General features: G+C 68.0%; 38 protein-coding genes and 4 pseudogenes (1 of these 42 running past the window's edge). 20 read left to right on the top strand and 22 right to left on the bottom strand.

The genetic code is table 11. From position 1 onward, the window contains the following. On the top strand, window positions 1–6,673 hold the 3' portion of the coding sequence (locus ACZ6S0_RS39605; protein WP_465924466.1) for a polymorphic toxin-type HINT domain-containing protein. The gene continues 1,226 nt to the left of window position 1, outside the view; 6,673 of the gene's 7,899 nt are visible here — the last part of the coding sequence; its start codon lies off the left edge, out of view; it ends in the stop codon at window positions 6,671–6,673. Beyond that, window positions 6,673–7,104 carry an Imm1 family immunity protein gene (locus ACZ6S0_RS39600; RefSeq protein WP_465924465.1) on the top strand — a complete coding sequence of 144 codons (432 nt, stop codon included), beginning with the start codon at window positions 6,673–6,675 and terminating at the stop codon, window positions 7,102–7,104. The genes ACZ6S0_RS39605 and ACZ6S0_RS39600 overlap by 1 nt, the downstream gene beginning before the upstream one ends. A 506-nt stretch (window positions 7,105–7,610) precedes the next feature. Here ACZ6S0_RS39600 and ACZ6S0_RS39595 read toward each other — a convergent pair. Next, window positions 7,611–7,745, bottom strand: a complete 135-nt coding sequence (locus ACZ6S0_RS39595) for a hypothetical protein (RefSeq protein ID WP_465924464.1) — start codon at window positions 7,743–7,745, stop codon at window positions 7,611–7,613. A 184-nt stretch (window positions 7,746–7,929) separates the two neighbouring features. Between ACZ6S0_RS39595 and ACZ6S0_RS39590 the strand changes: the two genes are divergently transcribed. Then, on the top strand, window positions 7,930–8,595 hold the full coding sequence (locus ACZ6S0_RS39590; protein WP_465924463.1) for an HNH endonuclease family protein: 666 nt from the start codon (window positions 7,930–7,932) through the stop codon (window positions 8,593–8,595). A gap of 254 nt (window positions 8,596–8,849) precedes the next feature. Here the strand turns inward: ACZ6S0_RS39590 and ACZ6S0_RS39585 are convergent, their stop codons facing one another. Continuing rightward, window positions 8,850–8,990 carry a hypothetical protein gene (locus ACZ6S0_RS39585; protein WP_465924462.1) on the bottom strand — a complete coding sequence of 47 codons (141 nt, stop codon included), beginning with the start codon at window positions 8,988–8,990 and terminating at the stop codon, window positions 8,850–8,852. A 481-nt stretch (window positions 8,991–9,471) separates the two neighbouring features. Between ACZ6S0_RS39585 and ACZ6S0_RS39580 the strand changes: the two genes are divergently transcribed. Beyond that, window positions 9,472–9,744, top strand: a complete 273-nt coding sequence (locus ACZ6S0_RS39580; protein ID WP_465924461.1) for a hypothetical protein — start codon at window positions 9,472–9,474, stop codon at window positions 9,742–9,744. Window positions 9,745–10,026: 282 nt separating this feature from the next. Here ACZ6S0_RS39580 and ACZ6S0_RS39575 read toward each other — a convergent pair whose 3' ends face one another. The 10 genes from ACZ6S0_RS39575 to ACZ6S0_RS39530 all read right to left on the bottom strand — a co-directional run bounded on the left by ACZ6S0_RS39575 (window position 10,027) and on the right by ACZ6S0_RS39530 (window position 21,883). Next, complete coding sequence (locus ACZ6S0_RS39575; RefSeq protein WP_465924460.1) at window positions 10,027–10,410, bottom strand: hypothetical protein; 384 nt, start codon at window positions 10,408–10,410, stop codon at window positions 10,027–10,029. Further along, entirely contained in the window at window positions 10,407–11,609 is a 1,203-nt protein-coding gene (locus ACZ6S0_RS39570) for a recombinase family protein (protein ID WP_465924459.1), read from the bottom strand. Before ACZ6S0_RS39570 ends, ACZ6S0_RS39575 begins: the two co-directional genes overlap by 4 nt. Before the next feature lie 493 nt (window positions 11,610–12,102). After that, entirely contained in the window at window positions 12,103–12,462 is a 360-nt protein-coding gene (locus ACZ6S0_RS39565; protein ID WP_465924458.1) for a hypothetical protein, read from the bottom strand. After that, window positions 12,450–13,367: an HAD family hydrolase gene (locus ACZ6S0_RS39560; protein WP_465924457.1), complete on the bottom strand. Its 918-nt coding sequence runs from the start codon at window positions 13,365–13,367 to the stop codon at window positions 12,450–12,452. Before ACZ6S0_RS39560 ends, ACZ6S0_RS39565 begins: the two co-directional genes overlap by 13 nt. Before the next feature lie 524 nt (window positions 13,368–13,891). After that, on the bottom strand, window positions 13,892–15,019 hold the full coding sequence (locus tag ACZ6S0_RS39555; RefSeq protein ID WP_465924456.1) for a hypothetical protein: 1,128 nt from the start codon (window positions 15,017–15,019) through the stop codon (window positions 13,892–13,894). A gap of 436 nt (window positions 15,020–15,455) precedes the next feature. Then, window positions 15,456–16,262, bottom strand: a complete 807-nt coding sequence (locus tag ACZ6S0_RS39550; protein WP_465924455.1) for a hypothetical protein — start codon at window positions 16,260–16,262, stop codon at window positions 15,456–15,458. 1,233 nt (window positions 16,263–17,495) lie between these two features. After that, window positions 17,496–18,551: a type II toxin-antitoxin system antitoxin DNA ADP-ribosyl glycohydrolase DarG gene (gene darG / locus ACZ6S0_RS39545; RefSeq protein ID WP_465924454.1), complete on the bottom strand. Its 1,056-nt coding sequence runs from the start codon at window positions 18,549–18,551 to the stop codon at window positions 17,496–17,498. A gap of 61 nt (window positions 18,552–18,612) precedes the next feature. After that, window positions 18,613–19,242: a type II toxin-antitoxin system toxin DNA ADP-ribosyl transferase DarT gene (gene darT, locus ACZ6S0_RS39540; protein WP_465924453.1), complete on the bottom strand. Its 630-nt coding sequence runs from the start codon at window positions 19,240–19,242 to the stop codon at window positions 18,613–18,615. Between the two features lie 869 nt (window positions 19,243–20,111). After that, the gene (locus tag ACZ6S0_RS39535) at window positions 20,112–20,405 is read right to left on the bottom strand and encodes a hypothetical protein (protein ID WP_465924452.1); all 294 of its coding nucleotides are present in this window, start codon (window positions 20,403–20,405) and stop codon (window positions 20,112–20,114) included. 110 nt (window positions 20,406–20,515) lie between these two features. Then, a complete protein-coding gene (locus ACZ6S0_RS39530; RefSeq protein ID WP_465924524.1) occupies window positions 20,516–21,883 on the bottom strand; it encodes an MFS transporter in 1,368 nt (455 codons plus the stop codon). 67 nt (window positions 21,884–21,950) lie between these two features. Between ACZ6S0_RS39530 and ACZ6S0_RS39525 the strand changes: the two genes are divergently transcribed. After that, window positions 21,951–22,685, top strand: coding sequence for a helix-turn-helix transcriptional regulator (locus tag ACZ6S0_RS39525; protein WP_465924451.1), 735 nt, complete (start codon window positions 21,951–21,953; stop codon window positions 22,683–22,685). A gap of 846 nt (window positions 22,686–23,531) precedes the next feature. Here ACZ6S0_RS39525 and ACZ6S0_RS39520 read toward each other — a convergent pair. After that, a complete protein-coding gene (locus tag ACZ6S0_RS39520) occupies window positions 23,532–23,681 on the bottom strand; it encodes a hypothetical protein (RefSeq protein ID WP_465924450.1) in 150 nt (49 codons plus the stop codon). Between the two features lie 90 nt (window positions 23,682–23,771). On the opposite strand from ACZ6S0_RS39520, the gene ACZ6S0_RS39515 reads away from it, so the two are divergent. Further along, on the top strand, window positions 23,772–24,002 hold the full coding sequence (locus ACZ6S0_RS39515; protein ID WP_465924449.1) for a hypothetical protein: 231 nt from the start codon (window positions 23,772–23,774) through the stop codon (window positions 24,000–24,002). Window positions 24,003–24,051: 49 nt separating this feature from the next. On the opposite strand, the gene ACZ6S0_RS39510 is transcribed toward ACZ6S0_RS39515, so the two are convergent. After that, window positions 24,052–24,597, bottom strand: coding sequence for an AAA family ATPase (locus tag ACZ6S0_RS39510; protein ID WP_465924523.1), 546 nt, complete (start codon window positions 24,595–24,597; stop codon window positions 24,052–24,054). A 372-nt stretch (window positions 24,598–24,969) separates the two neighbouring features. On the opposite strand from ACZ6S0_RS39510, the gene ACZ6S0_RS39505 reads away from it, so the two are divergent. Both ACZ6S0_RS39505 and ACZ6S0_RS39500 read left to right on the top strand, forming a co-directional pair. Continuing rightward, window positions 24,970–25,119 (top strand): hypothetical protein, encoded by a 150-nt coding sequence (locus ACZ6S0_RS39505; protein WP_465924448.1) that lies wholly within the window; start codon window positions 24,970–24,972, stop codon window positions 25,117–25,119. A 47-nt stretch (window positions 25,120–25,166) separates the two neighbouring features. After that, window positions 25,167–26,078 (top strand): phosphotransferase family protein, encoded by a 912-nt coding sequence (locus ACZ6S0_RS39500; RefSeq protein WP_465924447.1) that lies wholly within the window; start codon window positions 25,167–25,169, stop codon window positions 26,076–26,078. 103 nt (window positions 26,079–26,181) lie between these two features. On the opposite strand, the gene ACZ6S0_RS39495 is transcribed toward ACZ6S0_RS39500, so the two are convergent. From ACZ6S0_RS39495 to ACZ6S0_RS39485, 3 genes are all read right to left on the bottom strand, one after another. Further along, window positions 26,182–26,439, bottom strand: a complete 258-nt coding sequence (locus ACZ6S0_RS39495; RefSeq protein ID WP_465924446.1) for a hypothetical protein — start codon at window positions 26,437–26,439, stop codon at window positions 26,182–26,184. 115 nt (window positions 26,440–26,554) lie between these two features. Further along, window positions 26,555–27,049: a hypothetical protein gene (locus ACZ6S0_RS39490; protein WP_465924445.1), complete on the bottom strand. Its 495-nt coding sequence runs from the start codon at window positions 27,047–27,049 to the stop codon at window positions 26,555–26,557. Further along, window positions 27,046–28,041 carry a hypothetical protein gene (locus ACZ6S0_RS39485; protein WP_465924444.1) on the bottom strand — a complete coding sequence of 332 codons (996 nt, stop codon included), beginning with the start codon at window positions 28,039–28,041 and terminating at the stop codon, window positions 27,046–27,048. The genes ACZ6S0_RS39490 and ACZ6S0_RS39485 overlap by 4 nt, the downstream gene beginning before the upstream one ends. Before the next feature lie 119 nt (window positions 28,042–28,160). Between ACZ6S0_RS39485 and ACZ6S0_RS39480 the strand changes: the two are divergent. Beyond that, a pseudogene (locus ACZ6S0_RS39480) lies at window positions 28,161–28,475 on the top strand (DUF6004 family protein); the annotation flags it as partial. An 18-nt stretch (window positions 28,476–28,493) separates the two neighbouring features. Then, window positions 28,494–28,931: pseudogene (locus tag ACZ6S0_RS39475) on the top strand (transposase); the annotation flags it as partial. Between the two features lie 8 nt (window positions 28,932–28,939). Here the strand turns inward: ACZ6S0_RS39475 and ACZ6S0_RS39470 are convergent. The 3 genes from ACZ6S0_RS39470 to ACZ6S0_RS39460 are packed head-to-tail and all read right to left on the bottom strand — an operon-like array spanning window position 28,940 to window position 35,903. Further along, entirely contained in the window at window positions 28,940–32,950 is a 4,011-nt protein-coding gene (locus tag ACZ6S0_RS39470; protein WP_465924443.1) for a non-ribosomal peptide synthetase, read from the bottom strand. After that, a complete protein-coding gene (locus ACZ6S0_RS39465; protein WP_465924442.1) occupies window positions 32,947–34,161 on the bottom strand; it encodes a cytochrome P450 in 1,215 nt (404 codons plus the stop codon). The genes ACZ6S0_RS39470 and ACZ6S0_RS39465 overlap by 4 nt, the downstream gene beginning before the upstream one ends. Further along, window positions 34,158–35,903: a non-ribosomal peptide synthetase gene (locus ACZ6S0_RS39460; RefSeq protein ID WP_465924441.1), complete on the bottom strand. Its 1,746-nt coding sequence runs from the start codon at window positions 35,901–35,903 to the stop codon at window positions 34,158–34,160. Before ACZ6S0_RS39460 ends, ACZ6S0_RS39465 begins: the two co-directional genes overlap by 4 nt. Before the next feature lie 310 nt (window positions 35,904–36,213). Here ACZ6S0_RS39460 and ACZ6S0_RS39455 point away from each other — a divergent pair, with 310 nt between their 5' ends. The 4 genes from ACZ6S0_RS39455 (at window position 36,214) to ACZ6S0_RS39440 (ending at window position 49,398) form a co-directional block, all read left to right on the top strand. Beyond that, window positions 36,214–37,449 (top strand): MFS transporter, encoded by a 1,236-nt coding sequence (locus ACZ6S0_RS39455; protein ID WP_465924440.1) that lies wholly within the window; start codon window positions 36,214–36,216, stop codon window positions 37,447–37,449. A 101-nt stretch (window positions 37,450–37,550) separates the two neighbouring features. Further along, the gene (locus ACZ6S0_RS39450; RefSeq protein ID WP_465924439.1) at window positions 37,551–43,868 is read left to right on the top strand and encodes an amino acid adenylation domain-containing protein; all 6,318 of its coding nucleotides are present in this window, start codon (window positions 37,551–37,553) and stop codon (window positions 43,866–43,868) included. Continuing rightward, window positions 43,861–48,189, top strand: coding sequence for a type I polyketide synthase (locus ACZ6S0_RS39445; RefSeq protein ID WP_465924438.1), 4,329 nt, complete (start codon window positions 43,861–43,863; stop codon window positions 48,187–48,189). The genes ACZ6S0_RS39450 and ACZ6S0_RS39445 overlap by 8 nt, the downstream gene beginning before the upstream one ends. An 81-nt stretch (window positions 48,190–48,270) precedes the next feature. After that, window positions 48,271–49,398: an ATP-grasp domain-containing protein gene (locus ACZ6S0_RS39440; RefSeq protein ID WP_465924437.1), complete on the top strand. Its 1,128-nt coding sequence runs from the start codon at window positions 48,271–48,273 to the stop codon at window positions 49,396–49,398. A 153-nt stretch (window positions 49,399–49,551) separates the two neighbouring features. On the opposite strand, the pseudogene ACZ6S0_RS39435 reads toward ACZ6S0_RS39440, so the two are convergent. Continuing rightward, window positions 49,552–49,929, bottom strand: a pseudogene (locus tag ACZ6S0_RS39435) (SDR family oxidoreductase); the annotation flags it as partial. A gap of 52 nt (window positions 49,930–49,981) precedes the next feature. Continuing rightward, complete coding sequence (locus ACZ6S0_RS39430) at window positions 49,982–51,352, bottom strand: IS256 family transposase (RefSeq protein ID WP_465924436.1); 1,371 nt, start codon at window positions 51,350–51,352, stop codon at window positions 49,982–49,984. A 305-nt stretch (window positions 51,353–51,657) separates the two neighbouring features. On the opposite strand from ACZ6S0_RS39430, the gene ACZ6S0_RS39425 reads away from it, so the two are divergent. The 6 genes and pseudogenes from ACZ6S0_RS39425 to ACZ6S0_RS39400 all read left to right on the top strand — a co-directional run bounded on the left by ACZ6S0_RS39425 (window position 51,658) and on the right by ACZ6S0_RS39400 (window position 57,226). Then, window positions 51,658–52,092, top strand: a complete 435-nt coding sequence (locus tag ACZ6S0_RS39425) for an MmyB family transcriptional regulator (protein ID WP_465924435.1) — start codon at window positions 51,658–51,660, stop codon at window positions 52,090–52,092. A 305-nt stretch (window positions 52,093–52,397) separates the two neighbouring features. After that, the gene (locus ACZ6S0_RS39420; RefSeq protein ID WP_465924434.1) at window positions 52,398–52,892 is read left to right on the top strand and encodes an RICIN domain-containing protein; all 495 of its coding nucleotides are present in this window, start codon (window positions 52,398–52,400) and stop codon (window positions 52,890–52,892) included. Between the two features lie 502 nt (window positions 52,893–53,394). Further along, window positions 53,395–54,222 (top strand): annotated as a pseudogene (locus ACZ6S0_RS39415) (IS66 family transposase). A 258-nt stretch (window positions 54,223–54,480) separates the two neighbouring features. Next, window positions 54,481–55,011, top strand: a complete 531-nt coding sequence (locus ACZ6S0_RS39410) for an RICIN domain-containing protein (RefSeq protein ID WP_465924433.1) — start codon at window positions 54,481–54,483, stop codon at window positions 55,009–55,011. Window positions 55,012–55,866: 855 nt separating this feature from the next. Continuing rightward, the gene (locus tag ACZ6S0_RS39405) at window positions 55,867–56,406 is read left to right on the top strand and encodes a hypothetical protein (RefSeq protein WP_465924432.1); all 540 of its coding nucleotides are present in this window, start codon (window positions 55,867–55,869) and stop codon (window positions 56,404–56,406) included. Between the two features lie 307 nt (window positions 56,407–56,713). Next, window positions 56,714–57,226: an RICIN domain-containing protein gene (locus ACZ6S0_RS39400; protein ID WP_465924431.1), complete on the top strand. Its 513-nt coding sequence runs from the start codon at window positions 56,714–56,716 to the stop codon at window positions 57,224–57,226. Window positions 57,227–57,671: the final 445 nt, after the last annotated feature.

Raw genomic sequence — 57,671 nt, 5'->3', positions numbered from 1 at the left:
GAAGCTGCATTTCACCTGGAACGGCCCGCGGGTGGCCACGGTGTCGACCGACCCGGTGGACGGCAACGCCCAGACGTGGACCTACACCTACACGGGCGACAACCTGACGTCGGTGTGCACGCCGGCGGCCGCGCCGAACTGCACCACCTACAGCTACGGTGACGGTTCCCGGTACAAGGGCCTGGTGCTCGACTCCGAACCGGTGGGCTACTGGCGGCTGAGCGACGCCCAGTACGAGCCGGCCGCCAACCTGGGCAGCGAGGGCGGCGCCGCCATCTACAACAACATCACCGTCGGCCAGCCGGGCGCGCTGGAAGGCACCGCCGACACCGCGGCGGGCTTCACCAAGTCCACGATGATGGTGCCGTGGAACATGCTGGACCGGGCCCGTGATCAGGTCACGATCGAGGGCTGGATCAAGACCGCGCAGAACGGCGTGATCTTCTCCGCCGGCGCGTTCGGGTACGAGTTCGGCGCCACGCAGCCCGTCTTGTATGTGGGGACGGACGGCAAACTGCGGGGTCAGCTGGGGCAGGTGAGCGGCGTCGGCTATGCGCCGATCACGTCGGCTGGCCCGGTCAACGACGACCAGTGGCACCATGTGGCGCTCACCGTGGCGGGCGACAAGCAGAAGCTCTACCTCGACGGGCAGGTGGTCGGGGAGCTGAACGGCGCGCTGGTGGATGATTACCGTCAGTACGCCTATGTGGGCAGCGGCGACCGCGGCAGCTCCTGGTCCGACGTGCCCGGCGGTCAGAGCGCATCGGGCGCCTTCGCGTTCAAGGGGACGATCGACGAGTTCGCGCTCTACCGCAAGCCGCTGACGGACGCCGAGGTGCAATCCCACTGGGCGGCCCGGGCCAAGATCGGCCACAAGCTGTCCCAGGTCACGCTGCCGTCGGGCCGGATCTGGGCCAAGAACACCTACCACCAGGCCACCGACCGGCTCGTGTCGCACACCGATCAGCACGGCGGCACCTGGAAGCTCGGCACGTTCAGCATCGACTGGCTGGAGCGGCTCTACAAGATCTCCCTGACCGACCCGCGCGGCGGCACGCTGAACTACGCCTACGACGCGATGCGCAACGCGCGACCGGTATCGGTGACCGACCAGGTCGCGGCCAAGACCAGCTTCGAGTACGACACCGGCGGGTTCTCCATCAAGCAGACCGACCCGAACGGCAACGTGTGGCGCTGGTGGAACGACAAACGCGGCAACCTCATCACGACCAAGTCATGCCGCAAGGCCGACGACTGCCAGTACAGCTACTACCGCCACCACGTCAACGAGGCCGACGACCTCGACCCGCGCAACGGCAAGCTGCTGGCCTTCCGCGACGCCCGCTCTCCAGATGCGAGCAGTAACACATTCGCCACCACATGGGAGTACAACACCTACGGCCAGCAGACCAAGCATTCCGTTCCGGCCACGAATGACTTCCCCAACGGCCGCTCAACCACCGTCGCCTACACCGACGGCAGCGAACCCGCCATCGGCGGCGGCCTCACGCCGCCCGGGCTGGTCAAGACGCGCACCGACGCCAAGGGCAACGCCACCGAACTGCGCTACACCAGCAGCGGTGACCTGGCCGAGCAGACGGACCCGTCCGGGCTGGTCACCAGGTTCGGATACGACGCGCTGGGCCGCCTGACCACGCAGACTCAGATCTCCACCGCGCATCCGGATGGGGTGACGACTACCTTCACCTACGATCCCGTCGGCCGGCTCGCCACTCAGACGGCACCCGGCGTCAAGAACGAGATCACCGGCGTCACCCACACCGCGCAGACCGGCTACACCTATGACCCGGACGGCAGGACGCTCACCGCCTCCGTCAAAGACCTGACCGGTGGTGATCCGGCCCGGACCACCACGTACACCTACGACGCCTACGGCCACGAAGAGACGGTCACCGATCCCGAAGGCGGCGTGGTCCGCACCACCTGGGACAAGTTCGGCTCGCAGGACACCGTCACCGACCAGTTGGGCTCGGTGTTCGGCTACACCTACACGGCGCGCGGCGAACTGGCCACGCAGACGTTGAAGAACTGGACCGGCAGCCCGGTCAACCCTCAGCCGGCCAAAGAGATCGTGCTGGAGTCGTACGCCTACGACGGTGGCGGCCGCTTGGCCGCCCACGCCGACGCGATGGGCCGTAAGACCTCCTACACCTACTTCGGCGACGACCTGCTGTCGCAGGTGATCGCCGATGACGTCAAGCTCAACGGCGCCACCACCACCAAGGACGTCACTCTCGAGAACAACACCTACGACGCGGCGGGCAACCTCACCAAGCAGGTCACCGGCGGCGGAATCACCACCGACTTCGGCTACGACGCCGCCAGCCGGCTCACCTCGGCCACGCTTGACCCAGTGGACCTCAAGCGCAAGACCGTCTTCGGCTACGACGCCAACGATCAGACGATCAAGGAGACCCGTACCGGCGCAGCGGGCGGCACCCGTGAAGAGATCGTCTCCTACACCTACGACGCCGCCGGGATCCTGACCCGGCAGACGGTCGAGAACGGTGCCGAGGACCTGACCACCACCTGGAGCGTCGACGACCGGGGTCTGACCACTGCTGTCACCGATCCGCGTGGCAACGTCGAGAGTGCGAGCGCCGCCGACTACACCACCACCGGCAGCTACGACGCGCTCGGCCGCCTGGTCGAGATCGAGTCTCCCAGTGTGAAGATCGAGAAGGCCGGGACCGCGGCGCAGGGCCGTCCGACCACGCGGATCGGCTACAACAGCGCGGGCTGGCAGACCCAGGTGATTGATCCGGAGGGCCGCCTGTCCACCAGCGGTTTCGACCGGATGGGCCGCCTTACGTCGCTGACCGCCATGCCGTACACGCCGCCCGGCGGCGCCCAGGTGATCCCGAAGATGTTGTATGGCTATGACAAGGCAGGGCGGCTGACTACGGTCACGGACCCGCGCGGGCAGTCCACCATCACCGAGTACGACGCGCTCGGCAACCCGGTCCGGGTCACCGACCCGCCCGCAGCGTCCGGGCAACCGGCCGGGCAGTGGGTGTCGGAGTACACCTTGGCCGGGGAGGAACTGACCGCGATCGATCCGACCGGCGCGCGTATTCAGGCCACCTACGACGACCTGGGCCGGCAGATCACCGTCACCGAGATCGAACGCAAACCCGCCAGCGCCGCCTACACCACCACGCTGCACTATAACGACGCCGGCTACCTCACCAAAGAGGTCCTGCCGGGCGACCAGACCACCGACTTCACGCCGAACGCGGCCGGAGAGGTCAAATCCGTCACCGACCCGGCCCGCGACACCACCGCCTTCGCCTACGACCTGGCAGGCCGGCCGGCCAAGACCACCAACGCGCTGGGCAACGCGATGGTCGGTGACTATGACCTGGCCGGGCGCCTCACCGGGGTCAAGAGCCTGGACAGTACCGGGGCGACGGTGCGCACGGTCGGCCTGGGCTACGACCCGGCCGGCAACCAAACCCGCTTCACCTCGGGCGAGGGACGTGTCACCCGCCACAGCTACGACGCCACCAACCTCCTCACCGAGCAGGTCGAGCCGGTCTCATCGAGTGAGTCGATCACCACGAGCTTCGGCTACGACGCCACCGGCGCCCGCACCCGCCTCACCGACGGCCGCGGCAACGCCACCTGGACCGGCTACAACAGCCTCGGCCTGATCGAGACGCTCACCGAACCGGCCACCGCCGCCCACCCCGGCGCGGCCGACCGCACCTGGACCCACGTCTACGACATCGCGGGCAACGAGAGCGCGCTCCTGCAGCCGGGCGGCGTCCGCCACGACAAGGAGTACGACAACCTGGGCCGCCTCACCAAGGTCAGCGGCTCCGGCGCGGGCATCGTCGCCGAGGACAAGACCTACGGCTACGACCTGGCCGACCGCCCCACCACGGTCAGCGACCAGACACTCGAGTACAACGACCGCAGCCTGCTCACCAAGGTCACCGCGCCCACCGGCACCAGCACCGCCTACGCCTACGACGCGCTCGGCAACCCCACCCAGCGCGTCGACGTCACCGGCACCACCACCTACACCTGGGACGCCGACAACCGCCTCAGAACTGTCACTGACCCGGTCAGCGGACGCACCAACACCTACGACTACGACAAGGCCGACCGGCTCACCACCATTACCTCGGCCAACCCCGTCAACACCCAATCCTTCACCTACGACGCCCTCGACCGGCCCGAAACCCACACCCTGAAGAACAGCACCGGCGGCCAACTCGCCAAGATCACCTACGGGTGGGACAAGGACGACAACCTCACCAGCAAAACCACCGAAGGCCTGGCCGGAGCCGGCCGCAACACCTACGGCTACGACCACGCTGGCCGCCTCACCTCCTGGACCGGCCCCGACGGCACCACCACCCCCTACGAGTGGGACGCCTCCGGCAACCGCACCAAAGCCGGCGACAAAACCTACACCTACGACGAACGCAACCGCCTCACCTCAGGTGACGGCAGCACCTACACCTACACCCCGCGCGGCACCCTCGCCTCCCAGACCAAGAACGGCACCACCCGCCACCTCACCTTCGACGCCTTCGACCGGCTGATCAACGACGGCGAAGCCACCTACACCTACGACGCCTTCGACCGCATGGCCACCCGCCAGAAGGCAGGCAGCGCCCAGCAACGCTTCGTCTACGCCGGACTCGACAACGACATCATCGCCATCACCGACCAGACCGGCACCCGGCAAGCCAGCTACGGCCGCGACCCCTTCGGCGGCCTGACCAGCATCAAGGAAGGCACCGCCCCCGCCACCGGCGCCCTCACCGACCTCCACCACGACCTCGTCGGAACCTTCACCGGCACCGCCCTCGCCAGCACCACCACCTACAACCCCTTCGGCGAAGCCATCGCCCAGACCGGCACCAAACCCACGCTCGGCTACCAAAGCGAATACACCGACCCCGACACCGGCAACATCAACATGCACGCCCGCTGGTACCAACCCGGCACCGGCACCTTCACCAGCCGCGACACCTGGACCCTGGAGCCCACCCCATCGATCCAGGCCAACCGTTACACCTACGGCAACGGAAGCCCACTCGGAAATACAGATCCCTCAGGCCATTTGAATAAGTTTGATGCTGGCCGTGCCGTAACACTGCAGCCGACGGTAGCTCCCAAGAAGACCACCACCTCCAAGTCATCTGGGGCGAAGAGTGGGTTGTGGAACAAGTACGGGATCAAACCCTTCTCCCGCTATGGTGCTGCCCTCTTCGTTGTCGGCCTGGCACAAACACCTAATTATAGAGTTAAAAACTTTGACCCTAAGCGTCAGCCTGCTACGAGCCGCTACTATGACGGGGCCTGGGATAAAAAAGGGCCGCCACCGCCTAAGAGATGCCAGCCCGCCAGTAGATGCAAAGCTCAGGCCCCTCCGCCTTCCGCAAGGAGGACTCCCCAAAAATGCGTGCCAGCCTCCAGGTGCCAGAACGAGAAAGTGAAGGAGAAAGAGAAGGAGCCGGATTTCCGCTGGGGGCGGACGATAACAACAGAATGCAAAACCTGCTTCGAGGAAGGCAATCTCCCCCTCAGCGAGGACCCGTGCCCGGACATCATCGGGGCTCCATGCGCGAATGAAGATGCCATCGAGCTGGACGACGTCTCCATCGCCGACCCTGTCGGCGTCCCCGCCGACAGCACCGGCACCGGCACCATCATCCACTGCGACGACAGTTGGAGTTCCGCGGGACAGTGCATCGACAGCGCGGCCGTAGTCGACCCTGCGGGAGAACCGGCCGACACCCCTGACACCTACTACAGCGAACCGCCCCCTCCCACCATCTACTCCTGTGACGGCGCACCCAACAGCTTCGTCGCCGGCACCCGAGTGCTCATGGCCGACGGCACCACCAAAGCCATCGAAGTCATCAAGATCGGCGACCAGGTCCTCGCGGCCGACCCTGCGACTGGCCGTAGCAGCGCCGAACCGGTCACCGCACTGATCGAGGGCCAAGGCCCCAAAAACCTCGTCAAGATCACCGTAGGCGTCGACGGAAGCGCCGGAACCGCCACCGACACCGTCACCGCCACAGACAACCACCCCTTCTGGGCGCCCGTCCTGCGCCAATGGATCGATGCCGGACAGCTCCAGCCCGGCATGTGGCTACAGACCTCGGCGGGCACGCACGTCCAGGTCACCGCTGTACAGGCATGGACGGCTGTCCAGGGTGTCTACAACCTGACGGTTGATGAACTGCATACCTACCACGTTCTTGCAGGTAGCACATCAGTTCTGGTCCATAATACTGATCCGGATTGCAGTGATCTCCCGCCCTATACGGGAGGCGCGACTCACGGTCGTGGCACGGCTGCCGACGGCAGAACATATGATTTGACGAGTGGCAACAGGAAGGAGGACGCTGATTTGGTAGATTGGGTAAATGAAAAGTTGCGCGGAAACGGCGTGCTGAAGGGGAGGTCGACATCCTGGCGCGCGAGTGACGTGGAGCAAAAGTTCGCTGCGATTATGGATAGAGACGGAATCGGGAAGGCCACGCTGGACATTAACCATCCGGGAGGGCCCTGTACCGTTAGGCTGGGTTGTGACGATGTCTTGGACGGACTGCTCGGCGAGAACGAGCTTACATTGCGATGGCCAGGAGGCCCGGCGAACGGAAGGACCTATGGAGGACGTCGCTGATGAGCGCTCGCGCTGAAGCACGCTTCCTGTCAGAACATGACAGGAAGCCGGTACTACTCACTGCACCGGCAGATGTTGATGCAGTAATCGACGCACTGCTGACGGGACCGATTTACCACAATCTGGCTCAAGTTCATTCCTTGGAGCGACAGCTGCTACCTTCTGGATATCCCGATCACGAGCTTCTTGTAGGGATAGACAGGAACCTCCATATTGGCATTCTCGCGTTCATGGATGATGGCAACCTCGTCACTTCGGGATCGTTGGATACGCGAGGTGAGCCGATCTATTATATCCAGGGGCACCCGACGGAGTTTCCTGCCGAGTCGGAAATTCCGATCGACCTCGTACGTCAGGCTTTCAGGGAATTTCTACTCTCCGGTGGACAGCTTCCGACTTGTGTGGACTGGAAGAAATCTGATTTTGCGTAATAGTTCCACCTATTGTTGTCGATGTCTCTAGTTCGTATTTCGATTACGTTCTCGTAGAACACATGCGGGCTTCTGTCGTATTACTACTTCGCCGTTTGCTGCTGCATCCGAGGTTGAAACGGTCGGCGATGGATGCCGGCCAGGGACGATTCAGCGATCGCGGCCCCCTAGGGCCGTGCAAGGCACACAAGGACAAGATCAGATCACGCTCGACAGCATCAACAGGGCTCGCACGCAGGTCTCCACGGCGAGCGAGGATAACGGCGCGCTGGCGTGGCTCTGTCGGCCAGTGCGCCACCACTTGTAGCCGCCCGGGCCCGCGCGACGCGTTCGGCCCCTCGCTGGCCTCCTACCAGCCGCCCACGCGCTGCATGCCTCCCGTGCGATTGCGGAAGCCGTCGCCCACCCTCGACAGCGTCCAATCGTCTGTGCAGCTCACTCGTGTCGTCATGATCGCGAGCATGGCAGGCCCTGCGGTGCTGGGGCCAGTCCTGCGGCGATGGCCGCTATGCGGTCCCTTCTCCGTGACCTTCGTCGGCCTCGCGCAGGTTGGCCAGGTCCACGATTTCCTGGAGTTCGTGCAACTGGTAGTAGCCGGGGAAGCCGACCGCCTGCCCGTGCGCGGTAACGCGGCACCACACTTCGCCTGGCGCTGTCTTCGGTTCCCGTGCCCGCGCGAACAGCCAGTGCGCGCTGCCTGAGGACAGTGCTGCAGAGTGAGCCGTGGTTACACCGGTCTCACCTTCGCGCTAGAGACCCGCCACAACCAGCAATGATTACCTTCAGCAATCTGTCGATGGCTCAACGTGACGATTGTTGAGGGTCATGCGTTCCCCCGTACGCAAAACCACCGCCGCCCTGCTCGCCGGCACCCTAGCCGGAACGGCACTCTCCCCCACGACTGGCGCCGCCGCAGCACCCCCTCCGCTCCTGTCCGAGGCCGTCGCCGAACTACTCGTGAGCGAGGAGAGCAGGTCCGGATACCAACGCGCCAGCTTCCGCCACTGGATCGACGCCGACCACGATGGCTGCACGACCCGCTACGAGGTGCTCATCGCCGAAGCCGTCGACCCGCCACAGGTCGGCCCGGACTGCACTCTGACCGGGGGAGCGTGGTTGTCCTACTACGACGACGTGACCGTCACCGATGCGAGAGCGCTCGACATCGACCACCTCGTGCCGCTGGCGGAGGCGTGGGACTCCGGAGCATCGGCCTGGAACGCGGCGAAGCGGCAAGCATACGCCAACGATCTTGAGGACGCCCGCCACCTGGTCGCCGTCACCGCGCGCAGCAACCGGCAGAAGGCCGACCAGGACGTCGCCACCTGGCTGCCGCCCTACGAACCGGCGCGCTGCCGATACACCGCGGAGTGGGTTTCGGTCAAGCGGCGCTGGCAGTTGACCGTCGACGCCAAGGAGAAGGCTGCCCTCATAGACCTTGCTGCCACCTGCCCTGACACGTCTTTGGCCACTGACCCTGCGGCGGCCTAGCGCTACCCCGTCGCCGCGCTCGTCGCACTGCTCCGATTACGGTCGCGCCAACCCGGGTTCCAGCGCCTGTTCTATGTGCACCGCGTGATCATGGGAGGGTGATGCGTTCTACCAGGTGCCACAAACGGCCACCCTGCGGCGTGCATGTATACCACCACGGAGAGGTGCCGTAGCCCGCCACACCGTACCCTGGCTTTCAGGCGGGCCTCCTACCGGCGAGGGATCAACCGGCCGGGTAGGAGGCCCGCTCCGCCCTATTGAGCGGAACGATCGGACATGGTCCACATCAACCAGGCCAGCCAGCCGATGAACCGGACCACCGCGAGGACGGTCCGTAGCCAGCGGTGCCAGCGATGGGGCTCACGCCGATCGTCAGCAGGGTAGAGCTCCGTCATGGAGCGCACCTCCTCTCCCCGGTCGTCGGCCTTGAGGCCGTCCGCCGGATCCGAGGGGACGCCCGCGCGTGGCCGGGAGGATGAGAGGTGCCGCCCTACCCACAGGTGACCCTAGGGCATGGCGCAGCTACTCGTTGTGGGTACTCCCCCGTTCAGTTGATGTTGTGTACCACCCCTTATCAACCTTCCGCTACCAGGAGGAGAACCTCCCCTCAGCAGCCTTCACAACGCGCCCTTTCGGGTCGGCTCGGCGGCGGCAACCGACCCCAAGACAGGCGCAGCGCCCGGATCAGCTCGCGGCGCACGTCGCAGCCGTGGGCGTTCCCGCCCCATCACGGCCCTGCCTGGCTGGGCAGGCCCAGCGACTGGGCATCGCCCGCGCCGTGGCCGCCGACCCGGAGATCTTGCTGTAGGCGTTGACGCCGGCCTGCTGGGGCGCCGGGAGGAACACGGTTCTGGGCCCGATCGTGGCGGTGCGCCCTTGGGAGGGCGGCGCGATCGGCTTCGGCTCGTCGCGTTCTCCAGCGCCCAGCAACGCGAGCTCCCGGACAAACACCTCGGCCGGGTCATCGCCACGTCGGCCGTCGCGGGAAGCGTGCTGGCCGGTCCGCTGGCCGACGCGATCGGCGTCCGGACGGTGCTCGCGGGCTGCGCGGCGCTCGTCGTGGCAGGGGCGGCCGCCGCGTTCTGCGTCCGTGACGTGCGCCCCCTGTACGTGGGCACCCGCTCGGCGACACCAACCGCTGACGTGTGAACATGCTTTGGATCGCCTGTACTGCCGAGCCACGCTCCTGGTGGTGGCTGAAAGCCGTGATCGTGCCGGTAGATCACCATCGCGATGGTCATCCCACCAGCGCCACCTCTTGCCCACCGGATACAGGGACGGAACCTTCGTCAGCCCTGGCCGACCTCGACGACAAGCCGACGGCCGAACGACAGCATCGTCGGTCAGCGCGCGTGGCGGGCCGACTTCCTGGGACGACGTGAAGGCTGCCCACCCAGCGCCGCGCCCGTCCGCAGGCGGACCGCGCATGCATCAGGCCAGATCCTGCTCCAGCGCAGCCTGCGCGTCGGCGATGCTGACGTTGCATGCCTGGGCGATGTCGGTCCACGGCGTTCCCTCGTCGCGAAGGGTCTGCACGGCAAGGCGCAAGGCTGCGTCATAGCGTTGACGCGCCTCGGCGAGTGCGTCGAGTTCGGCCGATTGCGGGCGTAGCCGCACAGGCGGAGCTGTCGGGGTATCCAACTGCAGGGCCAGCGCCTGTTGCGCGCTGGCCTGAAGTTCACGCAGCGTGCGGCCGTGGACGAGGACACCCTGCGGGTTGGCCAAGGTGATCCACCTGCGATGCAGCCGACGAGCTGGCACCACGATGGCGCTCCCGTCGGCCGGCAGTTCGGGTGCGGGCTCGATGGCGGTCACGCGCTCGCCTGAAGGATCGCGATGACCTCGTCGGCCACCGCGGCGGGCAGTTCTCCCTGTGGCAGGACGAACTGGCGGCCGGCGGCCTCGTACACGATGTGGGTGTCGCTCGTCCGCACCTGATTGAGGTGGATTCCGCGCTGGGCGGCGGCCGCGTTCACCCGATCCCATCCGCTCGCCAGCCGCTCGAGCATCTGCGCGGTCACCAGTTGAGTCTCATACCACAGCTGAAGGGGCACGATCTCGGGATGGGCCTGCTCCCGCGACCACACCCAGTCGGTCATGGGGTTGGCCCGGCCGTGGTTCGTGCGAGCCGCTCGCCTATTGAACACCTGAAATCCCGTGTATTTCGGTTGGGTCAGCATTCTGCCGATCCGGCGCGCAGCCCACAGCCTTTGCCCTTCCGCCAGCGGATGCCGGTCAAGGTCGGTGATCAGCAGGCGGGCGATGTCGCCGTTCGAGAGCCCGTCGTCTCGGCGGAGCCGGAACACTTCCGCCACGGTGTCGGCGCGGCGCTGGTCGGGATGCAGCGCCAGACGCATCTTGGGGTGGACGCCGAACCTGCCTGCGGCGCGAGGGGCATCCGGGTCCTCCACAGCGACGTAACCGTAACAGGGCTGGCCGTGCCGGTACCCGTTGGCGGCGTGCTGGCGCTGCCCACGCATGGACTGTTCCATCAGTTCGTGCCGGAAGATCTCGGCGCGTACCTGCGAGGTGCGGCGGAGTTCCAGTTGGCCGCTCGTCATGCCGCCGCGAGGCTCATTGGCGCACTCCACCTGGACCCCGCGGGAGTTGAGGTGGTACTCGGCCTGGAGGCTGGACAGCATGTCGCGGGCGACGCGGGTGATGCGTTCGCACACCACCCGCTCGATGTCGCCGCGCTCGGCCCACTCCAGCAGCTCGCGCAGGCCGCCGTCGCGCGGCACGGGAACGCCGAGCCGCGCGCACTCCTCAGCTGTTGCCTGGCTGCGCTCGTCCAGGCCGAGCATGCCTGATTCCACGTCCCAGAAGTAGGCGATGAACGCTTCGCCGGGCGTCAGGAGCGAGGATGCCTCGGCGAGCTGCCCGGCGATCGAGGAACCGGGATCCTGGAGGTCCTTGGTGGAACAGCGGCCGAGGAACGCTGTCCTGGGCGGTCGCGTCCTGACCGCGGCATGGTAGCCGGGCAGGGCGCTGAGATCGATCGGGGGGTCGAACATAGGCCCGTCCTTGCAGGGTCGAGGAGACGCCGACGAGAGCCTTCCGCCACAGAAGGCATCACCCCCACGCCCGTGGGGAGCATCCCCGCCACTGCGGGGCAGACGAGCGGCCTTTCGACCGCCGGCCCTGACGCACCACCCCCGGCATGCGAGGCGTGGTGCGATCGGAACGAGCCTCAACGATGCCATGCATGCCCCCCACGCGGCAACCGCCGTCGAACCTGCACCGCCAGACGCGGGAGGACCAAATCGGTCCCCCGAGCGGATCGAGCAGCGCATGCGGGAGCAGGTGCTCGGCAAGGTAGCTGGGGAGGGGAGCGTTCCGACCGCGCACCGCAAGGCGGACCGCCGGTACTTCGCCGAACCAGCGCTCCGCCCGCTGGCGCTCGACATGCGACGGCGGCCCACGCTGCCGACGCTTGTGGAGCTGGGGCGCCGTGGGAGCGGATCCACGCCGAGTTGTCGATGCGCGGCGTCGCGTTGAAGAGGGTCCTCAGCTCAGGGAGGCGCGAATCTCCAGCTCAGCAACCACCGGACGGTGATTCGACTTCGGCTGATCTTCGATCACCACGCGGTAGCCCTTCAGCGCCTCGCCGGGCAGGCTGGCGTGAATCCGGTCGCAGCGGTACGCCAGTCCGCTGCGATGCCCCACGGTCGGCTCCGTGTTCCCGAAGAAGGCACCCACGTCCCGCAAACCAGCCTCTTCCAGCTCCATCGCCGGTCCGCGCTCGTGTTTCTTCCGCTCTTTCAACGGCAGCTTCGTGTGGGCGGGAAGCGGCGGATCGCTGATGGACAGGGCGTTCATATCGCCCGCCAAGATCGCCGGGCCATGCTGCGGGATCAGGCTGCACACTCGGCCTCCACCTGCCGCAGGCTCGGCGACGACGGAGCGAAGTGCACGTTGGCCAGGTGCACCTTCACCCCTGCGATCTCCACCAGCAGGTGGCACAGTGCGTGCCACCAGGGCGATGCCCGGTCGTGGCGCTCCTCAATGACGTGGATGGGCTCGCGGACGAGCCACGCCAAGTGGCAGCCGTGGTGGTTGCTCTCCACGGGATAGCTCCGCATGCCCAGCGCCTTGTCGACGTGCCGGAGCCGGCGCCAGCCTCCCCTGTCGTAGTGTTTCAGCTCTTGCAGCGCCAGCGCGTCCAGGTTGAGCTCGGCCAGCATGTCGAGCTGCTGCCGCAGCCGGGCGTCGTCCCCGTTGTCGACCCCGCCCTCGTCCAGGTTGTAGGTACCGACCCGGATTCGTGTCATGACTGCCTCCTGAGCAGGGCGGGAAAGTTGGCCGACGTGACTGATCAGGCTGGCCCTTTCGGCCAGGACCTCGCCCGCGCGCAGTGTTTCGTCGCGGCGGACGAGCACGGCCCCTGCGAATCCGTGCGGGAGGGGAGCCATGATGTCGTTGAGGACGTTGTTGCCGACCGACAGCAGTTGGCCGGCCGCATGGCCGGATCTGGCGATCACTCTGCGGAAGAACTCCTGGTCGGGTTTGCCGACTCCCTCATCGGCCGATGTCACGAGTGCGTAGAACAGGCCCAGGACGCCACCCTCACGCAGCGCCTCGTCGCGGGGCTGGTCCATGTGGTTGTTCGAGGCGAGTATCAGCCGATACCCCAGCCTGCGCAGTTCGTGGAGTGTGTCAGCCGCGCGGCGGTCCACGGGCCGCTGCCTGAGCGCGGCATCGACAGGGGTGTGAGGGTTGGTCAGGGTGCCGCCATGGTCCAGGACGATGATGGGGTACCGCAGGGGTTTCATTTGACGTCGGTTCCGGGCCGCGGCGGCGTGAGCCGTACGCCGCGGCTGAATGATCCGGCGCCGGTTCCCCCGCCCAGGTGGGATGCCCTGAAGGCAGGAGCGGCGCAGCAGTCGCCCCAGCCGCTCACAGTGATCACGCAGTCCGGCGTTCCCCGGCAGCCACCCGTGATAACCGTTACCGGCGGTGGAGGGCAAAATCCTCCGTCAGCGACACCACGATGATGCCGCAGCCGCGCAGCTCGTTGACCGTGGTCAGCACGTGCCCCGCTGAGCGGCCCCACGGTCAGACTTCCAGAAGTTCAGCGTGTCGCCCGCCTTGGGCACACGGCTGGGTGGGCTGCCGAACGGCGGAGGCGGGGCAGCGATCTCGAACGGGCTGAGTTCTGTTCGCGCCGGTGAGGCCCTCGACAGGGTGCCCAGCTATCAGCGCCGGGCAGGAGTAACCAGTAGGGCCGTGTGTCCTCTCCCGCTCCGGCGTGCCGCACTGACGCGGGCACTGACGCGGGAGGGGATCTCGGGCCAAGTCAGGGCTTCAGGAGGCCGTCGAGGAGCACACCATTTGCCTCGACGTCGTGGGTGAGCGTTAGTCCGTGGTGCGGGAGCGCCTGCAGGTGCGCGTTGGCTCGGGCGCGGGAGGAGCCGTAGCCGCCGATCGGAGCTTGGACAAGTTGGAAGATGTCGGGGTAGCGGTCCTCGGCCTTGGCCATGAAGTCGTCGTCGGACAGGCCGCGCGCGGAATCGGTCACGCGCGGCTGATCGGCCGCCGCGTCGACCTGCGGGAACAACAAGGCGGCCGCGTCACCGTCCAGCGCCAGGCCGACACCGAACCACTCAGTGAACTGCGTCGGCCAGACCTGCGCCTTGAGCTCCCGGCCGCCCTCCCGCAACGGTTCGCGGCGCCCCTGCAGGAGGGCGTCCGTGACCCGCGCATCCTGTGTCGGGTGCAGGGCTTCGCCAGCGAGGAGCCGGGAGCGGACGATGTCGTACCAGCCGAGCGCGTCCAGCAGGCCCAGCCCGACGGCGGCGGCCGAGGGCCACGGCAGGACGCGCACCCGGCCGTCCTCGGCGCGGACGAACACCCTGTCGTTGGCCAGCAGCTCCCACGCGCCGGCCCGGGTGAGCGTGAGCGCGGTGGTTGTCTTACCGGAGCCCTTGCCTCCGAACGCCAGCATCACGCGGCCTTTGCGGGAGATCGCCGAGGCGTGCAGCAGCGACCACCCGTCGCGGATGAGCTGGCCGCGGACCATCTCGCGGGCCAGGCGGGCGACGGCGGTGGCCAGGGTTTCGGAGTCGCACCCGGTGATGTGGAGCTTCCCGGTCTCGGGGTGTGAGCGGTAGGCGAGCCGCTCTGACGGGCACACCGCGGCGATCGCCCCGTCGAGGTCTGCCAGCAGTAGGGGTTTGCGGGCGTAGGCGACGTCCTGGTGCGGTGCACGGGTGATGCGGTCGGCGAGAGCGTTGTACTCGCCGTCGTCGATGACGGCGGTGACGCCGGGCATGTCGTGCGCCTGGCCGGCGGGGCTGGTGGCGACGTCCCACGACGGCGCGTAGTAGCGGCGGGCCCAGCCGGTGGTGGCGGCTGGGCCGGTGATGCGGATCGCGGCGTCGGCGATCCGAACGTGGACGGCGGTGGCGTCAGCTTGCGGCGTCATGGGTGGGCTCCTTGGCGTTGGTGGTCAGGTTGGTGAAGGCGGCGGCGAGTTTGGGCCGCTGCGGCGTGCAGTTGAGTCGTCTCCTCCATGGACAGGTCAGGTAAGCAGGGTTCTGGGTGGCCAGCTCGGAACCGGATGGGCTGGCCGAGCCAAACCCGCTGGTGCTGGTCCCACGGCCGGCACAGTTCGGCCGTGCCGTCAGTGTCTCCCAGCGCGTGCCGGAGAGCGGCGAGGACCGCGCCGGCCGGGCCGGTGCTGGTGCGGCCGATGCCGGAGCTGATCCGGCCCAGCCGCGGGTTGAGGGCGGCGCGGATCGGTATGAGGGGGGATATGCGCCCTACCGTGACTTTCCGCTCGGATGCGTCCCGCCGGAAGCGAGCGAGACGTTGGCCAGCTGTGGCCCCCCGGGCCGGGCCTCGGACTCTCCCTCAGTGTGTCAATCGACCAGGTGATCGTGGATCGGGCGGCCTTCGAAGAAGGGGACGCTTTCGAGGGAGTACGCGACGAGCTCGGTAAGTCGAGCCGCGAGGGCCTGCGCCTCATCGACCGCAGAGAGAACGGAGGTGAAGTCTTGGCCGCGGGTGGTCGTCACGAGGGCTGCCAGAGTCGTCTGGTCGAGGCCAGCAGGTCGTTCGGCCCACTCGCCTCGGAGTTGACGGAGGACGGCGAGGGCCGATTGGATCTCCTCGTGGAGCATGAGGTCCGTGGTCTGCCATGCCGCGGCCTCGTCGGTCAGCGACGTCACCGAAAGTGGGTGGCCGTGGAGCGGGCGGGAGAGCTCCAGGAGCTGACTGCTGATCAGGGTGAACCTCTTTCCGTACCGATCCAGGGCGAGCAGCGACGCCGCCACCGGACTGGGATCGGGCCAACATCTCGTCCACCCATCGAGAAAGCCCGTCAGCGCCGCAGACGCTCTGACCAGCCGGTCGTCGGCATTCGGGACGCTGGCCGTGCTGACTGCCGAGACATGGCGCCGGACGGCCTCCGCTCGTCGGCATAGATCCTCTGGTTCGGGCTGGACGAGCCCTCTCGCCTCGCTCAGGATCGATTCGGTTGTGGCCGCAGCCCGCGCCAGCAAAGTCCGCACGGCTCGCCGCTCCTCCTGACGGGCGTTCACCTCGCTCAGCACGAGGACGGCGAGTGGCACGGCAAAGAAGAAGCCTGTCAACGACGAGAGGACGTTCGTCACGAATCCGCGCTCGGCGAGCCAGTCCGTCACCTCGTCCACGACGATGCCCGCCATGAGCAGCCCTGCCCCGAGCGCGAAGCTCAACCAGACGCCGGACCGAACCTCCGGTGATGCCCCACGCCAAGCCGTGCCAACAAATCGGAGAAGGGAACCCACTCGGGACGCGCGAGGCCGCGGATGCATATCACACGATCGTACGGAGCACCGGTAACCATCGGATCTCAGCAGAGAGGGCCGAAGCGCGGAAACTACGCTGCACCGCGCCGAAGCGCTGCCTGGTGGACCCGGACGCTCCCGAGCGCCCCCGCCCCGCCACCGCACCCAGCCCGCGCCCGGCATCCCCGCACCGGTCCGACATCCCCGAACCCGCCTGGTACCAGCGCGAGGGCAACCCGCCGAACTCATCCCTGATCGTGTGGACCGGCACCGGCTGGCGAACCCTGGTCGGGACCGACTGGCAGACCGGTGTTCGGCAACCCGGAAACGGGTGCCTACCTGCTGAAAGTCTCTTGGACAAAGATCGAACGACACACCATGGTCAGAGAGCGGGCGTCCCCAGACGACCCCACCCTGGACGACTACTGGACTGCGCGGCGCCGACGGGTGAGACCCCCGCTCGACACCTACACCATCAGGGTGCTCGACCAGCAAGACGCGCGCTGCGTGCTCTGCGGAGAACACCTCTTGTCTCCCGAACAACCCCCGCAAGGACCGGATGAATGGGAGAGACCGATTGCTTCAGGTAGCACGAAAGGCGATCTCACAAGACCTCCTCCTCTACCACGGAAGCCGCGGCCCGAAGGGTGACGTCCGATCACACCTTGTGCACACCTCATGCCACCGGAGCCTTATGTCCCGGGAACGCATGAGGACGGCCAAGCCCTCTCGAGCGTCCGCGGGGCTTGCTTGAGCCGTGTGCTGTGAGGAGCAGCACGCACGGTTATGAGGGGGCCGGGGCGCAGCAGTGCGCCCCGGCTACCCGACCCTTACTGATCCACAACCCGCTGACCAGCCAGAACTCTCAAAGACCCAAGGTAACGATTGCCCACGCCGCCTCCTCTCTTGGCGTGGCCGGCTCTCCTGCTACAGCCAGCGTGCCGCCCTCGACGTAATCGCCTACGGCATCACGTGCGAGCTGATCCGCGGGGACCAGCTTGTCGACAACCATCGGCATTCGGTTCCCGGGACGTGTCCCTGGCATCGGTGCATGGCGGGGACATGCAGGACATGACTGTGGCCAGGTCTGAGCGCATGGTCTCCACCGTGCTGGTCGGCAGGACCGCTTGGTCAGTGTGCTTTGACGAGGTCGGCGTTGTGGAGTCGGCCGAGGGCAGTGCTGACGTCGGTTCGCCGGAACAGGTGGCGCTTGCGCTCGTTCCAGTTGGCTATTCGGGCGGCGATGGCATCGACGTCGGTGGTGCCGCCGGGGCGCGTGGCCAGGTAATGGACAGTGGCCAGGAGTTCCATGCCTTCGGGGTACTCGAATCCGATGATCGCCTGCTGGACGCTGTCCCATGCTTGGTTGAACGCCATGTCGTCGGCTGTAGCCTCGGCAACCTCACGCATCGTGGTCGGGGATATCTCCAGGTCGGCGCGAGCTCCCCCGGTGCCATCGCCGTATCCCATCACATGGTGGCCTTCGAGGGCGGCCAGGATCCGGTTCAGGTCGGCGGAGAACGGTCCGTACAGGTGTGGGTCGAAACGCAGGTGGAGGTCGACGCCGCGGCTTTGCAGCAGGTAGCTCACCTTGTGCGCTTCCAGGAGCGACAGCCGCGGCGTGTGTGTGACGCCGGAGTCGAACGCGGCGGCAATATACCGGGACAGGCCCGCGAGTAGGTAGCGCAGCTGCGCGGTCAAGACGGGCGGCGAGGTCCGGGTGATCATGTCCCAGGCGGCCGGAGTGCCAGGTTGGTACAGCCGTATGTCGATGTCCAGGCTGCCGAGTTTCTCATGGATGAGCGGCCGCACGACCGACCATTGCAGCCCTCCGTTACCGCAGCCCAGCGGAGGCACGGCGACGCTGGTGATGTGCAGTCGCACCAGGAGACGGGCCAGGTCGTCAAGGCCGTCGCGGATGTCGTCCAGGCGTGAGGGCTGACGCCAGTGCCGTTTCGTCGGAAAGTTCAGCACCCACCGTTGCCCGCCGGCAAGCTGCACCGGGAAGACGTGACCGGGCTGGACCTCACCCTTGGCGCATGCCTGCGCGTACGCGTCGAACACCTCCGGGAAGGCGCGCTTGAACTGCAAGGCGATTCCCTTGCCCATCACGCCCACCGTATTGACGGTGTTCACGAGGGCCTGAGCTGGATCACGCAGCAAATTCCCGCTGGTCTCTGTGATCACGGTTGCCTCCCCTCTCACGCTCCACCCCGGATAGATATAGTACACATTTTCGGATACATGATCAGAAGTACCAATGGTCTCGGACCGCGACGACCGGCTGGTGGGGCTCGTCGGCGATGGATTGCCGGACGCGATCGGCCATCGCGGGATCGCACGTGTAGACATGCGAGACCGTTTCCCACGCGACGTGCTCATGGACCAGGACTTCGGCCATGCGGCGCTGCATGCGAAAGCCGTCCTCGGGAGTGTTGGCCCAATAGTGCGCCGACATGATTTGCCAGTCGATGTGCGTGGCCAGATCCTCGGCTCGGGCCGTGAAGCGCGCGGTGGCCACTGCCGCGTTGCGGTCCGTGGCCACCCACGGCCGCCCAGATGAGATCACCGTCTGAAGCCGTGTCACGAGATATACCAAGGGCTGCTGGCCCTGGCTGTACCCCGTGACCCCGCCGCTGTGAATCCGGTGGAGCATGGGCGAGCGGGGCGCGAAATAGAAGGGCACATAGTCGGCCACCATTCCGCCGGGCTCGACGGTGACCGGCAACAGGCGGCGGCGCTCCTTGATGCCGGGCTCGGCGCATTCCACAGTGGTGTCCGGTCGCTGAGTATCGGCCAGGAGACCGGTCCTGACGATGCCTTCGACGTTGTCGGCATGGGTGAAATGCAGGAGCCACGGGTTCGTACGTGTGTCCATTGAGGGGGCCAGTCTAGCGACCTGATCAACGCCGGATCTAGGCGGATCGCCAGGAGCCTCTCAAGCTACCTAGGCCCGCGGAGGCCATCACTAGGTGCTGCGGGCCGGGACCGGCTGCGGTGAACGGTGGCTGTGTCGCGACAGCGGGTTCAGGAGGATGTCCACGTCGATTGATTACTCGGCGGGGGTTCGGTTGAGTAATCGTGCGGGCGAAGCCCGCTCCCCTATCTTGAGGTGTTGTTGTGCCGAAAAGCGCGCTAGTTGTCACCTCAGGCGGCTGCTGGCCTGGGCCTCCGCACGCATCGAGGCGCGGTTGCGACCACCAGCTATAGGTGGCGGTTCCGGTGCCGGCGACAGGGTGGCCGAGATCCGCTTGGTAGTAGCGGATCACGCCGGTGAGGGGCTGGAGGAACTCGTTGGTCAGGTCGAACATGTGTGGAGTTTCTCAGGTGGGTTCGCGGCTCTTCGCCTGAGCGATCGGTTCGGATGTGTCGATTGTCCTGCTCAGCGACCGATCCGACCACACCGCCGAACCATCGCGAACAGTCACCCAACAACCACATCACCCAGCGGCACGACCCGATCACAACTTCCCGACGTCGATCCCGAATCGGGATCATGTACGGAGTGTCGACGACGCGTGAATTCGGCCGTCGTTGACACGGAGCCGCCAAGATGACCTGGGACTCCCCGCCAACCAAACCTGGGAAACCGGTCTACTCCGCGGGTCGGGCTCTCCCCAGCCGCCATCAATAGCTGGGGGTCGCAGCGGTAGCTGTCACCAAGTCGGCGCGCTACTTGTCACTAGCGCCAACAGCCAGCCACGTGAGCCGAAGCTCGATCGGCTGTCACCGCTGGTGCGGGGCGTGTCAGTCTCCGACGAACCACAGATAGCGGTGTGGTGCCTCTTGGGCGAAGCCGCACAGCGCGCGGAGCGCTTCGGCGAAGGCGTCGGTGATCAGCCCTGCGGGGAGTCGTGGTAGTTCGTCCAGCAGGGTATCGATCTGCCGATGGTTGAAGATCGTGTCGCCATATGGGATCAGATGGCCAAACATCGGAAACTGAGCCTGGTCGAGGTTGGCCAACGCATCGCTCCAAGGCAGGCCGTGTTTGGTCCTCGCCATGACCTCGGGCCCGTCGCCACGGATCTGAAGGTTGATCATCGGGCAAGGATAGGGCTGCGGTGACAGGGAGCCTGCCTTTGTGACAGCGCCCGAGTCGCTCTCTCTCCAAGCGGGCGTGTCCCTTCGGATTCAGGCGGAGCTGCGACTGCTCAGAGCCGGGGAGCGGTTGTCGGCTTGCTTCGGCCATCGGCTCCATGCCCACCGGTCCGTCGCGGGCCGCTGGCCCGCGACGGCAGCAGCACGACGATGATCACAGCGCCGAGCGCCACGCAGACCGCGCCCGCCGTGAGCCCGCCTGAGTAGCCCATGATGGTCAGCGCGGCCACCCCGATCGCGCCGCCGATCTGCTGGACGGAGGTGAATAGAGCCGAGCCGAGACCGGCGTCCTCCTCGGTGGTGCCGTCGACCGCGGCCACCGCCATCACGGGCAGGCTCAGCCCGTTACCCACACTCAGGATGAGCATGCCGGGCATGACGTGGGCGATATAGGAGTCGCCCGCCGCCACGCCGGACAGCAGCAGCAGGCCGGCGATGTTGACCAAGAACGCCAGCAGGAGCGCCCAGCGCGTCCCGATCCGGAGCGAGATGCGGGAGGACAGCCACATGCCCGCCAGGATGCCGGCGCCGTAGGGCAGGTAGGCGATGCCGGCCAGGAGTGGGCTGTAGCCCAGAACGGTCTGCACTTGGATCATCAGCAGAAACGACATCGCGTACATCGCCATCGAGAACAGCAGGGTCGCGCCGTTGGCCACCGCCCGCGTCCGCGAGGCCAGGAACGATGCGGGCACCAGCGGCGCCGCCGCCCGCGATTCCGCCACCAGGAACGCCGCCCCCAAGGCGGCGGAGAGCACGACGGCGCCGACGGCGATCGGATCGCTCCAGCCGGTCTCTCCGGCCTGGAGCAGCCCGTACACCAGCGTCACCGCAGCGCCGGTGACCAGGACCGCGCCGGGAACGTCGAGGCGGCGCCGGCCAGGAGCGCGGGATTCGGGGACCAGACGGGGGAGCAGCGCCAGGGCCACGGCGACGATGGGCAGGTTGATCAGGAAGATGCCGCGCCAGGACACCAGGTCGGTCAGCGCTCCGGACAGCACCAGGCCCGAGGTTCCGCCCATGGCCGCGATGCCGCCCCAGATGCCCAGCGCCTTGGCCCGCTCCTGCGGCCCCGGATACAGCAACGTGATCATCGACATCGCCGCCGGGCTGGCCATCGCAGAACCCGCCCCCTGCACGAACCGCCCGATCACGAGCTGCCACGGCTCCTGCGCCAGCCCGCAGGCCAGGCTGGCCACCCCGAACAACGCCACTCCGATGAGGAAGACGCGACGGCGGCCCAGCAGATCCGCCATCCGGCCGCACAGCAGCAGCAAACCGCCGAAGGCCAGGAAATAGGCGTTGACGACCCAGGGCAAGCCGGACGCGCTGAAGCCCAGCTCATCGCGGATGCTGGGCAGGGCAACGTTCACGACGGTGTCATCGAGCACGAGCATGAACTGGACAAGACACAACACAATCATCGGCACCCGACGACGCTATGATCCGCCGCATTTGGCCACAATCCGCGATGAGGCCAGACTATGTCGCATGGAGGACATGAACGCGATCATCGTCGGCCACTTCCCGCTCGCCTCGGGTGACTGGATCCCCCCGCACAGCCACACCCACCACCAAATCGCCTGGACCCGGCGCGGCGTCCTGAGCGTCGGCGTGGGCGAGGTGTACTGGGTCCTGCCGCCCACCAGGGCGCTGTGGCTGCCCGCAGGTGTCACCCACGCCACCGGCGCGACCCGCGACGCCGTGCTCTGTAGCCTGTACCTGGCTCCAGAGCGCTGCCCGCTGGACTGGCTCGAGCCCACGGCGGTCGGCGTCGACGGGCTGCTGGCCGAGCTGATCGGGTACCTGGCACGCACCGACCTCACCGACGACGCGCGACTGCGCGCCGAGGCGGTGGTGCCCGACCTGCTACGCCCCCTGCCCACCCGGCCCATCGACGTGCCCAAGCCCGCCGACGAGCGCGTCCGGGTGGTGGCGGCCGCCCTTCTGGCCAACCCCGCCGACCCACGCAGCCTGGAGGCTCACGCCCGCGCGGCGGGCGTGAGCAGGCGGACGTTGACGCGGTTGTTCGTGCGCGACACGGGCATGAGCTTCGATCATTGGCGCACGCAGGTACGGCTGCGCGCCGCCCTCCCGCTGCTGGCCGAGGGGCAGCCGGTGTCGCGGGTAGCACACGACGTGGGGTACGCCACGGCGAGCGCCTTCCTGGCCGCCTTCCGCCGCACCGTCGGCACCACACCCCGGCGCTACCTGCTCAGTCGTTGACTTTGATCATCTCCACGGTGAGCCGGGGAGATGACCTGGCAACGCACTGACGGCTTGTCCAGCACGGGCTGTGTGGTGGACGGGCCGCCAGCGCTGGTCACGGGTGCGGTGAATGGCCCACCGACACTCGTCGCTGTAGTAGGTGCTTGTGGAAGCGTTCTGTGCGCCGTGTACGGCTCGAGCTCCCCACGGCACGGGCTTCGCCCGTACGCCCCTCTCCCAACCCGAGGAGCGCCCTCCGGAAGCCCGCGCCCCCACCATAGGGCGCGGAAGAAATCTACTAAGTAAAGGACTGTGGGTTAGGATAAGACTTCACCGAGGAGGTCACAGAGGCACGGGCTGCGCCCGTACGTCACCCAAATCAGAGAGCTGCCCGGGCGGTCGCGCCGAACGACGGTTGTCCACGGTGTCCCCGTTGACGACCCGGCGCGTTGTCCGGACGGGAGATCCGGCTATGGTTTCTTGGACAAAAGCCGTGGATCCAGAGGGTGTCTCTCACCGTTCGCTCCACGTCCGTGAAAGGGCGTTCATGACAGACAGCCAACTGGACATCTGCCCGACGTGCCAAGGCGTGATCCCCGCCACGCACCCGGCTGCCTACACCGCTGCCCGTGGACGGCTGATTGTCGCCAACGGGTACTGCCCAGGCCATCACTCCGCCACGGCGGGTGATTCCGCAGATCCCGGAACGGCCGAGAGCGCAATATCCTCACACCGGTCGGCGCCTGCGGTTTCCGCTTCGGTACCTCTGGCGTGATCTGCTCGCTCTATGTCGGTGCGAGCCCGTGGCTGCCGTGCATCGCTCGTGGTAGCAAAGGAACCTCCAGGCCGCACAAGGTGGCCGCGTCAGTCGAACGCTGCCTCGCGGAAACTTTCACGGACGGGGATCAGAGGCTGGCGGTCCGCGGTGTAGTGGAGCTTGTTGGTGAGCAGGATGGCGAAGCGGTTCTGCTTGGGCGAGATCCACATGCTGGTCCCGGTGAAGCCGTGGTGCATGTAGATGTGCTCACGTGACCACCCGCTACATGCGCTCCGGCCACGGCGACGAGTTCAGCTTCCGCGATGCCATGTCGGCCGCACGCGGCGATGGTGTCGGTCAAGGACATGCGCCGCGCCACCACGTTCGAGGCGAGCAACCCACGCTCGATCGCCCGCACGGAGTTCGCCACCATGGCCCAGGCCGCCGACGATTGCATCACCAAGATTGCCGGTATCGATAAGGTCGGCCCGCAGGCGGTCCGGCGCGAGACCGCCAGCCTGCTCGCACAGATGGTCTTTGACCTCGGAGCCCGGCTCACAGGGCCGGCAACGAGTTAAGCCCTCTCACCGCATCAAGGAGCGGCCATGACGACACTCTCTTCCACCGTCATCTCAGCGGCGGGAGCTGAGACGCCTCACGGAGAAGCCGTTCGGCGGTCTCCTCGGGACTGAGCGCGGAGGTGTCGAACCACCAGCCGACGTCGCCGAGTTCCCGCTGCAGATCGGCCTCAAGTTGGTGATAGCCGTCAAACTCCCACGACTCCTCCGGATCCCGTGTTGCGTTGCGTTTGCGGCATGCTTCCACCCCCGGCGCGAGGGTGATCAGCCGCACCCGGCGCGGGGCCAACAGGCCGACCAGGAAGTCCAGCTCCGCCCGGTCCACGACAAGGTTGTCGATCAGCACGCTGAAGCCGAAATCGACGAAGTTGGCTGCCAACGATGCCAGGTTGCGGTTGCGTAGTTCCACCTGTCGGGCGGCCTCCTCCTTAGGCTCACCCAGGGCCCAGACACCGCCGCTGAGGATCAGCTCGCTCATGTCGTCGGCCTTAAGGCGAGCGGCCCGAGGCAGGAGTCGAGAGGCCAGCCCGGTTACCGTCGACTTCCCTGCCCCCGGCATTCCCGACACGATGATGCATCCGGATAGCTCATGCATGGTGGTCATGGCCCGATCTTGCTGGCGCGTTCACCAGCCAGCAATCGGTTTTTCGCTGAGCAACGAACATCGGGGGCGCATGGGCCCGCCGTCTCCTCACCGGCGAGCTCTGCAGGTGGGACCAGCTTCACGTTTCTGCGGCCAGGCACGGCAGCCGCGCGGCCTGCCTACTTGCCTGAGCGAAATAGCTGGTCAGCTGCTTGAAGGTCTGTCAGGCACGTAAGGCAAGTAGGTTGGCCATGGCTGTCGCGCGTGGCCCGCAGGAACCGTGATGCGGGTTCCTCCCTGCGGGGCTCGATCCCCGGACGGTGCTGATGGCTTCGGCTTAATATTCGCTGTGCCCGGGGTGATGCGTGTTCGTAGGATCCGTGCATGACGGACGAAAACGAGCGTGCCGTGCAAGCGGCTATCGATGGTGAGTTGCGGCTTCTAACTTGGGGCACTGCGCCAGCTCCCGAGATCGGGCGCGAGGAGCTGTTCCGGTTCTTCGCCCTCCGTCCGGATGATGAGGTGGCACGGTGACAAACCACGATGAGGCGGCGGCTGTCCGACCGTTGACACTGGCTTGGGTGAGCCGGCACCTGGAGGTCGGCGAACGGATCGTCGAAACCGCGGCGCTGCACGGCGGCATCACTGCCGAGATGCGGAGGCTGACCATCGGCACGCGGCACGGAGGCACCCGTGACCTGGTGCTGCGGAGCTTCGTCGACCCGTTCCATGGGGGGTGGGCCGAGGCCTCGCTGAACAGGGAGGCCAGCGCCCTGGCCCTGCTCACGGGGACCGACGTGCCGGCTCCTGGACTGGTCGCGGTTGACCCGACCGCCGCGCATTGCGAGTATCCCTCGCTCCTCATGACACATCTGGCGGGCCGGACGGTCCTCGACGATGAGGGATTGGAGACACGCGTCCCTCTGCTGGCCCGTCAACTCGCGGCGATCCATGCGCTGCGGCCCGCCGAGCGGCCCCGGAAGTATGTGACGCTGACGACCGCCGACACCGTCGTGGTTCCGAAGGGCGCCGACGCGGCGGCATGGGCCGCGGCAATCGACGTGATCCGCAAGCCGGCGCCGCCCTATGAAGGACGATTCCTGCACCGGGACTTCCACCCCGGCAACGTGCTGTTCGACATGTCGCCCCCAAGCCCGGCAGGTCCGCGGATCACCGGCGTCGTCGACTGGGCAGCGACCTGTTGGGGCCCGGCAGATCTCGACGTGGCGCACTGCTCCACCAATCTCGCCCTGCTGCACGGCCCGGCGTGGGGTCTGCGGTTCGCTGAGGCGTATCAGGAGGCCGGCGGTGTGCTGGCCGCGGCCGCGAGCGAGCGGCTGTACTGGCAGGTGCGGGACGGGCTGGCGTTCTCAGAAGAAGTGCAGTTGGTGTCGCAGCCATGGAGGGAGGCAGGGAGGACAGAGCTGACGACGCGTGCCGTGGAGGAGCGGCTGGATGCCTATGTCACCGCCCTGATGGACGCACTGGCCTGAGCCAGGGCGGTCCGGGGCGGCCCTCGGCGCGGTGGGCACCAGGATTTTGCGGCCGATGCGCAGCGCGGGCAGAAATCTGATCACAGCATCAACACAGCAGCCCTCAGACCAGGAGACCCAGGGTTTCGGGCGCTTCCCAGGCCGTCACATGCCGCTCAGGGTCAGTTTCCTGCTGCGCGAACTGGTTGATCACGTCGGCGAGAGCTTGCCGGTCCTGCTCGGACAACTCCTGCAGGAGGACGGCCACCGGCTCGATCACCTGCATCGTGGCCTCGGGCGCGATGGCGTCGTCGTCGCTGAGGTCCAGTCTGATGACGACCTCGGTGAGGGCTTTGGCGAGGGTGCGTTCGAGCGGGGTCATGACGGGGGTTCCTTGGTTGGTCGTGGGTGTGCGGCGTGCCCGGGGGCGGCTGCCCGCGATGATGGTCCCGCTCAGCCCGTTGCCGGCTCGGTGAGCCGGGCTTCGAGATCTGCGATCATCTGTGCGAGCAGGCTGGTGTTCTCGCGCCGGACCGCCTGCGGGCCGAGCTTGTCGATGCCGGCGAGGCGATGGAGCAGGGGTTGGCGGCCTCGAAGGTGGTGGCGCGGTGCATGTCCTTGACCGACGTCATCGCCGCGTGGGCGGCGGACATGGCGTCGCGGGCGCTGAACTCGTCGCCGTGCCCTGAGCGCATGTAGCGGGTGACCCAGACCCGGCGCCGGTCAGGGCCGCGCCGGGCGGGGTCGGCTGAGGGCTGGAACCTTTCCAGGCGGTCGCCCCGGTTGGCCGCGATCACCCGGACGATCCGGACGGCCTGCCGCAGCCGGTGACCGTCGGGGATCCCGACGCCGGTGGCGATGTCGGCGTAGCTGACCTCGCGCCCGTGGTTGCCGCGCAGCCAGATCATCACGTCGGCGACGTCGTTCTCGGCCTGTGTCCAGTCCAGCGCGTCGCGCCCTGATGCCCGTGGGGATGCCCGCCGTCCGCTCACAGCAGCCCGCCGCTCTCGTCCAGGAACGCCGCCAGCGCCGCGTCGTCCAGGGCGGAGCCGGTGGCCAGGTCCCGGACGGCGGTGATGGTCGCCTCGGCGCCGTCGCAGAGCTCGGCGATGGCCTGGGCGCGGTCGGTGGTGAAGCGGATCTGCTGCTTGTGCAGCAGCGACAGCGCCCGCGAGGCGGCCATGCGGATCTCGGCCATGGCGTGGAAGACGTCCATGGACGCATCCGCCTCGGTTCCGTCGCCGGCCGCCCGGGCCTGGGCGGCGATCGCCTCCCGCTCGCGGCGCAGGGCCTCGTCGTACTCGCGTTGCCGCCGGCTGGTGACGTCGGTGGCCGCGGCGCGGTCGGCCGCGTCAGCGGCCGACTGGCGGGCCTCGAACTCCTGCAGAGCCTCCCGCGCCGCCGCTCGGGTGCCCTCATCGGCCAGCAGCGCGGTCTTGACCGCTGTCGGATGGCCGATGACGTAGGTGATGGCCGACGGGCGGGTGCCGGACTTCTCCGCCTCCCGCTCGATCGCCTCGCGCCGCTCGGCCGAGAGGCGTCTGGCATCCAAGCTGCGGTAGTAGCCGTCCTGGCCGAAGAACGGACACTGCTCGGTGTCGGGAAGTTCGATGTCCGTGCCCGGCTGCAGGTCGGTGGCGGGCGGAACGACGCCGTCGGTGGCAAGCCGGTTCCATGCCTCCCAATAGGCCATGACGCGCTTGGCGCTGGTGCCGGCCCGGCGGGCGAACTCCCGGGCGCTGATGCGGCGGAAGGTGTTTCGGTCGAAACACCTGGACTGATGTTCGAGTCGGACACCGTTGCCGTCGCCGGGTTCGACTCGTCTGGCGACCAGATAGGCCATCAGCCACGGGCCTTTGCGCTCCAGGGTGGCGAACTGGGCGATGTCGGCGCCGAGGGCCTCCTCGCCGTCGTCGTTGCCGTCGTCGCCGATGGCCTGCTCGGGCAGGTCCCCGCCCGCAGCGCTGCCCGTCACGTCGCTCATCGTCTCGCCCCTCACGTGGTCACGGGGTTCAGCTACGAACGTGAGAACCGCACCCAGGTGCTGACCAGCCCGTTCCTGCCCAACACCGGCCAGGTCCGGTAGATCCTGCCGGCAGGAACTTCCCTGCGGAACTGCACCTGCAACACTTCGGCAGCCTGGAGCGCAGCACCCTGCGGCTGGCGCACCGCAACGCCATCGACCTGCCCGGGACCATCGACCACGTTCCCCCGTTCACCAAGCCGCTCACCGGGCCGCACCTCGGCAGCCCTCGCGGCGACGGCCCGTTCGATGTCGCCCCGACACCGAACGCGCTGTGCGCCACCACCCCCGCCCGAGTGGTATCCGGCCAACGAGGGGGCACTGGCACTGGCAGGCTTCATCGATCCACTGATCTGTATTCCTCGCCGGTGTGCCGTAGGCTTCACCCTCTGTGATCACGGAAGCCGTCGGGGGCCGCGGTGGCCGCCGAACTTTAAGAAGATCGGCACCGCGCCCAGCGCCGAAGCCGCCTTCGACGCCCTGGCCGACTTCAGCACCTCCACCTGGGGCCAAAGGTATCCGCAGGCGGCCCGCGTGTTCGAGACGACCTGGGACCGCTTCACCCGCTCTTCGCCTTCACTCCCGAAGCTCGCTGGCTGTTCTACACCACCAACGGCATCGAGTCCCTGAACTACCAGCCACGCAAGGCCGCCAAGGCCCGCAGGCACTTCCCCGGAGACGACGCCGTAGTCAAACCACTGTGGCTGCCATCATCAACATCGAGGACAACGCCCCCGCGAACGCGCCACGCACAAGAAGACAACCCGCGAGATCAAGAACGTGCCCAGCATCGCCCGCCTCATCAAGGGCAACGCACCGAGGGGGTGCCATATCCGCTCGTGGCGTTGGACTGCCCCGGTCAGCCGAACCTTCCGGGACTGAGGACGAGGCCGGCCAGATCGCGCGCCAGCCCGGTGACGATGGGCTGGCGGATGATGTCGTAGTGCCCGCCTTCGATGCGGTCCTCGCGCACCGTGGCGCGGGTGTGCCTGTTCCAGTCGGTTTTCGTGATGAGTTGCTGGTCCAACGAATCTCCTGCCCACACCACCCACAGGGGCGCTTCGACGATGCCCGGGCGCCAGCCGGCGAACAGCCAGTTGTGCAGGCTGGCCACCACGGCGCGGTCGGCCAGGGCCTGGCGCTCCATGTCGGGGCGCACTCCCCACAAAGCCGCAGCTGTGTCGAGCGCCCAGGAGCCGGCGTCGCGGCCTGTGCAGGCATCACCATCGGTACGGTACTCGGCGCGCAGCCGATCGCGTACCTGCTTCGACAGTGCGGCTCTGCGTGGTGCCAGTGAGCTCAGGACGGACAGTGCACCAGTGGAGAAGTCAGGTGCCGCCGGACGGCGAGCCTTGGGGGCCACCCCGGTGTCCCAGATGGACACTGAACGGACCGGCACGCCTATCTCCTCCAGTTCCCGGGCCACGGCGTGGGCCAGGAGTCCGCCGAGTGACCAGCCGATCAGATGGCAGCCGCGGCCGCCGACGAGTGGCCGGATGTCCTCTGCATAGGTCCGCACCATCGCCTCTGGTGTCGGCCAGGTCGTCCGCGTGCGCGCGTTGGTGAGCCCGTCGAACACGCCGTAGACCGTCTTGGCCGCGGGCAGCGCATCCACCAGTTCCCGATAGGCATGTACATCGCCTCCTAGCGGATGCAGGCAAAACAGCGGCGTCTGATCGTGGGCCGCGGTGGCCAGTTCGATGACGTGTCCGCCCGCCGTCGGTGTTCGAGGTGCCATCGGGGTGCCGCGTAGTTCGGCGGCGAGCTGGCGTGGTGTCGGGCCGCGGTCGAGCGACGCGAACGTCGCGGCCGTGCCGAACTCGCGCCGGAGCCGGGCGATCAGCCGGGCCGCGAGCAGCGAGTGGCCGCCTAGTTCGAAGAAGTGAGATCGCGCATGCGCCTGGGGCAGTCCGAGGACGTCGCACCAGATTTCGACCAGTCGTCGTTCCACGTCATCGGCGGGCGGTTCGGGCGCGACGAGGGTGGTTCCCGGCAGGGACAGCCGCTCGCGGGCGCACAGGTCCAGCAGCGCCCGATGATCCACCTTGCCGATGACAGTCGCGGGGATGGTGGCCAGGTGGGAAATCCGGGCGGGGATCATGTGCTCGGGCAGGAACCGGCGCAGATGTCCGATCAGTTCCGCGGCGTCAGCCTCCCGGGAGGGCACCACGAACGCGTGCAGGGACGGCCCTTGCGGGTCTTCGGCGTCGAGAATCGTCACGGCCCTGGTCACCGCCGGATGGGCTTCCAGCCGCGCAGTGATCTCGCCCAGCTCGACGCGGTTCCCGCGGATTTTCACCTGGTCGTCGAGCCGGCCCAGGTACTCGACGACGCCACCTTCGGCGATCCGTACCTTGTCGCCTGACCGATACACCCGGACGGTCTCGTCGGACGGGCCCCAGGGCACATCCAGGAAACGTTCCGCGGTCAGGTCTGGGCGCCTCAAATAGCCCAGAGCGACTCCCCCGCCGCCGATGTACAACTCACCGATCGCGCCGCGCGGCACCAGTCGTCGTTTGTCGTCGGCGACGTATAGCGAGACGCCCGGAAGCGGCCTGCCGATGGACGGGCGCCGTGCGATCGCGTTGACGGGCTGGCAGGTCGCGTTGATCGTGCATTCGGTTGGGCCGTAGGCGTTGAAGACGCCCAAGTGCCGCGCTTCGGTCAGGGCCTGCCAGAGCGCGGGCGGCAGGGCCTCCCCGCCGGGGACGAGCCGGCGCAGTTTCAGGTCACGGCGGGTGAGCAGGCCTGCATCCACCAGCACCTGCAGGTGCGAGGGGATGCATTCCAGAAAGGTGGTTCCCGTTTCGGCGAGATAGTCGATCATTGCGTCCGGGTCCAGCCGCGCCGAGGCGGGCACGATGGCGAGGGTGGCGCCGTTGAGCAGCGCCAGCACTTGCTGGACGGTGACGTCGAAGATGAGCGGGGCGTTGAGCGAGACCACTTCGTCGCTCCAGTCCCGCACGCCGTAGGTCTCTCGCAGCCCGGCCATGAAGCCGAGCACGTTCGCGTGTGTGATGAGCGTCCCCTTGGGCGCGCCCGTCGTGCCCGAGGTATAGATCACATAGGCGACGTCCTGCGGATGGGTCCGCCGGGGCTCGCCACCGAAGCCGTCGGTCTTCGTGAAGTCGATCACGTGTGCGCCGCAGGCGCCGAAGTCCGCTGGACCGAGCACGACGTCGACGCCTGCGTCGGCAAGCACATGGCGGTTGCGTTCCTTGGGCAGGACGGGATCGATCGGCACATACGCGCATCGGGCGAGCCAGATGCCAAGGAGAGCAGCGATGGAGTGGACGGACCGGTCCGCCACGAGGCCGATGAGGGAGCCGGCGGGCAGGCCCCGCTCGACGAGCGTGCCCGCACACGCCTCGGCCAGGCGGCTCAGCTCGGTGAAGGTGATCGCGTCGTCCGCCGTGCGCACCGCGATGCGCTCGCCGTACCCTGGCAGTGCCCTGATCAGGTCGCTTGTGGGCGGCCGGGCATCCTGGGGCGACGACCCTGTCATAGTCGCGGCACGCCGGTCACCGAGCAGGTCGAGATCGGCGACGGGTGCGCCCGGCACCCGTTCCCCGGCGCTGATCAGGGTGAACAAGGCGTCCGCAGCCCCCCTTACCCAGTCCCGGTCAAACAGCGCGGTGTCGTACTCGACCACCAGGCGCAACTGGTCCGCGGTGCGCAGGAAGAACCACGTCAGGCCGAACTTCGCCTGCTTGTCCGCCAGGCTCTTGGCCTCGACTGTCACGCCGCCCCACCGGCGGTGCGCGGAGGGTGACGATTGCAGCTCCACGGCGACGTCGAACAGCACGCCGCGGCGGCCCGCACGCTGCTGGGCCACTACGCGGTCGAACGGCACGTCGTCGTGCGACAACGCGCCGTTCACCGTCTCGCGAGCCCGTGCGAGGGCGACGCCGAACGAAGGGTTGTCGGCCAGATCGGTGTGCAGGGCGACGGTGTTGACGAAGAACCCGACGGCGGATTCGAACTCCGGCCGTTTGCGGTTGAGCGTCGTGGTTCCCAGCACGACATCGGCGTCACCCGAGTAGCGCCAGAGGAGGATCTGCACGGCCGCCTGCAGGACGGCGAACGTGGACACGTCGAATCGGCTGGACAGTGCGTCGATGGCGGCGACGCACGAGGAGGGCGGCTCGAAGTCGGCTGTTGCCGCCAGGCCCGCTCCCGCCCCGCCCATGGGGGGCGTGGCCAGCGACGATCTCTGCGCCGGGTCGGCGGGCAGCGCCGTCCGCCAGTAGCTGAGTTGAGCTTCGACCAGTTCCGGGGTCAGCGTCTGTCGCTGCCAGCGGGTGAAGTCGCCGAATTGGGCGGCTGGGGCCGAGGCCGTCCAGCCTCCTGTACGGGAGATCGACTCGTACGCCTGCGCAAGTTCGCGCTCCACGATGTCCAGGGACCAGCCGTCGACGGCGATGTGGTGGAAGGCAAGGAGCAGGACGTGTTCGTCGTCCGAGACGCGCAGCAGGCGTGCCCGCATCGGCCGCTCGCGCCGTAGGTCGAAGGGCGCGAGCGTGAACTCCCGTGCCAGGGCCGCGACGTCCCCGCTCGCGTGCTCGACACGGGACAGGATGGGATCGGGATCCAGGACGAGCTGGTACACGGCGTCGGCGTGTTCGAGGAAGACGGTGCGCAGAGCCTCGTGCCTCTGCACCAGCGCGTTGACCGCCTCGATCAGCGCGGCGGTGTCCAGCCGTCCCCGCACATGCAGGCAGCGTGACACGTTGTAGGCGTTCGAGCCGGGGTCGAGCTCCTGGTCGATCCATAACCGAAGCTGGTTGGGGGCGATCGGCTCCAGATGCCGTACCAGCAGATCGAGCTGGCTGTCGCTGAGGCGCGCCAGCGCGTTGTCGACGTAGGTCATCCGATCTCCACGGGCAGATGGGTGATCCCCAGGATGAAGTTGGACCGCAACCGGCGTGCGCTGCCTGCGGGCCTGAACGCGACGCCCATCGCGAGCAGCCGCTCGAACAGCAGCGACAGCTCGGCCTGGGCGATCGGTGCCCCGATGCATCGGTGCAGGCCGGCTCCGTAAGCGAGATGCCGGTTCGGGGTTCGCGTCACATCGAATCGGGCCGCGTCGGGGAACTGTGTCTCATCTCGGTTGGCGGAGAAGTTCCACAGGGTCACCGACTCGCCCGCGCGGATCAGCGTGCCCTGTACCTCCACGTCCCGGCGGGCCATCCGCTGCACATAGGCGTTGGTCGAGCTGTAGCGCAGTATCTCGTTCAGCGCGGTGTCCAGCGCCGCGGGCGTGCGCAGCAGCAGGTCGTACTGCGCCGGATTGTCCATGAGGTCCAGCAAGCCGGTGCACGCCGTGTAGGAGGAGGTTTCGTTGCCGCCGACGGCGACGTTCATGCAGTTGTAGAGGATTTCCTCCTCGCGCATGCGGCGGCCGTTGATCTCGGCGGTCAGCAGCATGCTGGCCAGGTCGTCGCGGGGGCTGCGCCTGCGCTCGGCCAGGACGTCGGCGAGGAACTCGAAGATCTCGGCCTGCAGCCAGGCCAGCCGCAGCCGGACGTCCCCGCCGGTGTCGACGAACACTTCGTCGCGGAAGCCCACCATCTTGCGGGTGAGGCCGATGAGTTCGTGCGCCTCGCCGTGACCGATCCCCATGATCACCATCAGCGCGCCTGCGGGCAGTTCGGTGGCGATCTCGGTGGCGAAGTCGCAGCCGCCGGCGGCCACCGCACGCTCGACGGCGTGATCGAGGAGCCGGTGGACCTGCTCTCGTACGCGTGCGGCCACGGCAGCGGACATCGCCGGCTGAATGGCCTGCTTGAGCATGCGGTGCCGGGGCAGATCGGTGGCCACCATCATCTGGCCCGCCGCCGAGTCCTCCGTGCTGCCGAAGGAGCCGCCGAGGATCGCTCCCCGGGTCGAGCCGAAGATCTCGTGGTTGCGGTAGGCCCACAGGACATTCTCGTAGGTGGTCAGCGCGTAGAAGCGGCTGCCGTCAGGGGCGATGTTCTCGTACACGGGGTGCTGCACGCGTAGCCGGGCGAACAGCTTGGGATGCTCATTGCGGACGAAGACGTCGACGTCGGTCAGGTCGATGGTGGTCGTGCGGCTCACCGCGCGTCACCGGCGAGGGCGTCGTCGATCAGCTCGTCCATGACACGGACAAGGTCCGCCAGAACCGTGTTGCGCAGCAGCACCTGATGCTCGAGCTCGATGCCGAGGTCGCGGCTGATGCGGCGCTGGGCGCGGAATGCCTGCAGCGAGTGTCCTCCCAGGGCGAAGAAGTCGTCGTCGAGGCCGACGCGTTCGACCCCGAGCAGGTCCTGCCACAACCGCGCCAGGTACTGGGCGGTCTCGCTCTGTGGCGGCCGGAAGTCGTCGTCGCGTTCGCGCTGCGTGGCCAGCAGGACCCGCAGCGCGTCCAGGTCGCGCTTGCCGTGGTCGGTCGCGGGGATGCTGGGCAGGGCGACCATGTCGCTGGGCACCAGGTAATCGGGCAGTTCGGCTTCGGCATGGACACGCAGTTCGCGCAGCGGCAGTGCGCCGTCGAGCACGACGAAGGCGATCAGGCGGCGGTCTTCGCCCTCTCCCTCGGGCAGGACGACGGCGTCGCTGACCTCGGGATGGCGGCGCAGGGCGCGCTCGGCCTCGCCGGGTTCGACCCGGTAGCCGCGCACCTTCACCTGGTCGTCCGCTCTGCCCATGAACAGCAGGACGCCGTCGCCGCGTTGCCGGACGAGGTCTCCGGTCCGGTAGAGACGGCCAGCTCCAGGCATCGTGACGAAGCGTTCGCTGGTCTCCAGCGGCGCGCCGAGATAGCCGCGGGCCACACCCGGGCCACCGACCAGGAGTTCGCCGACTTCACCTGAGGCGACCGGTGACAGATCAGGGCGGACGATGCGTAAGGTCACGCCGTCCAGCGGGCGGCCGATGGGGATGCTGTCTCCCGTGGTGTCCTCCGCCGTCACGAGATGCGCGGTGCACGCCGTGGTGATCTCGGCCGGGCCGTAGAGGTTGTACAGCTCGCCGGTGAAAGCCCCTGCGAGCAGATCGCGGCAGGTCGAGGGCAGCAGGACGTCGCCGCCGGCCTGCAGGACACGCAACGGGGCGAAGGCGTCACGATCCTCTCTGACCACATGGTTGACCACCATGGTCGGCACCAGCATCGCTGAGATGCGAAAGCGCCGCATCTGACGCTGGAAGTCGGCGGCGAGCAGATCTGGTACGGCCGGCAGGGTCACGATCTGCGCGCCCGCTGCGATGGCGGACCACAGCTCGAAGTGGAAGGCGTCGAAGGACACGCTGGAGATCTGGCCCACCCGGTCCTGCGCGGTCAGACGCGGCAGCGATGGGTTGGTCGCGAAGGAGAGGATGTTGCGATGCTCCAGCACGATCGCCTTCGGCATTCCGGACGATCCGGACGTGAACAGCACCGATGCCGCGTTGGACGGCGCCACCACCGGGGCCTGCACCGCGCCGGCGGGATGGAGGTGGTCCAGGCGCAGGACCTCGGGCACCACGTCACGCAACGGCTCTGCGAAGGCGTTCTCCGTGACTGCCACCCGCACGCCCCCTGCGCGCAGCATCAGGTCACGACGGGCGTCGGGATAGCGGGTGTCCACAGCGACATATGCGGCGCCCGCCTTGAGCACGCCGAGGACGACGGCTATCAGGTCGGCTGATCTACGGAGGTGGACGCCTACGCGGTCCTCCACCTCGACCCCGCGCCTGCGCAGTGCCGCCGCCACGGCGTCGGAGCGTTCGTTGAGTTGCTCGTAGGTCAGCGCCTGCGCGTCATCCCGGACGGCGATTCGGTCGGGATGACGGCGCGTTGTCGCGCCGAAGAGTTCTGTCAAGGTGGACGCGACCACCGGGGACGCTATTTGCTCGGGATTTCCCACAGTTCATCTCCATTGCCGCCCGGGCCGCGGGATACGCCACGCGGCCGCCTCTCCAAGCCTGGTTTCAACAGGGGACATTTCATTTACCGACGGCTGACAGCGGTAGTTTACGCACCACCGCGAAGCGTTCAATGTGAGGCATGTCACACTTATTGACTGCGCCGGAATGTTTAGCTCGGAAGGGGTTGACACTCGTAGCACGTGCAGGGCTACCTTGATGCTTGATCGCGGGAGGCTGTGTGTTTAAATCGTCGAGGCGGAAAACGTGATCGGACGTTCTCACGTCTTTCTGGCCGCCACTTTCCTGTCCACGTTCGGTGACATTCTCGCCGTGACGGCCATCCCGTTCGGGGTTGGCGTGGAGACCGGCAGAATAGAATTCAGCATCATATTCTGGCTCGTTCCGGCACTGGCCGTGCTCGCCGCGAGCCTTTTCGGGAAACGGATCGGCAGGCGCACGGGGAGCGCGCGAGTGGATTACGCGCGACTGCTGATGGCCATCGCCGTCATGGAGATCGCGATCTCGCTGTTGTCCGTACAGTTCCGCGACCGATCGGCGACCCTGCTGATCTGCATCCTCTTCGTCGCGCTCTACGCGTTCGCGAAGGAAGGAATTCCGCGCATCCTCTATCAGGTCGCGGTGTACCGGTATTTCGTCGAGGCGGAAGAGTACTCAAAATTGGCCGGCCGCAAGGCGGCACTGGACATCGTGGCGGCTCTGGGCGCAGTGCTGACCGCATCGGCTGTGGTGGCCTCGGGCACCTGGCGTTACGTTCTGCTGTTCGACGCGCTGACGTTCGTGGTGTTGTCGCTGACGATTCTGCGCCTGGGCCGCGATCCGAGTCCTGCCGCGCCTGTGAAAGACCATTCGCCGACCGCCTCCTCACGTGTCAATGCATTGCGGCCGGCCCTGCTCTCCATCCTCGTGGCCGTCCCGCTCTTTCACGGAGTGAATGCCGCGTTCGTCAACTATCTCCCGCTGGTCAATGAGCAGCTCAGCGTCATGGCCGCGACCACGAGCCTGACGCTGCTGGCCGTGCTGCGGGCGCCGGGGATGTTGCTTGGTCTGTTCTTCGACCGGATCAGGAAATGGGTGGCGCCCAGGGTGTGGGCGGTCGCCCTGCCCACGGCGTACGTGGTGGCGGCGGCCAGCTATCTCGCCGTACCCAACGCGTGGTCGGTCTACGCGCTGCTGCTGCTCGGCGGACTCAACGTCGGGGTGTTCAGCCCGGCGGACGCCACCATCCGCAACTCCATCCCCGCAGAGCACTTGGTCGGCTTCAACGTCATCGTCCTGCGCTGGCTCGGTGTCTTCCAGGCCGTGTCCTGTGTCGGCGCGATGCTCGTGTTCTCAGCGCAGGACCTCGACCTGCGCTGGCTGAGCGTCCTCGTCGGGGCGTCAGTGCTGGGAGCCCTGCTGCTGCCGGCCGTGCACTCCCGGCACCCTCTCCTGCGCAGGCCGCGAGCGGGTGCCCAACCATCGGTGGAGGTCTCGACGTGAGCGATCAGAGCTCCGGGCGACTGGCACAATTACGCGAACGAACCCGCGGCCAAGAGCGGGGCATCCGGCCGGTCCCACGGGCGCAAGGCGCTCGTCATGTGGTGTCGTACGGGCAGGAACGCTTCTGGTTCGTCACCCAGGCAGATCCCGCGGATGCCTCCTACAACGTGCCGGTGGGCCTGCGCCTGCGTGGCCGGCTCCGCGTCGCCGCGCTCCAGCAGGCGTTGCGTTCCTTCATCGGCCGACACGAGATCATGCGCACGGTGTACGAGACCACTCCCGAGGGCTGTCGCCAGATCGTGGCCTGGCAGGACGCCAGATTCTTCGAGCTGGCGGTCCGCGACTGCGCGGGAGAGCAGGCCGCGCACGCCGCCGCCGTCGACCTCCTGCGCCGGCCGTTCGACCTGACCTCGCAGCCGCCCGTACGGGCGGAGCTGCTCCGGCTGGCCGACGACGACCACCTCCTCGTGGCCTGCGTGCACCACATCGCGTTCGACGGCGACTCCGCCGACGTGCTGCTCGACGAGCTCGGCGCGGACTACCGGGCCGCTCTGGGCCAGGGCGGCGCCCGTGCCGCAGACCCGGTGCAGTACGTGGACTACGCGGCGGCGCAACGGCTGAACGGTGGGCTCGACCGCCAGATCGACTGGTGGCGTGTCCGGCTCGCCGGCGCGCCCGCCCTCGACCTGCCCCTCGACCGGGCGCGTCCCGAGGCGCGCGCGAACGGCGGCGGCCTGGTCAGCTTCACCGTGCCCGCTGCTGCCGCCGACGCACTCCGTGAGCTCGCACGCGAGCAGGGCACCAGCGCGTTCGCGGTCCTGCTCGCGGTGTTCATGGTGCTGCTGCGGCGCCACAGCGGGCAGAGCGACATCAGCGTGGGCACCCCTGTGACCGTCCGCGACTCCGACGAGCTCGACGACGCGGTCGGCCTGTACATCAACACGCTTGTCCTGCGCGCGGACCTGTCCGGCAATCCGTCGTTCAGCGAGCTGATACGGCGTGTCCGCGACGCCGTGCTCGACGCGCTCGCTCACCGGCAGGCCCCGTTCGAGAAGGTCGTCGAGGCGGTCAACCCGGACCGGTTACCTGGCCGCCACCCGCTGTTCCAGGTCCTGTTCAGCACTGGGTCCGCGCCGCCGGACGACCTCGGCTGGGGCGTTCCAGAGCTGCGGGCCCTGCCGCAACGGCTGTCGCACGGGCTGACCAAGGTGGACCTATCGGTTCACCTGGAGGTGCGGGCAGACGGTTCGCTGCGCGGCTCGTGGCAGTTCGACCCCGCGCTCTTCGACGAGCCGACCGCCCGGCGGATGGCCGCGCACTTCGTACGGCTGGCCACGGAGCTGTCGCAGGACGGCCCGGTGGACCGCGCCGCCATGCTCCCTGAGCCGGAGCTACGCGAGCTGGCCACAGCCTGGAACGATCCCCCGGTACCGGCGGCGGACGTCCGCCTCGACGACGTCGGCGTGCACGAGCTGTTCCTTCGCCAGGCGGCGCGGACACCCGACGCACCTGCGGTGCGGCAGGGCGCGCGCGTCTTGACCTATCGGGAGGTCGCCCGCTGGTCGGGCGCCATCGCGGCCGAGCTGGCCGACGACGGTGCGGACCTGGTCGGGATCTGCGTCCCGCGCGAGGTCGCCGGCGTCGTCGCACTGCTGGGGGTACTCGTCGCCGGCCGGGCGTACCTGCCCCTCGATCCCGAACTCCCACCCGCACGGCTGCGCTACGCTATCGAGGACGCTGGCGTGCGGACCGTGCTAGTCCACGGCGCCGTGCCGGAGAGCCTGGGGGCGGCCCTGGCGGAGCTCACCGACCCTCCGCGCGTCCTCGATCTTGGCACATGCCGCGCGCAACGCCTGATAGAACGCGTGCCCGGCGGTTCTCGCCCCTGTTACGTCATTTACACCTCGGGCACGACCGGCAGCCCCAAAGGGGTGGTGCTGGAGCACCGGGCGCTGACGCACTACACCACATCGATCCTGTCCGTGCTGCGCCGCGAGCTGGGCGGCGCGTTGGAGGGCCTGAACTTCGCCACCGTCTCCACCCTGGGGGCGGACTTGGGCAACACGAGCATCTTCGCCGCGCTGGTCGGCGGCGGCTGCGTCCACGTGGTCGACTACGAGACCGCGACCGACCCGGACCGGTTCAGCTCCTACCTCGAGGAGCACGGCATCGACGTGCTCAAGATCGTGCCGTCTCATTTCGAGGCGCTGTACCGGGGCGCGGCGCAGCCCCGCCTGCCCCGGCGGGCGCTGATCCTGGGCGGCGAGGCGGCGTCGCGAACACTCGTCGCGGATGTCCTCGCCGAAGGTGCCGCGTGCAGGCTCTTCAACCACTACGGCCCCACAGAGACGTGCGTCGGCTCGCTCATCCACCCCGTACGGCCCGGTGCCGACGACTCGTCCCGGCCGCTGCCGATCGGCCGCCCTCTCGGCGCCACCACCATCGCGATCCTGGACGAGCAGGGCCTTCCGGTGCCCCAGGGGGTGACGGGCGAGCTGTACATCGCGGGTCCCGGCGTGGCGCGGGGTTATCTGCACCGTCCCGAGCTGACCGCCGAACGGTTCGTCGAGGTGCGCGGCGCGTCCGGGACGAGCAGGCGCCACTACCGCACCGGCGATCTCGCCAGGACACTCGCCGACGGGAACATCGAGTTCGTCGGGCGCCGTGACACGCAGGTGAAGGTCCGGGGTCACCGAGTCGAGCTGTCAGAGGTGGAGGCGACGCTCGCGTCGCACCCCTCGGTGTCGCAGGCAGTGGTGTCCGCCGCGTCCACCGGTCTGTCCGCCTACCTCGTCGCGACCGAACCGGTCGACACCGAAGCGCTGACGGCGCAACTGCGCGGCTCCCTTCCCACTTACATGGTGCCGTCATCGATCACGCTCGTGCCCGAGCTGCCGCGCAACCTCAACGGGAAGATCGATTTCGCCCGGCTGCGGGCGTCCGAACCGGCCTCGCCCCAGCGCTCCGCACCCACCACCCCCATGGAAATCTGGCTGTTGGAGGCGTGGACGCAACTCCTGGGGCGTTCGGTCGAAGCGGTCGACCAGGACTTCTTCGCCGTAGGCGGCCACTCGCTGCTGCTGATCCGACTAGTGGGGCGGATCCGTGCGGAACTGGGTCTCGAAGCCTCGGTACGCCAGTGCTTCACGCATCCAACCGTACGCACGCTCGCGGCAGAGCTGGAGCGCACCGGCGCGGCGGCCGAGGCGAGCATCCCTCGTACGGCACGGGCGCCGGGTGAGCGGCATCCGGTGTCGTTCGTGCAGAAGCGGTTGTGGTTCCTCCAGCGGCTCACCCCGGACAGCGCCGCCTACAACGTCCCGATCGCCGTGCGGCTGCGCGGCCCGCTCGACTGCGCGGCTCTCACCTCCGCCGTGCGTGCCGTTGTGACCCGTCATGAGGTGTTGCGCACCCGCTACGAGTCCGCGCCCGACGGCTGCCGCCAGGTGGTCGCGCATCCGGACGGCCGCTTCCTCGATGTCCCGGTACGTGCGGCGCCCGACGAGGGCACCGCACTCGAGATGGCCTCATCGCTGGCCGCTTTACCGTTCGACCTGGCCGCCGGCCCGCCGGTTCGCGCCGAGCTGATCCGGCTGGCCGACGACGACCACCTGCTCATGGCCTGCGTGCACCACATCGCCATCGACGGCTGGTCAGTGGGTGTGCTGAGCCGCCACCTGCACGCCGCCTATCAGGGCCTGTCCGGCCCGGCGTCCCCGGTCCAGTACCTCGACTTCGCCCGCTGGCAGCGCGACCACCTCACCGGCGAGCGGCTGAGCGAGCTCCTGGACTGGTGGCGCGACCGGCTCGGCGGCGCGCGGCCACTGGAGCTGCCGCTCGACCGGCCGCGCCCGGTCGAACAGGCCCACCGCGGCGCGTGCGTCCGGTTCGAGGTGGACGCCGCCAACGGCGCCGCCCTGCGCCAGGTTGCCGAGCGGCACGGCGCCACCTCCTTCATGGTCCTGCTCTCGGTGTTCTTCGTGCTGTTGCGCCGGCACACCGGGCAGAGCGACCTGAGCGTGGGCACCGTCGTGGCAGGGCGGGATCGCCCCGAGTTCGATGACGTCGTGGGGCCGCTGGTCAATACCGTGGTACTGCGGGCCGATCTGGGTGGGGACCCGTCGTTCGGGGAACTGCTCGACCGGGTGCGGCAGGCGGTGCTGGATGCGCTGGCGCACCAGGATGCGCCGTTCGAGAAGGTCGTGGAGGCCGTCAATCCGGTGCGGGACCTCAGCTATTCGCCGCTGTTCCAGGTGGCGTTCGGGGCCGGGGTGCCCGGTTCCCGCGCCGTCGCGTGGTCGGCCGGCGGTCTTGAGGCCGAACCGCTCGCGCTGCCGTACTCGCTGTCCAAATACGATATGTCGGTCGATTTCGACGACCAGGCGGACGGCTCGTTCACGGGGTGGTGGCACTACGACGCCGCGCTGTTCGACCGCGAGACGATCGCGGCGATGGCGGAGCGCTTCGTCCGGCTCGCCGCCTCGTTCGCTGCGAACGCATCCCTGACGGTCGCCACCGCGCCGATGCTCCGCGCGGACGAGCTCGATGCCTTGCTCGCCACCTCCGGCCAGACCGCCGTGCGGGATCCCGACCTCGAACGCGGAGTGCACGAGCTGATCCTCGGCCACGCGCGCAGGGACCCGGACGCCGAGGCCCTGCGGCAGGGCGAGCGCGTCGTCACCTACGGCGAGCTGGACACGTGGTCGGCCGCCGTCGCCGCGCGGCTCGGCGGCGGGCTGACGGGCGTGTGGGCGCAGCGGATCCCGGAGTCGGTCATCGCGATCGTCGGTGTCATGCGCTCAGGCGGGGCCTACGTGCCGCTCGACCCGCAGTTGCCGAGCGTCCGGCTGCGGCAGATCATCACCGATGCCGGGCTGCGGGAGATCCTCGTGGCCGGGCCGGTCGCGCCGGGCAACCTCGGTGACGCGATCGAGGGCAGTGCCGTGCGCCTGGTCGACATCCGTGACCCCGCTCCCTCCGGCCCCGCCTCCTCCAGCCTTCTCCCCTCCGCGCCAGCCCCGGGAGGCGACTGGCTCTGCTACGTCCTGTACACCTCCGGATCCACCGGCCGTCCCAAGGGCGTTCTCGTGCCGCATCGAGGCGTCGTCAACTACGTGACGTGGGCGTGCGTCGAGTACGGGATCGTCGCGGGGTCGCCCGTGCTGCTGCACTCCCCCATCACCTTCGACCTGACGGTGACGACTATGCTTGCCCCTCTCGTCGCGGGCGCCCGCGTCGAGTTCACCGCCGGAGACGAGGTGGCCGACCTGCTGACGGCGCTGGCCGGGGCCGCGCAGCCGTACCAGGTCGTCAAGGTGACGCCCGCGCACCTGCGGCTACTCAACACCGCGCTCGCCGACGTCCTGCCTCGCCGCGCGCCGGCCAGATGCCTGGTTGTCGGGGGCGAGGCGCTGACGCTCGACGCGGTACGGCCGTGGCTGGCGCACAGCCGCGTGATCAACGAGTATGGGCCGACGGAGGCCACGGTGGGCTGCACCTTCTTCGACGTGGCAGAGGATCCCACGTGCCGCGACGTCCCCATCGGGCGGCCGATAGCCAACACCACCGCGTACGTGCTCGATGAGCGGTTGCAGCCGGTCCCCGCCGGAGTCATGGGCGAGCTGTTCATCGGGGGCCTCGGCCTCGCGCACGGCTACCTGAACCGGCCCGAGCTCACCGACGAGCGGTTCGTGCCCCATCCGTACGAGCCGGGCGCACGCCTATACCGCACCGGCGACCTCGCCGTACGGCGGCGTGACGGGGTGCTGGAGTACCGCGGCCGGGACGATGGACAGGTCAAGATCCGCGGGTATCGCGTGGAGCTGGGCGAGATCGAAGCGGTGATCAAGCAGATCCCCGGCGTCGGCGACGCCTGCGTGCTCCGCGTCAAGCAACCCGGCTTCGACGGCCTCGTCGCCCACGTGGCGGGCCAGAGTGTCACCCCGCACGCCGTCCGTGCCGCGCTGCACGAGACCCTGCCCGCGTACATGATCCCCGACCGGATCAGCGTGCGCGCCCAGTTGCCGCTCACCCCCAACGGCAAGCTCGACCGGGCCGCTCTTCTGCGCGATCTGCCCGCCGCGCAAGAGGGCGCCCGCTCCCCAGCGGTGGCGGGCGAGACCGAGCAGCGGCTGCACCGGCTGTGGGCGGAGGTCCTCGGCCGTGCCCGCATCGGCCGGACGGAGAACTTCTTCGACGCGGGCGGGCACTCGCTCCTGATGGTGGACCTGCACGCGCGGATCACCGCGGAGTTCGGCGCGGGCATGGAGCTGCTGGAGCTGTTCCGCAGCCCGTCCATCGCCGCCTTGGCCGCAGTCTTGGACGGCCGCGGGCCTCAGGAATCGACCGTCTCGGCCGTCCGCCCGTCCCGCGCGGGCGCACTCGCGAACCTACGCAGGAGAAGGCAAGGCAATGAGTGATCTGGACATCGCGATCATCGGCATGGCCGGGCGCTTCCCCGGCGCGGATGACGTCACCGCGTTCTGGCGCAACGTCTTGACGGCGAAGGAGTGCGCGACCGGCTTCAGCCGGGACGAGCTGCTGGCCGCCGGGCTCCCACCGGACATGATCGGCCACCAGGATTTCGTCGGCGTGCGCGGTGTCCTGTCCGACGCGGACCGGTTCGACGCGGCCTTCTTCGGCTACTCGCCCCTGGAGGCGCAGTACATCGATCCGCAGCAGCGGATCTTCCTCCAGGTGGCTTGGAACGCCGTCGAGAACGCCGGATACGCGCCCGACCGATTCACCGAGCCCGTGGGCGTGTTCGCCAGTTGCAGCACCAACACCTATCGGGAGGTCGTCCTGCGCGCCGGGCGGGACGACAGCGACTGGAAGGAAGGCATGCTCGTCGGCCTCGGCAACCAGATCGACTTCCTGAGCACCCGGATCTCCTACAAGCTGAACCTGACCGGCCCGAGCATGACGGTGCAGACCGCCTGCTCGAGCTCCCTGGTCGCCGTGCACCTGGCCTGTCAGAGCCTGCTGGCCGGCGAATGCGACGTAGCGTTGGCCGGCGGCGTAGCTGTGCGGTTCCCGCAGGTGGGCGGCCAGCTCTACACCGAAGGCGGGATCTATTCGCCCGACGGCCGGTGCCGCCCCTACACCGCGGACGCGCGCGGGGTCTTCAGCGGCAACGGCGCCGCCGCGGTCGTGCTGAAGCGGCTCGGCGACGCGGTCGCCGCGGGCGACTGGATCCAGGCTGTCATCAAGGCGACCGCGGTCAACAACGACGGGCGCGACAAGATCGGTTACACCGCGCCCAGCGAGGCGGGGCAGGCGTCGGCGATGCGTTCGGCTCTGGAGTTAGCCGGGGTCAGCTCGGCCGAGGTCGCGTACGTGGAAGGACACGGCACGGGCACCCCGCTCGGGGACAGCATCGAGATCGCCGCCCTGCGCGCCGTCTATGACGGTGCGGACGACGGTGAGCGAAGCTGCGCCCTGGGCTCGGTGAAGAGCAACGTCGGGCACCTCGACGCGGCGGCCGGTGTGACCGGGCTGATCAAGGCGGCGCTGGCCGTGCGACACGCCCTCATCCCACCGCAGCCGGACGCCGCGAACCCGCGCCTGTTCGGCGGCCCGTTGTACCTCACCGGCACGGCCCTGCCCTGGCCCTCGCGTCCCGGCCGCCGAGTCGCCGCGGTGACCGCGCTCGGGCTGGGCGGCACCAACGCCCACGCTGTCCTGGAGGCGCCGCCGGTTCCCGGCGCTCCGGCCGGGGAGCGCCGCCCTATCGGCGGCCATTTCCTCGCGCCGCTCAGCGCCTCCTCGGCGGAGTCGCTCACGGCCATGCTGGACGCCTTGCCCGATGACCTCGAGGCCCTGCCCGCGGAGTCCCTGACCGCCGCGGACGTGTCGGCCACGTTGCTGAATGGCCGCTCGTTGCGGCCGTATCGGGCCGTCGTGATCGGTCCCGATCTTGAGGGGATCGCGGCCTCGGCACGTACGAGGTCCACCCGCCATCTCGTCACCGGAACGAGCGAGGAGACGGATCCGCCCGTCACGTTCATGTACACCGGCGGCGGCTCCCAGTACCAGGGCATGGCGCGCCGGTTACTGGCCACCGACCCTGTCTTCGCCGAGCACGTCTCGGCGTTCCGGGGCTCCTTCACGGAGTTGACGGGCGCCGACCTGATCACCGATGTGCTGGAGGGCGGCGCGCCGCTCGACGACACGATCACCGGCCTGTGCACCATCCACGTGGTCCAGGTCGCGCTGGCGCGATCGATCATCGAGCGGGGCGTGCGCCCCTCCTGGCAGATCGGGCACAGCCTCGGCGAGTACGCCGCGGCGGTCATCGGCGGGGCCCTGTCCCCGGCCGACGGGCTGCGGCTCGTGACGCGTCGCTCGCAGCTCATGGCCGAGATACCGGGCGCCATGCTCAGCGTCCAGGCTAGCCCGGACATGCTGCGCGCGGGCGGGCACCTCGATGAGGTGTCGCTCGCTGCGGTCAACGCCTCCGACCTGTGCACGGTCTCCGGCGGTGAAGCCGCAATCGCCACGCTCGCCGCCCGCTTGACCGCAGCGGGGATAGAGAACCGGCGGGTAGCCATCGGCGTCCCCGCGCACTCGACGCTGCTGGAGCCCATCGTCGATCGCTTCCGGGCGGAGCTGCGCGGGACCACGTTCGCCGCTCCGGCGATCCCATGGATCTCCAACGTCACCGGCCTGCCGATCACGGAAGGCGACCTGGCCGATCCGGACTACTGGGTCCACCATCTGTTGCGCACCGTCCGCTTCGCCGACGGGGTACGCACCCTGCTGGACGCGGGCGCCGCGACCTTCCTGGAGGTGGGACCCGGTCAGACGCTGAGCGGCTTCGCCCGCGCCGTCGCACAGAACGGCGCCGAGGGTGGTCATCGTACGGTGACCACGATCCGGTCGATGCGATCCGCGCGGGAAGAGACTGACGACGGCGAGGTGCTGGCCCAGGCGTTCGCACAACTCCACTGCGCCGGGGTGCCGCTGGACCCGCGCGCCCTGTACGGCGGGGCCACATTCCGCAAGACACCGCTGTCCGGCTACCGATTCGCCCGCACCCGGCACTGGCCCACAAACAGCCGCCCGGCGCGGAGCAGCCTGCTCACCGACCCGGTCTCCTGGCTGACCACACCAAGCTGGACCCGGCTGCCCCGGCTTCGCCAGGCCCGTACCCTCCCGGGGCTGCGCATGGTGCACACCGGAGACGACCTTCCGGGCACCGCCCAGGTTTCCGGCCCGGACGAGCTGCGGACCGTACTGGGCAGTGACGACGCCCACACACGCCTGGTGATCGGCCTGGACACCGGCACCGCGCAGGCCGTCCACCTAGTCAGCACCGCGCTCGAAGTGCTCGGCCCGGAGCGGCTCGACGTGGTCCTGCTGACCACTCAGGCCGCAGTCGTGGACGACGGCGACATGGTCCACCCGGAACGCGCAGGGACCATCAGCGCTCTGAGGGTGCTGGGGCAAGAGCACCCGGGGCTGCGCTGGCAGGCCGTCGATCTGCCTCCCTGGGTGCCGGCCGAAACCGTTCTGCGCGAGATCGCGGAGGCTCCCGACCAGTCACTGCGTGCCGTGCGTCCCAGCGGCAGGTGGGGCGCGGCGCTGGTGCCCGCCGGCGCCGACGGGCACCGCCGCCCGATCCGAGACTTCAGGGACGCGGGCACCTACGTGTTCACCGGAGGTCTCGGCCGGTTCAGCCTCCACATTGCCCGGCATCTGCGCCGGGCCTACGGCGCCCGCGTCGTCCTGACCAGCAGGCGAGAACGCGAGGACGCCACCTCGAGCCTGCCGCCGCTCACCGCCGCCGCGCTGGACCGGTTGCTGGCCGAGCTCGCCGGCCAGCTTGAGATCGTGCGCTGCGACGCCGAGGACGAAGAGGCGCTCACCAGCCTGTTCGACCGTCTGGGCGCGGTTCACGGCGTGTTCCACGGCGCGGCGGTGACCACGGGACCATCAATGCGCACGCTCGGCGCCGCCCTGTCCGACGCCGATTTCGAGACGCAACTGCGGCCGAAACTGCACGGCGCGGTCGCGCTCGACCGCGCGCTGCGCGGCCGAGAACACGATTTCTGCCTGCTGTTCTCCTCCAACGCCTCCCGGTTCGGCGGTCCCGGGCTGGCGGCGTACGCGGCCGCGAACACCGCCATGGAGACGTTCGCCGAGGAACAGTGGCGCCAAGGGGATGACCGCTGGCTGGCAGCGGCTTGGGACGGCTGGCGGCTGGACGGCGAGCCGGAGCGAACCGTGACGAGTCCACTGGACCGCTTCGCGCTAGCTGGCGACGAGGCCGTGCGCATGGTCGAGACCATCGTCCGCCACGCGGACACCGCCCTGACCATCGTCTCCAAAGCGGACGTGCGGGAACGCCACGAGGACTGGGTCGCGCGCGTCACCGCCGTCGAGCGGCCGGAGCCGCAGGAACCGGCCGGGTCGCCGCAGGTCTTCTCCGGTGAGCTCGAACCCGAGGTGGCCGAGCTGTGGAGGGACGTCCTCGGCGCCGCCCCGAGCCACCCGCACGAGAACTTCTTCGCGCTCGGCGGGCACTCGCTCATGGGGCTGCGGCTCATCAGCCGGATCAGGGAGCGGTTCGGCGTACTTTTCGACTACGCCACGCTTGCCGACAACGCCAGCGTGGCGACGATAGCGCGGTGGATCGCGGCCCGCGTCACCTCACCCACCGCCGCGCCGAAAATGTCAAGCAAACCGAGCCGCACCCTGTCGGAGCTGCTGAACCTGGTGCAAGAGGGCCCGTCCACCTGAGAGGTTGCCATGCAACGGATCGCAGTCCTCTACGACATCGGCGCGGCGTCGCCAGTCGACATCATCACCAGCCTCGAAGGGGTGGCGGAGCCCGTCTTCGTTCTGCCCGAGTCCGAGCACAACACCGGCATCCGGGACATGATCGAGGACGTGGCCGAGGTGCGCGACCTCAACTCCGCCGCCGACGCCAAGGTCGCCGGTGTCCTGACGTTCAGTGACTTCCAGCTTGAGGCCGCCGCCGTACTGGCCGAACAGCTGGACCTGGCGTTCCACCCGGTCGACGTGGCCCGTACGCTGACCCGCAAGCACCGGCAGCGGGCCGTACTCAATGAGCGAGGCGTCGGGCACACGCCATCGGCACTCATCACGGACCTGCGCTCCGCCGAGCTTGCCGCCGAACAGGTCGGTTTTCCCGCCGTGCTGAAGCCGAACCGCGGGGTCGGGGGAACGCACACTTACCCCGTGGCCGACCGAGCCGAACTGCTCGACTTGGCCGCCGCCCTCGTGTCCAGCCGCGTCCCACCCGACGACGGTTACGTGCTGGAGGCCCGGTTGGCACCCGCCGACGTTCGGCCGCCATGGGGCGGCTTCGTCTCCGTCGAGTCGCTGATCCTCCAAGGCGAAGTGACACATGTGGGGATCACCGGCAAGTTCGGCTTCATGCCGCCATTTCGTGAGCGCGGCGGCTACCTGCCCCCGCTCGGCGGCATCGTGGACGAGCCCGCCGTCTTGGACGTGACGACACGTGCGTTGCATGCTCTCGGCGTGGGGGACTCGATCTGCCACACCGAGGTGATGCTCACTGCGGACGGCCCCCAGATCATTGAGGTCAATGGCCGCATGGGGGGCCACATCCACGACCTGTTCCAGCGAGCGCACGGCCTCGACATGATCGCGCTCGCCGCCCGGGTCGCGCTGGGCGATCCGGTACCCGTGGCGCTCGTCCCCTGCGGCGAGGTCGTCTACCAGTACTTCGGGCTGGCGCCGATCGACGCCAAAATCCTGCTGGAAGCGCCACGCGTGGCCGAGGTCAGGAAACTGCCGGAGGTGAACCGGTTCGATCTCCAGGTCTCCCCCGGTTCGGACCTCGACTGGCGTCGCGGCTTCCGGGAACGGATCTACGTGTGCCGGGGCCAGGCGCCCGATCATGAAAGGCTCGCGGCCTTCATCGCGAGCCTGAATGAACGCCTCGGCATCCTTTACGCCTGAGCATTGGTGTGTCCTGGAAATAGCTAGAGCCCATGAAACGCCGGGCTAAGATCGCTGGAAGGGCGGTCCTCGATCGCACCGGACGACACCTGGCCATGGGCTCTTTGCCGATCACGTCTGTCCGGTGCGGTCGGGGGCCGGTTGCGGGCTCGTTCAGCCCAGGGACGCCAGGCGGGCTCCGCCATCGGTCTCGATGATCGTGCCGGTGATGTTGGCGTTCGTCGCTGCGACGACCACGACGTCGGCGACGTCGTCGGCGGTTGCGATGTGCCGGGCGGGTAGCGCCTGGGCGGCCTGGGCGAAGTAAGCCTGCCGGGCGTCGTCCGGCAGGCCGCTCCACCAGGGCGTGTCGACGAGGCCGGGTGAGACACCGTTGACCCGGATGGGTGCAAGTTCCACCGCGAGGGGCTTAACGAGGGCTTCGACCGCTCCGTTGATCGCCGCGATGCCGGCGGTGCCGGACATGCCGGAACGGGCGGTGATCGCACCGAGCAGCGTGATCGAGCCGGTGGGGCCAAGGTGCGGCGGTCGCGTCCTCGGAGCGGTGTAAAAGGCTCAACGAGGCAGGTGCCGTGGGCTGATCTTAGGCGGCAGTCGTCTCGGGTGTCGAGTCGGACGATGCGGTGGCCGCCGGGTGTAGCGGGGTGGGTGGGGACAGCAGGGCGCGGCGCAGGTCCTGCAGGGTGCGCAGTCCCTTGCTGGTCATGGCGAAGCCGCGCCAGCCGCGGGCGGCGCGGTCCAGCACCGCCCAGACCAGCGAGACACAGCTGGTCTCGCCGGGGAAGCGGCCGATGACCTTGACCCGGCGGCGGGTCTCGCCGAAGGTGCGCTCGATGAAGTTGGAATGGCGGATGCGCTTGTGGTGCTCGGGTGGGAAGCGCAGGTAGGTGGTCAGGCTCTGGCGGTCGGTCAGCAGGCTCTTGACCGCGGCCGGGTAGCGTCCAGCCGACGTCTCGGAGAAGGCGTCGATGCGGGCCTGCGCCCACGCCACCAGGCCCGGGCCGGGCTCGATCTCCTTGTCGTCGTTCTCCAGGCTGCTGGTGTCGAAGATGTTCCAGAAGGCGGCTTTGACCTCGGCCTGGTCGCCGGCACTGATCTTCGACAGGACGTTGCGGCATTTATGGATCACACAGCGCTGACGCAGCGAGCGGGGAAAGACCTGCTCAGCAGCGGCGATGAGACCGGGCGCGCCGTCGGAGACGACCAGGAGCGGCGGACGCAGCCCGCGGGCGGCCAGATCGGTCAGGAAGTCGTGCCAGGCGTCGGTCGACTCGGCCGCGGCGGCCGACAGGCCGATGAAGACGGGTTTCCCCTCGGTGGTGATGCCCCAGGCGGCCAGCACCGGCTCGGCGCGCTGCCCATGGTGCATCTTGAAGTGACTGGCGTCCAGGAACAGGTAGTCCAGCTCGACGTTCGTCAGGTCGCGACGGCTCCAGGCGTCGTACTCGGCGACGATGGCCTGGCAGATGGTCGAGACGGTCGACTTGCTCAGGGCGGCCTCGGGGCCGAGAGCATCAGCCAGGGCGCCTTCGACGTCGCGTACCGACAGGCCGCGCACGAAGGAGGCGATGACCAGGGTCTGCAGGGCGTTGGTGCGGGTCACGCCGGCACCGAACAGGCGGGAGGCGAACTTCTCGGTGGTGCCGCGCAGCTTGGGCCGGGCGATGGTGACCGGCCCGGTGGTGGTCTTGATCGTGGTCGGGCAGTGCCCGTTGCGGTGGCCGGGCCGTACGGCGTGCGCCTCGTCGCTGCTGCTGCTGGTGGCGGCGTTGGCACGTTGGTAGCGCACGCGGCCGAGGAAGGCGTCCACCTCAGCTTCGACGGCGGTCTGGATGATCAGGCGGGCACCGAGACGGGCGACGTCCTCGATGACCTCGACCAGGTCACGACCTTCGGTGAACAGGGCGTCGATCTCGGCGCGGATGGCCTGAACGGGCGGTAGTGTGCGTGCCACGAGCGTAGGTCCTTGCGTTGTGCGAACTTTGGACGGTTCAGCACGGCAACCTACGCTCGTTCCCTTTTACACCGCATCTCGGACGCGACCGACGCGATGCTCGACGCGGTCGCGCGGGTGTCGCGGCTGGACGCCGACGAGCGGGCGCATCTGCGCGCCCTCGCGCACCCGAGGCCCGGGACGAGACCAGAGCACGGGACGAGGCCGGAACGGGTGCGGGACGCTGTGCGGGTGATGGTGGAGGCGTTTGGGGATGTGCCTGCGCTGGTGTTGGGGCGGCGGACCGATGTGCTGGTTTGGATCGGATGGCGCATGCGTTGCTGGCGGGGCATGTTGATTTTCGGGCGCCGGAGTGTCCGGCTACTCGGCCGAACTGGGCGCGGTTGTTCTTTCTCGACGGGCGTACGCGTGAGTTGTTCTCCGACTGGTGGGGGAAGGCGCGTGACACGGTGGCGGACCTTCGCCTGATCTCGGGGAGGTATCCGGATGATGCGGCGCTGGCCGAGTTGGTGGGTGAGTTGGCGGTGCGGAGCCGGGAGTTCGACGCCTTGTGGGCGGCGCATCCGGTGCGGTCGGGTGCTCATCATTCGCGGGAGTATCGGCATCCGGTGGCCGGTGCGATGACGCTCGCGGATGAGCTGATGCGGCTCCCCGAGGACGAGAGGCAGCGGCTGGTGGTGTTCACCGCCGTGCCGGGCTCGTCGTTGGAGGCCGCGCTCAGGCTGCTTCGTCGTCGGTGACGACGAGGCGGGTGAGGCCCTGGACGGAGACCTGTTCGGCCTTGCCGACGCGGGCGTCGGAGTACGCCAGGTCACCGATGTAGATGCCGCCGGTGAGGCGGACCTCCCGTACGGGGCGCGCGACGGCAGGGGGTGCGGACGGTGCGCAGCCACGTGTAGGCGCTACCTACTGTTAACGATAAGATCATGCCCGCCGTGTGGACCAGACGGCATCTCGGACGAGAGAATCTTGGTCGGCCATCACCCCCTCGGTAGCCAGACGTACAACGAAGGGTTAATCTGTGAACGGGTTTCTACGGCGGGTAATGATCGCCGTGATGGTCGTGACGGCCATGGTAACGCCGCTTTCCAGCGGTACGGCATCGGCCAAGACCACGAAGCTGGCCTTGTTCGAGCTGGTGAGCTTCAACCGTATCGGCGACATCGACAGGTGCCTGGCCATTGCGAATGGTAGCAAGTCCAACGGCGCGGCCGCGATCCAATGGACTTGCAACGGCGGCTTCGAGCAGCTTTGGTATTGGAGCAACGGGCTGCTCGTCAACTATGGCAGCGACAAGTGTCTTGCCATCCCTCACGCCAGCAAGGCCATCGGCGTAGCCGCGGTCCAATGGTCGTGTGACGGTGGCTCGGAGCAGCGTTGGCGAAGGGTTTCAGACGGCCCCGAGGACGGCTGGGGCATCCAGAACGTGAACAGCGAGCTGTGGCTGGCCATCGGCGATGACAACAGGAATGGCGCTCCGGCCATCCAGGTGCGGAGAGCCGAGACCCTCAACCAGGACTGGGCACAGCGTATGCGCTAGTCCCGGTCCAGAGGCTTGCGACGCAGTGCAATAGGTGCCCGGAACTCGGCCGTTGGGGCTGTGCGCCTGCCGATAATCACATCCCCGGGCGACTGGAACTCGCGTACGCCACGTGAATCCGTCGCAGAGTCAGGACCTGGGCGGGGGACGGAACCGCGTACGGCAGGATGATCGTTCGTGCTCCTCCGCCTGGTCTGGCTCACCATTACCAACACCTTCGCCGCGCTGCGGTTGCCGCTCGCCGCCCTGGACGAGCCGGAAAAAATCCGGCGAGGTACGCCGTGCCCACGGCGTACTGCTCGGCCGGGCCGCGCCTACCTGCGCACCGGGCACGGCGACTTGGAGACCCTCCAGTGTGCCCGCATCGGCTGGCCGAGAGACGACGCGCCGGACGCGCGGGCCCGCGCGGACGCCGTCACCGTCGCTCGTCGCCGGATCACCGAACTCGGCCGGGCCCGTCTCAGCCGTGAAATGAAGCCAGCGGTCGGTGTGGGCGGCACCCATGTGGCGCGCTACTTCTGTCTCGCCCGGCTGGGTGTCGTCGATCCTGGCCGAGGCCGCCACGCTGGTCGCCGGCAGCATCAAGGTGATCCGCGCGCTGCTGACACTCACGTATGTGCTGCACGTCGATGAGACCACCACCCGGATCGGAGCGGCGCGCCGCTGGCTGCACGTGGCCTGCACCACCACCCTGACCCTGCTTGGCCTGGGCGAACGCTCCCGGCAGGGCGCCAACTCCCTCGGCATCCTGCCCGAGTTCCGCGGGGTGCTGGTGCATGATTCGCTGTCGCTCTACAATGGCTAGCCGCATGCTCGTCACCAACTGTGCGGGGCACATCTGGTCAGGGAGCTGACTGCGGCGGCCGAGGATCATCCCGGTCAGCGGTGGCCGGCGCAGATCCGGTGGGCGCTGGCCGAGTTGAACAAGCAGGCCATCAAGGCCCGCGAGAAGGGCCTGGCCGAGATCCCGCCCGAGCGGGCGCGGATCTACCTCGAATCCTTCCATCACGGGATCGTGGTCGGGCTGTCGCTGCATCCCCGCGCCCCCGGGCGGAAACAGTCCCCGGCCCGTAACCTGCTGGAACGGCTGCGGGACCGGGCTGATGATGTGCTGCGCTTCGCCGACTTCCCCGGCTGGGTGCCGTTCACGAACAACACCGGGGAGCGCGCGCTGCGCCCGGTCAAGACGCAGGTGAAGATCTCCGGCTGCCATCAATCCGAAGATGGTGCCGCGCACTGCGCCCGCAAGCACCGCCTGAGCGCCTTCGAGGCGATCCACCGCGCCTTTACCGGCAACCTCTGGATGCCGCCGGTCGCACTCGACGCCTGATCAGCACGTATCACCCAGCGTCACTGAACCTCTGAATGCTTACGAGTGGCCTGGCCATCGGCGATGGGAAAAGGTTGGGTCTCCATCATGTGATCTTTCCCACAGAATCGAGCGATCTACGGCAGCCGTGACTGCAGTACGCTCCAGATCGCCAGCAGGAGAGGCTGCGCATCCATTGCGGTCGGCGCGAATTCCGCGTTCGTTTCGCAGGTCAAGTGGATTTTTCATCGGCTTCAATTCATTCATCGGGAGTAAATCGTGAGCAAGATTTCCCGTAAGGTCGCGATGGCCATGGGGGCCGGCGCGGTCGTCGTGGCGACGTCGGTTGTCGGCGCCGCACCGGCCAACGCCGACGCCGTCTGGTTCACCCTGCGCTCCTTCAATGGCGAATTGGGAAAGTGCCTGGCCATCGAGAACGGCAGCACGGCCAATGGCGCGCGCGCCATCCAGTGGCCCTGCAACGGCGGACGGGAGCAGATCTGGATTTGGGAGGGCACGATGCTGCGGAACATCAACAGCGGCAAGTGTCTCGCCATTGGAAACGGCAGCCTGGCCGCCGGCGCGCCCGCAATCCAGTGGACCTGTCCGGGCGGCGGCTACTACAACCCGGAGCAGAACTGGGAAAGGATTTCCGCGGGCTCCGGAAGAGGCTGGGGCATTCGGAATGAGAACAGCAACATGTACCTGGCCATTGGCAACGGTAGTCACAGCAACGGTGCGCCGGTCATCCAGTGGCACAGCAATACGAACCCGGAGCAGAACTGGCAGCAGCGCACCTGGGAATGGTGACGGCGGTCACAGCGACGGCGTGCCGGTCGCCCAGCGCCACGGGGGGACCGGTGAGCCGTGGCCCTTCCTCCTCGGGCTTGGCCTGACGTCCCGCCGTACGGGATCGACCTGAGCGGCGGCGACGCCGAGCGGCTTCTACAGTGGGAAGACAACAAGATGCCCTCGACCGGTGGCCAACCTACGCCGAGGGCAGCTTGCTGGACTCACGAGTCCAAGTGGGCATTCGCCTACTTGGACCCGTTGCCGTTCACCAACCAGTCCACCGCGATCAGGAACGCTCGGACGACGAGCGCGCCCCACTCCGGCAGTCTCGGAAGGCTCGGGCGGCGCCGTTTGCCGACAGCCATCGGTTTCCCGTCTCCGACCGGTTTTCGGGGACCTGCGCTTGCACCACGCACGGGTTCCATCAACTACAGGACGAGGAATCCGAGAACCCGCGCGCTTCAGTCCAAGGGTGACGAGGACCCCTCCTTATGGAAGCCTCCGCTGGACTTCTTCTACTGCGAGTACGCCAGCCCCTGGATCGACGTCAAATACGACTGGGGCCTGTCCATGCAGCCGAGCGAGAAGGAAGCGCTCCTCGAAATGCTCTCCACCTGCTGACTTGAACACGACGGTGCCCCTGCTCCCTACAGGACGGGGCCCTTTGCACGCAGGCAGCGGCTCCAAAAGGACCGCAGCCGACGATATGAGCTGCACCTGTGTCTGCGACCAGTGTGATGTAACCGGGTCTGCACCGCGAGACCACTTCCCGCGCCTCTCCTAGTAGTGTCGGCTGGCGTGGCGCGCTCAAACTCGGATGTTAGCGGTTGGTACTGGTGGGCATTCATCGCCACGTCCATCCTTGTGCCGTTCGTGGCCATCGCCGTGGTCGTATTCTTCGTCTCTCAAGGTCGCGAGTACGCCGACCAGTGGGCCAGCATTTTCAGCTTCGTCGTCACCGCCCTCGTCGCCTCGGCGGCGGTGATCGGCTGGTTAAGGCAGGGGGCCAAGCGCAGGGGCGATCTCGGTATGTTGGAGGTGGCCGAGCCCGGGGCGGACACGGTAGCAGCGCGTGCCGAGCGGCTGGCCACTACGTTGGAGCAGACTTGGAAGTCGGAGGAGCTGCGGCAGCGCCTCTTGGACCCGGAGCCTCTGCCCGTCTCCTGGCGTACGGTCGGTCCGCCGGTCAGCGACCACTGGCGGGTCATCGGCGGTAATGATCTGCCCATCGATCTCAACGGCAGCCTGGACGATCTTTATCACACAGTTCGCAGCAAACTCCCCCGGACACGCCTGGTCGTGCTCGGCGAACCCGGCGCCGGCAAAACTTCGCTGGTGATGCGCTTCGCCCTAGCTTGTCTGTCCACCCGTGAGCAAGCCAACCCCGTCCCCGTCATCCGGGTTTCGTGGTGATGGTCAGATAGTCACGGATGGCGGCGGCGTCGAGTGGCTTGAGCTCGATGGCGGGCAGGCTGGGCTGGCATGATATCCGATTCGCTATCGAGGATCGGCTCCTACCGATATTGGACGACGAGCGGTGAGGGTGATCTACTTCGACCGCTACAGCTTCTGAGGCGAAGAGCTCGCCGTACAGCCCCGTGCCCACCTTCGCCGACATTCGGCTGAGGATGACACCGGGCCGTCGCCGGGACGACATTTTCTCTTCACCCAAAGTTTATCCGCAGAAGTCAAGCCATTCAATTGATCGGAAGGGCGTCCTGTGAACAAGATTTTCCGGAAGACCTCCATCGCCATGGCGGTTGGTGTGGTCGCGTCGGTGACGTCGCTCACTGGCACGGCATCGGCCAGCGCCGCCACGTTCGAACTGCTCAACTACAACGGTTGGGCGCCCGAACTGTGCCTGGCCATCGCGGGCGCCAGCAAGGCCAATGGCGCACGCGCCATCCAGTGGGGGTGCAATGGGGGCAACGAGCAGCGTTGGTACTGGAGCGGCACAAGGCTCGTCAACGCCAATAGCGGTAAGTGCCTGGCCATCGGTAACGCCAGCAAGGTCGCCGGTGCAGCCGCGATCCAGTGGGAGTGCGGGGATGGCGCGGAGCAGCGTTGGCGGAAGGTTTCGATGGGCGCCGGCGAAGGCTGGGGCTTCCAGAATTACAACAGCAACAAGTGGCTGGCTGTGCCCAACAGCAGCCAGGCGAACGGTACGCCGGTCATCCAGTGGCATGCCAGCCAGAACCAGGACCAGAACTGGGCGATGCGCATGCACGGCTAGGGTCGCGCCATTCATCTGAACGAGAATTTGACATCGCAGTGTCCCCGCGAGCGCGGACACTGCGATGTTTCACGTACGAGGCAAGATGAAGAGTGTGATCATGACGGCGGTGGCTCCCGAAGGACTCTGCTGGTTAACTCGGATTGGTGGCCCCGGTTCATGATCTGATGGTTCCTGTCCTGATCATGAACGGTGTGGCAGTAGTCGTCGTTGTCTTCGTCCTGGCTGCTGCCGGGGTGAATGGAGGCGGCGTTGCCCTCTGTGCCAAGCTCAAGTGAGACAGATGTCAATCCCCCCAAACCGTGGAGACGGTTCTATGCCACAGCGGTCCTTAGCAGGGCCGTTGATGCTTGCCGCTTCTCGATCATCAGGCGCTCGAATGTGACAGGCGGCAGCCCGTCGTTGGCACTGTGCCTGCGCTTGACGTTGTAGAAATCCGCGATCC

This window comes from Nonomuraea sp. NPDC051298 (assembly GCF_055586305.1).
Note: the sequence above shows the minus strand (reverse complement) of the source record. Positions and strands in the feature narration are given on the sequence as shown.

Bases quoted from the DNA above. Each gene is read 5' to 3' on its own strand.
- ACZ6S0_RS39600 (WP_465924465.1), top strand. From the start codon at position 6,673: ATGAGCGCTCGCGCTGAAGCACGCTTCCTGTCAGAACATGACAGGAAG.
- ACZ6S0_RS39590 (WP_465924463.1), top strand. From the start codon at position 7,930: ATGCGTTCCCCCGTACGCAAAACCACCGCCGCCCTGCTCGCCGGCACC.
- ACZ6S0_RS39585 (WP_465924462.1), bottom strand. From the start codon at position 8,990: ATGACGGAGCTCTACCCTGCTGACGATCGGCGTGAGCCCCATCGCTGG.
- ACZ6S0_RS39570 (WP_465924459.1), bottom strand. From the start codon at position 11,609: ATGTTCGACCCCCCGATCGATCTCAGCGCCCTGCCCGGCTACCATGCC.
- ACZ6S0_RS39560 (WP_465924457.1), bottom strand. From the start codon at position 13,367: ATGAAACCCCTGCGGTACCCCATCATCGTCCTGGACCATGGCGGCACC.
- ACZ6S0_RS39555 (WP_465924456.1), bottom strand. From the start codon at position 15,019: ATGACGCCGCAAGCTGACGCCACCGCCGTCCACGTTCGGATCGCCGAC.
- ACZ6S0_RS39550 (WP_465924455.1), bottom strand. From the start codon at position 16,262: ATGGCGGGCATCGTCGTGGACGAGGTGACGGACTGGCTCGCCGAGCGC.
- darT (WP_465924453.1), bottom strand. From the start codon at position 19,242: ATGGACACACGTACGAACCCGTGGCTCCTGCATTTCACCCATGCCGAC.
- ACZ6S0_RS39535 (WP_465924452.1), bottom strand. From the start codon at position 20,405: ATGATCAACCTTCAGATCCGTGGCGACGGGCCCGAGGTCATGGCGAGG.
- ACZ6S0_RS39530 (WP_465924524.1), bottom strand. From the start codon at position 21,883: ATGATTGTGTTGTGTCTTGTCCAGTTCATGCTCGTGCTCGATGACACC.
- ACZ6S0_RS39525 (WP_465924451.1), top strand. From the start codon at position 21,951: ATGGAGGACATGAACGCGATCATCGTCGGCCACTTCCCGCTCGCCTCG.
- ACZ6S0_RS39520 (WP_465924450.1), bottom strand. From the start codon at position 23,681: ATGCACCACGGCTTCACCGGGACCAGCATGTGGATCTCGCCCAAGCAG.
- ACZ6S0_RS39515 (WP_465924449.1), top strand. From the start codon at position 23,772: ATGGTGTCGGTCAAGGACATGCGCCGCGCCACCACGTTCGAGGCGAGC.
- ACZ6S0_RS39510 (WP_465924523.1), bottom strand. From the start codon at position 24,597: ATGCATGAGCTATCCGGATGCATCATCGTGTCGGGAATGCCGGGGGCA.
- ACZ6S0_RS39505 (WP_465924448.1), top strand. From the start codon at position 24,970: ATGACGGACGAAAACGAGCGTGCCGTGCAAGCGGCTATCGATGGTGAG.
- ACZ6S0_RS39495 (WP_465924446.1), bottom strand. From the start codon at position 26,439: ATGACCCCGCTCGAACGCACCCTCGCCAAAGCCCTCACCGAGGTCGTC.
- ACZ6S0_RS39485 (WP_465924444.1), bottom strand. From the start codon at position 28,041: ATGAGCGACGTGACGGGCAGCGCTGCGGGCGGGGACCTGCCCGAGCAG.
- ACZ6S0_RS39470 (WP_465924443.1), bottom strand. From the start codon at position 32,950: ATGACCTACGTCGACAACGCGCTGGCGCGCCTCAGCGACAGCCAGCTC.
- ACZ6S0_RS39445 (WP_465924438.1), top strand. From the start codon at position 43,861: ATGAGTGATCTGGACATCGCGATCATCGGCATGGCCGGGCGCTTCCCC.
- ACZ6S0_RS39425 (WP_465924435.1), top strand. From the start codon at position 51,658: ATGGCGCATGCGTTGCTGGCGGGGCATGTTGATTTTCGGGCGCCGGAG.
- ACZ6S0_RS39420 (WP_465924434.1), top strand. From the start codon at position 52,398: ATGATCGCCGTGATGGTCGTGACGGCCATGGTAACGCCGCTTTCCAGC.